Below are 56,913 nucleotides of genomic sequence, written 5' to 3'. Positions count from 1 at the left end.
GTGGGTGAAGCTGCTGACGATCCCGAAGCCTTGGCTCTATGCCGGCATTCTCGTGTTTGCGACGCTTGGCACGATTGGCGCCAATCCGTCGGTGTTCGAGCTTGGCATGCTGCTCGTCTTCGGTCTCGTCGCCTACATCATGCGCGTGTTCGACTATCCGATCGCGCCCGTGATCGTCGGCCTGATCCTTGGCCCGCTCGCCGAGCAGCAGTTGCGCCGTGCCTTGTCGATCAGCCAGGGCGACGTGACGGTGCTGTTCACCTCGCCGATCGCCGCAGGCCTGCTGCTCGTGGCAGCGGCTGCCCTGATCGTACCGCTGGTGCTGCGCATGCGCGGTCGTGGCAATGTGCTGAACCAGATGGCTGCCAGCGAAGACTGAGGACCTCAGCCTTCCCCCAACGAAACAAGCCCGGTCTTCCGAAAGGAGGCCGGGCTTTCTGTTTTGAAGGGAGTGTTGTGTCAGTGCCCGAACACGGACCAGCCGGTTTCATCCGCCAGCATTTCGAGCGCCAGCGAACCGACCAGCGAATTGCCGTTCTGATTGAGACCTGGAGACCAGACGGCCATCGATGCGCGTCCCGGCGCCACGGCCATGATGCCGCCGCCGACACCACTCTTGCCAGGAAGTCCGACCCGATAAGCGAACTCGCCGGAGCCGTCATAGTGGCCGCAGGTCAGCATGAGGGCGTTGATGCGCCGTGCCCGCTGGCTTGAGACCACGGTGTGCCCGGTCATCGGGTTGCGGCCATTGGCGGCGAGGAATAGACCGGCCCGCGCCAGCTGGGTGCAGGTCATGGAGATGGCGCAGTGGTGGAAATAGACGCCGAGCACATGCTCGACCGGATGCGAGAGCTTGTTGAAAGAGCGCATGAAATTGGCAAGCGCAAAATTTCGGTAGCCGGTCGCTTCCTCGGATTTCGCAACCGACGGGTCGATCGCGATCGTTTCGTCATCCGCGAGATAGCGGACGAAGCGCAGGATCTCCCCGATCGCCTCGCGCGGCGTATGGCCAGCAAGAACGAGATCGCTGACGGCAATCGCGCCGGCATTGATGAAGGGGTTGCGGGGCTTTCCGGCCTCCTGTTCGAGCTGGACAATGGAGTTGAAGGGAGAGCCCGACGGCTCCCGACCGACCCGGTTCCAGGTGGTTTCGCCATGCTTGCCGAGTGCGAGCGTCAGCGTGAAAACCTTCGACACGCTCTGGATCGAGAAAGGTTCGGCACAATCTCCGGCGCTATGGACCTTGCCGTCGACCGTGACGACCGCCATGCCAAACTTGCGTGGATCGACATGGGCAAGCTGGGGAATGTAGTCGGCCACTTTTCCCTCGCCCAGCCGGCTCTGCAGCTTGGCGTGGATCCGATCGACGATGGCCTGCAGATCGTCCGTCATTGCTCACACTCCGAGATATCGATCCTGCAACCCTGGTGTCAGATCGGCTGGGGCGCCGATCCAGACGCTTCTGCCGTTTTCGAGGATGACGCACCGGTCGGCAACCGGCAAGAGCTCGGACAGCGTCTTGTCGACCAGGAGAATGGACAGGCCCTTCGTCTTCAACTGGCGCAACGCCTTCCAGATATCCTGGCGGATGACAGGTGCAAGCCCCTCCGTCGCCTCGTCGAGGATCAGCAGCCGCGGATTGGTCATCAGCGCGCGTCCGATCGCCAGCATCTGCTGCTCGCCGCCGGAGAGCGATCTGGCCATCTGCGCATGCCGTTCCTCCAGACGGGGAAACAGGGCATTGATCTCTGAGACGGTCCATTCACCGGGTCTTGCGGCGGCGACCAGGTTTTCGTGAACGGTGAGGTTCGGGAAACAGCGGCGTCCCTCGGGCACAAGTCCGACGCCCAGCCGCGCCACCTTGTAGGGTGCCAGCTTCCCGGTGTCCTTACCATCGAAGACGATGCGGCCGGTTTTCGGGCTCAAGAGATTGCAGATCGACTTGATGGTCGTGGACTTGCCCATGCCGTTGCGGCCCATCAGCGCCACGACCTCGCCTTCCGCCACCGCAAATTCGACGCCGAACAGCGCCTGGCTGCTGCCGTAGTACGTCGCGATATCCTTGACATCGAGCAGCATCAGGCGTGATCCCCCAGGTAGGCGGTACGGACCGCCGGATCGCGCCTTATATCCTCAACCGTGCCGGTTGCGATGATGCGGCCGTAGACCAGAACCGAAATCCGGTCGGCCAGCGCGAAGACGGCATCCATATCATGTTCCACAAGCAGGATCGGTGCTTCCTGGCGCAGCGTATCGAGAAAGCCTGTAAGCCGTTTCGAACCTTCCGGCCCCATTCCCGCCATCGGCTCGTCGAGAAGCAGAGCCTTCGATTGCAGGGCCAGCGCCATGGCGATCTCCAGCTGGCGGCGCTCGCCGTGGGAAAGCTCGGCCGCCGGCAGGCGTGCCCGGTCGGACAGACCGACGCGCTCGAGGATCGCCATCGCAGGATCGATCAGCGATCTGTCGCGCATGACAGGTCGGAAGAAACCGAAACTCGACCCCTGCCTCGCCTGAACCGCCAGCATGACATTACGCAGCGCTGAAAACTCCTGCGCCAGCGACGACACCTGAAACGTGCGACCGAGCCCCCGTCGGGCGCGAGCGGCAGCACTCAGTGCGCCGATGTCTTCACCCGCGAGGCGGATCGTGCCGCTATCCTGCTTGAGCGTGCCGCAGATCTGGTGAATCAGGGTCGATTTTCCGGCACCGTTTGGACCGATCAGTGCGTGGATTTCGCCCGGCTTCAGGTCGAGCGTGATGCCGTCGGTGGCACGAAGCGCTCCGAAGCTCTTGACGAGATTGTCTATCTGGAGAACCGGCTCAACCATGTCTCGTCTTTCCGGCAAGCAGGCCCAGCAATCCGCCGCGGGCAAAGAGCACCACGCCGAGAAGGATGAGGCCAAGGAAGAACTGCCAGCGTTCGGTGAGGCCGCCCAGCGCGAACTCGAACGCCACATAAAGCGCTGCCCCTGCCAGCGGCCCGAAAAGCCGGCCGGTGCCGCCGAGAATGATCAGGACGATGAGTTCGCCCGACATGGGCCAGGCGAGCATGGACGGGCTGACGAAGCGGTTGAGATCTGCGTAGAGAGCGCCGGCAAGGGCCGTGATCATGGCCGAGATGACGAAACCTGCGAGCCGGATACGATAGGGGTCTATGCCGAGGGCGGCAACGCGAATCTCGTTCTGGCGGGTGGCAACCAGCGCCGCACCGAACCGCGACGCACGGATCAGCGCGAAAAGGCCGATGCCGGCCAGCAGAACGGCATATGCGACGAAGAAGAAATTGAGCGGGCGCATCGTGTTGGTGCCCGGAAACTGGTTGCGCACCGCGATCGAAAGCCCATCCTCGCCACCGTAAGCCGGCCAGGATATCGCGAAGTAATAGACCATCTGCGCGAAGGCGAGCGTGATCATGATGAAATAGACGCCTGACGTTCGCAGGCTGAGCGCGCCGATGGCGAGCGCCACCAGACCGGCTGCGATGACCGCGACCAGCCAGATGATCGGCATCTGCGCCGTGCCCGGGAGATCGAACAGCAGCGGTTCGCCTGATAGCGCGTGGCTTGCAAGAATGCCGGCGGCATAGCCTCCGATGCCGAAAAAGGCTGCGTGGCCGAACGACACCATACCGCCGAGGCCGAGCGCGAGATTGAGGCCGAGGGCTGCCAGCGCCAGAATGGCGATCCGGGTCGCGAGGGTCACGTAGAACGGCTGGCCGAGGGCATTCGCGGCCACGGGCACGGCGAGCAGCAGGAGGGCCAGCGTGAGATTGACTGCGTTTTCGCGGGTCAGCACCATCGTTGAACGGCCTTCATGCATGTGCTGGCGGAAACAGGCCGCGAGGTTTTACCGACAGGATCACGGCCATGACCACATAGATCAGCATCGATGCCGCAGCGCCGCCGATCATGCCCGCCTGGGACGGGTCCATGAACAGGGTCAAAAGTTGCGGCAGAAGAAGCCGGCCGAGCGTATCGGTGATACCGACGAGCAGCGCGCCAATGAGCGCACCCTTGATCGAGCCGATACCGCCGATGACGATCACCACGAAGGCGAGGATGAGCACCGGTTCGCCCATGCCGACCTGGACCGATTGCAGCGGGCCGACGATTGCGCCGGCAAGTCCCGCCAGAGCGGAGCCCAGTGCAAAGACCAGCGTATAGAGCGTGCGGATATCGACGCCGAGCGCGCCGATCATTTCGCGGTCGCTTTCGCCGGCCCGGATTCGCATGCCGAGCCGGGTCTTGCCGATCAGCAGATAAAGGCCGAGCGCCACCAAGGCACCGACAGCGATGATCGCCAGGCGGTAGACGGGATAGGTTGCATCCCCCGGCAGAGCGACCGCGCCCTGCAGCAACGGCGGAATATCGAGATAAAGCGGGAAGGAGCCAAACAGCCAGCGGGTGCCTTCGGAAAAGATCAGGATCAGTGCAAACGTCGCCAACACCTGATCGAGATGATCGCGGTCATAGAGCCTGCGGATGACCAGGAGTTCGACGATGGCACCGGCTGCCGCCGCACAGGCAAGGCTGGCGACGAGACCGAGCCAGAACGACCCGGTCAATGCTGCAACGGCCGCGCAGGCGAAGGCGCCGACCATGTAGAGCGAGCCATGGGCGAGATTGATCAGGCCCATGACGCCGAAGATCAGCGTCAGCCCGGCAGACATGAGAAACAACATGACGCCGAGCTGGATACCGTTCAGCAGCTGCTCGAGAGCAAGCGAGATGGTCACATGCTTCCCTTAGATCTTGCAGTCTTTGGCGTAGACGTCGCCATGATCGGCAAAGATCTTCTCGACCGTCTTGTTGGTCAAAACGCCGTCCTTCTTCACCACTTCCGTCAGGTAGATATCCTGGATCGGATGCTGGTTGGTGTTGAACTTGAACTTGCCACGCGGCGACTTGATGTCGGCTTTGAGAAGTTCCGCGCGGAAAGCCTCGGTATCCTTGACGTCTGCCTTCGCGGCGGCCGACGCGATTAGCTGACCGGCATCATAGGCCTGGAGCGCATAGATGGACGGCAGGCGATTGTATTCGGCCTTGAAGTCGGCGACGAATTTCCGGCTGACATCGGTATCGAAATCCGGAGCCCACTGTCCGGACGCCTTGGCGCCAAGTGCTGCATCGCCGATGGCCGGCAACACATCCTGGCTGAAGGAGAAGCCCGGCCCCATGACCGGGATCTTCACACCCGACTGGGCAAACTGCTTCATGAAGGAAATGCCCATGCCGCCCGGCAGGAAGACGAAGATGCCGTCGGCACCCGACGCCCGCATCTGGGCGATTTCGGCAGCGTAATCGGTCTGGCCAACCTTGGTATAGACTTCGCCCGCAAGCTCGCCCTTGTAATAGCGCTTGAAGCCCGTCAGCGAATCCTTGCCGGCCGGATAGTTCGGCGCCAGGATGAACATCTTCTTGTAGGACTTGTTGGCATATTCGCCGACAGCTTCGTGAAGATTGTCGTTCTGATAGGCAGCGTTGAAATAGAGCTTGTTGCAGCCGGCACCGGCGAGCGCTGCGGGTGCTGCATTGGTCGAGACGTAGAACTTGTCCTGCGCGACCGCGCCCGGCACGACGGCCATCAAAAGGTTCGACCAGACGATGCCGGTGAGCAGGTCGACATTGTCGCTCTGGATCATCTTGTCGGCGATCTGGACGGCAAGTTCCGGCTTCTGCGCATCATCTTCGGTGACGACGGTGATATCCTTGTTGCCGGACTGCTTGATCGCCAGCATGAAGCCGTCGCGCGTATCGACGCCGAGGCCTGCACCGCCGCCGGATAGCGTGGTGATCATGCCGATCTTGAGCGGCTCGGCGATGGCCAGACCGGATGCGCCGAGGCTGAGTGCCATCGTGGCGGCGACCAGGATTTTATTCATCGTCATTCTCCCCTTTTTTGTCCCCTGCTCCGCCAATCCATCGATGGCGGTGAAACCGTTACCTTCCACATTCGCCGGCAAACTTCCACCGCGTGCAAGCGCAAAAAGCATCACAAAGCAAACTATGCCGACGAGGAGAAGTCTTGGAACAGCAGAGCAGGCTTTCCAGCGACATCGGGGGCGGGTTATGACGCTTGTCGGATCGAACAGGAGACAATCACATGCGCCACGGGATCATCGACTGGGACGACGCCTATGCCAATGGCCCGAACATTCCAAAGGGCGATCGTTGGCCTGCTGCCTGGGTGGAACCGGCAAGACTGTACCGCGAAACGCTCGCGGCAGAAGGACGTGCGAAGCTCGGCATCGCCTATGGCGACAAGCTGCGCAACCGGTTCGATCTCTTGCTTCCCGCCGGAAAGCCGGAAGGCCTTGTCGTCTATGTCCATGGCGGGTTCTGGATCGCGCTCGATAATAGCTATTGGTCGCATTTCGCCCATGGCTCGCTGGAAAGCGGATATGCGGTAGCACTCCCCTCCTACACGCTTGCGCCGGAAAATCGGATCGCTGAAATCACCCTCGAGATCGGCCAAGCGATCACGGCCGCAGCAGATCTGGTGGACGGGCCGATACGGCTTGCCGGGCATTCGGTGGGCGGGCATCTGGTGACGCGGATGATCACCACCACGTCGCCACTCGCAGAGACCGTCCGAGACCGCATCGTCAACACGGTGTCGATCTCGGGCGTGCATGACCTTCGCCCGATCATGAAGACGAAGATGAACGAAAAGCAGCGGATCGATCCTGACGAGGCGCAGCGCGAAAGCCCGGCCTTGCTGGAACCCCTCCCGAACACGCGCCTCACCTGCTGGGTGGGCGGCAACGAGCGCTCGGAATTCCTTCGCCAGAACGCGCTGCTCGCCATTATCTGGAAGGGTCTGGGGGCCGAGACCGAAGCCGTCGAGGAGCCGGACAAAAACCATTTCACGGTTCTGGACGGGCTATCCGATCCTAACCATCCGCTGACGAGGGCGCTTCTGTCCTAGCGTTTCGTCGCTAGAGAGACGCGGCGCCGCGGGCGGCCTGATCGTAGTGGCCGGACAGGGCGCGAAGGCGGGCTGCGACATCCGACAGGGAGTCGGCAGATACTTCGGTCGCCAGGACGGATTTGACGAGCAGGCTTTCACGCATGGCCTTGTAGCGGGCACAGGCTGCAGCACCCGCCTCGGTCACCATGACCAGCTTTTCCTTGCCGCGTCTGCCGGACTTGATCAGCTTCAGCCGTTCTAGCTTTTTCAGCGCGTAGGTCACGACGTGGGTGTCTTCGATATTGAGGACGAGCGCGATATCGGCAAGCGTTTTCGGCTTGTTGCGGCTGTTGACGTTGTGCAGGACGAGGATGTCCACGGTTGAAAGATCGGGCACTCCGGATGCCGCCATGCAGCGCACCATCCAGCGGCTGAACGCATGATTGAGCATGGTGAGGCCGAACTCGATTTCGGACAGAGCCGGCAGCGCGCCGCTTGCAAGGTGCTCCGAAGAAACGATCGGGCCAACAGTGTCTATCGGTTCGGACATGAGCTTCTCCGGAATGAGAGGGCGCCGCGGCACGATTGCCACGGCGCTTCCGAAATCACATCTTCTTGTAGGCGTCCAGAATGGCGGCGCCATCTGCGCCGGCTTTCTTGGACCAATCCTCGGTCAGCTTGGCGCCGATTGCGGAAAGGCCGGTCTTCAGTTCGGCGCTTGGTTCCAGAACCTGCATGCCGTTCTTCTTCAGCGTTTCCATGTAGGACGCCGTCTTTTCGGCGGCCATCGACCAGCCGCGGGTTTCTGCAGCCGCAGCCGCATCCGTCACGGCTTTCTGCGTGGCGGCGTCGAGGGCTGCGAACGCAGCCTTGTTGACGAAGATGACATTCTTCGGGATCCAGGCCTGGGTGTCATAATAGTGGGTCAGCGATTCCCAGATCTTGCTGTCGACGCCCGTGGCGCTGGAGGTCATCAAGCCATCGACGACACTGGTTGCCAGAGCCTGCGGCAGTTCGGCGGCCTGGACGGTGACCGGCTGGGCGCCGACCATTTCAGCAATCCGCGACGTGCCGACATTATACGCGCGCCATTTCAGACCTTTCAGGTCGGCAACGCTGTTGACGTCCTTCTTGGTAAAGACGCCCTGCGGCGGCCATGGCGTGGTGTAGAGAAGTTTCAGACCCTGCTTGTCGAGCGCCTGTTCGATAGCGGGCTTCGACGCTGTGTAAAGCTTCTTGGACTGTTCGAAGCTGGTGGCCAGGAACGGCACGACGTCGATCCCGAAGACCGGGTTTTCGTTTTCGTGCAGCGACAGCAGCACTTCGCCCGCCTGCGCCTGGCCGGTCTGGACCGCGCGCTTGATATCGGGGGCCTTGAAGAGGGAGGCATTCGGATGGACGGTGATCTTCAGCTCACCTTTGGTGGCCGCATCGATGTCCTTGGCGAACTGGTTGAGGTTCTCGACATGGTAGTTGGTCGGTGGATAGGCGGACGGCAGGACCCAGTTGGCTGCGAAAGACGATGCTGTGGACGCGAGGAGCGCAGCTGCGGCAATGCCGAGGCGGGCGAGTTTTCCAGTGACCTTCATTTTCAGTTCCCTCTTTGTGATTAACCCGGGAATGCCATTTTCGGCAGAACCATCACGATTTCCGGGAAAACCGTAATGATGGCGACGGTCGCCACAAGCAGGAAAAAGAATGGCAGCGAGGCTTTTGCCACCGTCAGGCTATCGCGCCCGCTCATCGTCTGCAGGACGAAGAGATTGAAGCCGACCGGCGGAGAGACCTCCGCCATCTCGACGATCAGCACCAGGAAGATGCCGAACCAGACGAGGTCGAAGCCGGCCTGCTCAATCATCGGCAGAACGACAACCGTGGTGAGGACGATCATCGAAAGACCATCGAGTGCCGCACCAAGCAGAATATACATGATCGTCAGCACGGCGATCAAAGCGTAGGGGCTGAGGTTGAAGCTATCGACCCAGGCAGCCAGCGCGTTCGGAATGCCGGTATATCCCATGGCGATCGACATGAAGCCGGCGCCCGTCAGGATGAGCATGATCATGCAGGTGAGACGTGTCGCGCCCATGACGCTGTCCCAGAAGGACTTCCAGCTGAGCGTTTTCGACCAGGCCGCAATGGCGAGCGAGCCGGCCACACCCCAGGCCGCACATTCCGTCGCCGTGGCCCAGCCGAGCAACAGCGTTGCGAAGACGAGGATGATCAGGAGGCTGACTGGGATGAGGTTGGCCGATTCCTTGAGTTTCTCTTTAAAGCTCATTTTCGGCGGCGCAGGCGGCTGCTTGTCGGGGTTGAGCAGCGACCAGACGACGATATAGCCGCAATAGAGGACCATCACGATCAGGCTCGGCAGGAAGCCGGCGAGGAAGATCTGGATGATCGAGACGTTGGCGGCGACCGCATAGACGACCATGGTGATCGACGGCGGAATGAGAATGCCGAGCGTGCCGGCACCGGCCAGCGAGCCGAGGCTGACCATTTCGTCATAGCCGCGCTTCTTCAGCTCCGGCAGGGCGATTTTGGCAATCATTGCCGTGGTTGCAGCCGAGGAACCGGAGATCGAGCCGAACAGGCCGCATCCGAGAACGTTGACATGCATGAGCCTGCCCGGCAGCCAGCCAAGCCAGGGCGCCAGCCCCCGGAACATCTCTTCGGACAGCTTCGTCCTGAACAGGATTTCGCCCATCCAGACAAACAGCGGCAGCGCCGCCAGCGACCAGGACGCGCCGTTGCTCCAGGAGTTGGTGGCCAGCACCGCGCCAAACGGGATGCCCGGCACGAAAAGCATGGCAATCAGGCCGCAGATCAGCAGCGAGAAGCCGATCCAGACTCCGGCGGCCAGAAGCGCCAGCAGCGCGACGAGGACGACGCCGGCGATTTCAACGAGTTCAATCGTTCCCATGCGTCAGGCCCCGCTCTGCATTGCGCGTTCGATTACTTCTTCGGCCGTTTCGGCAGGCGGCTTTTCGTAGCGCGGCGACCCACCGAAAAGCACGTGCAGAAGCTCGTCCGTCATGGCGACAGCCAGGATGATCAGGCCGCCGGAAAAACCGATCTGGGGGATCCACAGCGGCATGGCGATGACGCCTTGGGCAAGATCGTTGAACCGCCACGACGTGACGTTCATGTCGAAAGCGTACCAGGCGAAATAGAGGGCAGCGGCGGACCCAACCAGCAGGGCAAAAATCTCGACCATCTGGCGGGTACGGCCGGTGAACCTTTCCACCAGCAAGCCGACGCGGATCATTTCGCCGGAGCGGAATGTATGGGCGAGACCGAGGAAGGCAGACGCCGCCATTGCCCAGGATGCGAAATCGTCGCCGGCCGGAACGTCTATCCCAAGCGGGCGACCTGCGGAAAGCGCGAGCATGATGAGGAAGATCGCGATCAGGAAAAGGCCGGCCAGCCAGCCGGACACGAGGTACAATCCGTCCAACCCTTTGCGGAGCCATTCGGGGAAGATGCTGTGGCGTGGATCAACGGTGGACACAGTTTGCCCTCCGCACAAGAATGCGTAGATCGCTCATATGGCTTCCCCTCGGTTGCCTTTGCGGCGCGGCTCTTCTGGCCACTTTGCCTGTTATAAAGGCATGATGCCGTACTGGGCATTTTCCTGTCAATCGATCATTGACGTTTTATCGACGAAATGTTCTCGTGGACTCAAATCGATCGTTACGGGGGCATTGCATGGCGCAGGACAAGTGGGATTTCTGGATCGACCGCGGCGGCACATTTACCGACATCGTTGGGCGCAAGCCGGATGGGACACTTGTGGCCCACAAGGTCCTTTCGGAAAATCCCGAAGCCTATCGCGATGCTGCCGTGCAGGGCATTCGCGAGTTGCTGCAGGTCGAAGCTGGGCAACCTATTCCGGCCGAACTGGTCGGCGCCGTAAAGATGGGAACGACCGTCGCTACCAACGCGCTGCTGGAGCGCAAGGGCGAGCGGACGCTGCTCGTCACCACACGCGGCTTCAAAGATGCGCTGGCGATCGGTTATCAGGCCCGAACCGACATCTTTGCCAAGAAGATCGTGAAGCCCGAACTGCTCTACACGGCGGTCGTGGAAGTCGATGAGCGCGTTCGCGCCGACGGAGAAGTTGAGGCGGAACCGGACGAAGCAACGGTGCGCGCGGACCTGCAGGTGCAGTTCGATGCGGGCTACCGCGCCATCGCCATCGTCTTCATGCACGCCTATCGTTACCCGGCTCACGAACAGCTTGTTGCAGCGATCGCCCGCGAGATCGGCTTTGCCCAGGTCTCGGTCAGCCATGAGGTTTCGCCGCTGATCAAGCTGGTCGGCCGCGGCGACACGACCGTCGTAGACGCCTATCTTTCGCCAATCCTGCGCCGCTACGTCGATCAGGTGGCGAGCGAACTCGGAACAGACGCCAAGAGTGCAGGAAAAGACGGCCCGCAGCTGATGTTCATGCAGTCTTCCGGCGGGCTTACCGCTGCAAGACTTTTCCAGGGCAAGGACGCAATCCTCTCCGGCCCGGCCGGCGGCGTCGTTGGCGCGGTCGAAACCTCGCGACTTGCCGGGTTCGACAGAATGGTCGGCTTCGACATGGGCGGCACATCCACCGATGTTTCGCACTATGACGGAGAGCTTGAACGCTCGTTCGAGACCGAAGTCGCAGGCGTGCGGATGCGCGCGCCGATGATGTCGATCCACACGGTCGCGGCCGGCGGCGGCTCTATCCTGCATTTCGAAAACGGTCGGTTCCGCGTCGGCCCGGATTCCGCTGGCGCCAATCCCGGCCCGAAAGCCTATCGCCGCGGCGGGCCGCTGACCGTCACCGATGCGAACGTGATGCTGGGCAAGCTTTCACCGGAACTCTTCCCTAGAATTTTCGGTCCGAACCGCGATCAGCCGCTGGATGCCGGCTCGGTTCGCACAGCTTTCGAGGAGATGGCGACGGTGGTCGGCGATGGCCGCACGCCGGAACAGGTGGCGGATGGTTTCCTTGCCATCGCGGTCGAGAACATGGCCAATGCCGTCAAGAAGATCAGCGTTCAGCGCGGCTACGACGTCACGCATTACGCGCTGACCTGTTTCGGTGGCGCCGGCGGTCAGCATGCCTGCCTGACCGCGGACGCGCTCGGTATCTCGACGCTCCTGATCCATCCATTTTCCGGCATCCTCTCCGCCTACGGGATGGGTCTCGCCGATATCCGCGCTACCCGCCAACGGACGGTTTCGCGGCCGCTTTCCGAAGCACTGGCTTCGCTTGACCCGGTTCGCGACGAACTTTCCGCCAGCGTGCTCGAGGAAATGGGTTCGCAGGGCGTGGCTCAAGCGCAGACTGAGGTGCTACACCGCGCCCACCTTCGCTATCAGGGCACGGATACGACCCTCTCGGTCGCGGTGACAGATGCCGCCGAGATGACGGCAGCGTTCGAGACTGTCCACCGGAAGCAGTTCGGCTTTATCTTCGAGAACCGTGAGATCATCTTCGAGGCCTACGAGGTCGAGGCGATCGGCGGTGGTGCCGATGCATCGGAACCTGAGTTTGCGCTGGACGACGCGGCCCCAACGGCTGCGGAGCACACGCGGTTCTATTCCACCGGCGCATGGCGCGAGGCACCTGTCTATCGCCGCGCCGACATCAATCCCGGTGCGCGCGCGAGCGGTCCCTGCCTGATCGTCGAGCCGCACCAGACGATCGTGATCGAGGACGGGTGGGCATTCGAAGTGACCCGGCTCAACCACGTCGTCCTCAAACGTATCGTCACGCTCTCGCGTGCCAAGGCTGTCGGCACCCAGGCCGATCCCGTTCTGCTCGAGGTCTTCAACAACCTGTTCATGTCGATTGCCGAGCAGATGGGCGTGACGCTGCAGAACACGGCGTCGTCCGTCAACATCAAGGAACGGCTGGATTTCTCCTGCGCCGTGTTCGACGAGAACGGCGCGCTGGTCGCCAATGCGCCGCATATGCCAGTCCATCTCGGATCGATGGATCGCTCCGTCGAAAGCATCATTGCGCAGAACCAGGGCAAGATCCGTCCCGGCGACGTCTTCGCGTTGAACGCGCCCTACAATGGCGGAACGCATCTGCCCGATATTACCGTGGTGACACCGGTGTTCGATGACGCGGGTGAGAAAATCCTGTTCTACGTCGCGTCGCGCGGTCACCATGCCGATGTCGGCGGCACAGCGCCGGGATCGATGACGCCGCTGGCGACGACCGTCGACGAGGAAGGCGTGCTGTTCGACAACGTGCTTCTGGTCGACCGCGGCCGGTTCGACGAGGCGGGCATCACCAACCTCCTGTCCGACCATCCCTACCCGGCCCGCAACGTTGCACAGAACGTCGCGGACCTCAGGGCGCAGATCGCGGCCAACGAAAAGGGCGTTTACGAAATGCGTCGGATGATCGCGCAGTTCGGGCTCGATGTCGTGCAGGCCTATATGGGCCACGTCCAGGACAATGCGGAAGAAAGCGTCCGCCGCGTTCTGGAAAAGCTCGGTGATGCGGAGTTTTCCTACGCGACCGACCAGGGCAGCACGATCAAGGTCAAGATCACCATCGACAGGCAAAAGCGCGAGGCGACGGTCGATTTTACCGGCACCAGCGAGCAGAAAAAGAACAATTTCAACGCGCCCGAGCCTGTGACGCGCGCGGCGGTTCTTTACGTGTTCCGCGTGATGGTGGAGAGCTCAATCCCGATGAATGCTGGGTGCCTGAAGCCTATCCGCATCATCGTGCCTGATGGTTCGATGCTCAAGCCGCAATATCCGGCAGCGGTCGTTGCCGGAAATGTCGAGACGTCGCAGCACGTGACGAATGCTCTGTTCGGCGCGCTGGGTGCGATCGCAGCAAGCCAAGGCACGATGAACAACCTGACCTTCGGCAACGCCACCTACCAGTATTACGAGACGCTGTGCTCCGGTTCGCCGGCCGGTCGCTTCAACGACGGCAGCGGCTTTGCCGGCACCGACGCTGTCCATGTGCACATGACCAACTCGCGTCTCACCGATCCGGAAATCCTGGAGACGCGCTATCCGGTGCTGCTGGAAGATTTCCACATCCGCGACAATTCCGGCGGACAGGGGCAGTTTGCGGCAGGCGACGGCACGAAGCGGACGATCCGGTTTCTCGAAACGATGGATTGCGCCATCCTCTCCTCGCATCGAACGCTTCACCCGCACGGCCTTGACGGCGGCGGAGAGGGAGAGCTTGGCATCACCACCGTGCGCAGGCTCGACGGCTCGATCGAGACACTTCCGGGCTGTGCCCAGACGGTGATCGAGGCGGGCGAAGCGGTGACCGTGACGACACCAACGGCTGGGGGCTATGGCAAAACGGCGTGATCTGCCGTAACCGGAGATCATGACCAAACAGGTTGCGATCATCGGCGGCGGGCCGGCGGGACTGATGGCGGCGGAGCATCTTTCCGCTGCCGGATTTTCTGTGACCGTTTACGAGGCGATGCCGACCTTTGGGCGGAAATTTCTGCTGGCGGGAAAATCCGGGCTCAATATCACCCATGCGGAGGAGTTTGCCCGGTTTGCCGGACGCTTCGGCACGTCTTCGTCGCGGATGCAACTGGCGCTTGACGCGTTCACACCGTCGGATGTTCGCGCCTGGGCACAGGAACTCGGGACGGAAACATTTGTGGGGACGTCGGGCCGGGTTTTTCCGGTCGCCATGAAAGCATCGCCACTGCTGCGGGCATGGCTTGCCCGGCTGGACAGCCAGGGCGTGGTGCTGAAGACGCGACATCGCTGGACGGGGTGCGAAGGCGGCGGTTACAGGTTTGAAACTGTTGATGGCGACTTTCTCATCCGCCCGGATGCAGTCATTCTGGCGCTTGGTGGCGCAAGCTGGCCAAGGCTCGGTTCGGATGCGGCCTGGGTGCCGTGGCTGAAGGCCGAGGGGATTGCGATATCGGAGTTCCAGGCGGCCAATTGCGGGTTCGACGTTAAGTGGAGCGACGTGTTCGTCGAGCGTTTTGCCGGCGCGCCGCTCAAATCCGTCTCGACGCGATCGGATGCGGGCACGTATCAGGGCGAGTTCGTGATTTCGAAACACGGGATCGAAGGCAGCCTTGTCTATGCGCATTCGGCAGTCCTGCGTGAGTTGATCAACAGGGATGGCCAGGCGGTGCTTGATGTCGACCTCGTGCCGGGCCGCAGCGTCGAGCGTCTCGTGCGCGATCTCTCCCGGCAGGATGTCAAAGCAAGCTTTTCCAACCGGTTGCGCAAGGGTGCAGGCCTCGACGGCGTCAAGGCGGCCTTGCTGCGCGAGCTGATACCGGATGTGAACCGGATGCCGCCGGAGGATCTGGCGCGGGCGATCAAGTCCCTGCCGATCCCGCTGCTTCGCCCCCGCCCGATTGCGGAAGCGATCTCGACGGCCGGTGGCATTGCCTGGGACGAGCTCGATAGCGGCTATATGCTCAAGCGGCGTCCCGGTCTGTTCGCAGCCGGCGAGATGCTCGACTGGGAGGCGCCGACCGGCGGCTATCTTCTGACCGCCTGCTTTGCCACGGGCCTTGCTGCGGCGCGCGGCGTTGAAGACTATCTCAAGACAGAGTGACCGTTGCCGCGTTCACCATCGGCCCGCGACAGGATAGACTGGCCGGGACTCAAACAGACGACGGTCCATGTTTTTTATTTCCAAGCTGATCTGGCTGCTCGCACAGCCGCTTTCCATCGCCTTCCTGCTTTCGGCCCTTGCCGCTCTCTTCGGACTTTTCGGCCTGCGGAAGCTTTCCGGCATCTCGGCACTTCTGTGCGCGCTCACCCTGTTCGTGACGCTCTATACGACGGCGGGCGCTTTGGCGCTGCAGTCCCTCGAAGCTCGCTACCCGAAGCCGGCAACCGATCCTGCCGACCTCTCCTGCATGATCATTCTCGGCGGCGCCTTCGAGAGCGAAGTGACGGCGGCGCGGGGTGGCATCGAGTTCAACCAGGCGGCTGACCGGTTTATCGAAGCGGGTCGGCTGGCGCTGGAATTTCCGCAATCGCGCATCCTGATTTCCGGCGGCGACGGGTCGTTCAGCGGCGTCTATGAAGGCGAAGCGCAAGCGTCCGAACGCTTCTTCACAGCCTTCGGCATAGCGCCGGACCGGGTAGTGAAGGAAAACACGTCGCGCACCACCTACGAGAATACGCAGAATACGGCCGACATCCTGAAACAGCAGGGTTTCAGCGATTGCGCGCTGATCACCTCGGCCTTCCACATGCCCCGTTCCGTCGCCCTGTTTCAGAAGGCGGGCATTCAGGTTCGCCCGTGGCCGACCGACTTTCGCACCAGCGGCATCGTAGCCGCCGGGCTCGATTTTACCCAGCCGGCGCTCAATGCGCAGCTGACGGCGACGGCCGCGCGGGAATGGATGGCCGTTCTCGGCTACACGCTGGCCGGCCGGATCGACAGCATCAAGGCGCCCTGATCCCTGAAGGGGCCGCGATTACTGTTTCGAGATCGTCACGAAACGGCCGCCGCGGACGCGGACCCGCATGACGCAGGGCGCGGCATCGGTGCGCTCGCAGAACCGCGGATGCATCTGCAGCATGAACACCATGTTGCCGAAATACTGGACGAAATCGTAGCCGTAGATCTGGGCGGTGGCGATCATGATATAGCCGCCCTCCTTCGCTTGGACGTAGAAGTTCTGCGGGCAGCCATCTGCATTGCATTTGGGGCCGCGAACGCCGTCGCACGTCAGGTCGCTGTGATCGGTGACGACGTCCGTAATGCCATCATTGTTGATGTCGAAACGTTTGACGAAGCCCGGACCGAACTCGACTTTTCCGCAGGTTTTCTGGAAATGGCTCTTTTCCGTGACTTCCGGATCGCTGAACAGTTTCTGCTGGGCTGACGCGAAGGTCGGCAGCAGGACGAGAGCGACCAGAAGTATCAAGACCTTATTCACCGCACCTACCCATATTCTCAAATCATCTTTTCATGACATCATCGGACCTGACCGGAGATGCCGTTGCCGTCGTTAGCGTGATCATCTAGAGCAATGCACTTGCGCGACGCTGGAGAATGGAATGTCCCTGCTGATGATCCTCGATTATGCCGGCATCGCGGTGTTTGCCGCAACCGGTGCGCTTGCGGCATCAAGAAAGGAGCTCGATCTCATCGGGTTTTTGTTCTTTGCAGCCGTGACCGGGCTCGGCGGCGGCACGGTGCGTGACATCATTCTTGGCCGTACCCCGGTCTTCTGGGTTCTCGACCCGACCTATATCCTGATCTGCGTCGTAACCGGCGTTCTCGTCTACCTGACGGCACACCGGGTCGAATGGCGCTATCGCTTGCTGATCTGGCTCGATGCGGTGGGCCTTGCCGCTTACACCGTGCTGGGTGCGGCCAAGGGCCTGGCCGCGACCGGATCACCCACGATCGCGATCATCACCGGCGCGCTGACGGCGGCATTCGGCGGGATCCTGCGCGATCTTCTCGCAAACGAGCCTTCCGTGCTGCTACGCTCGGAAATCTATATCACGGCCGCGATCGCCGGCGCGGGTGCGTTCACGGCGGCACAAGCGCTCGGTTTTCCGCAATATGTCAGTTCAGGCTTTGGGGTATGTGTCGCCTTCGCCTTGCGGGGCGGCGCGATCCATTACGGCTGGACGCTGCCACGCTACAAGTCACGTCCGGGGCGACCGGCAGACGAGGCGATCAAGGGCAAGGCCAAGGATTAGCCGCGCTTTTCGCGCAGCCGGATGATCACGTCGACATGGGCGATCTCCATGCCCTCGGGCGCATCCGGGAGATTGCCGATTTCCAGATTGCTGATCGGGATATCCAAAACCTCGTTGCGCCCTTCGACAAAGAAGTGATGGTGATCGGAAATATTGGTGTCGAAATAGGTGCGTGCGCTCTCCACCGCGAGAACGCGGATGAGGCCTGCCTCGGTAAACTGGTGGAGGGTATTATAGACGGTTGCGAGCGAGACCGGCACGCCGGCTTCCGTAGCTTCCGCGTGCAGTTCCTCGACCGTCAGGTGCCGATCACCCTTTGCAAACAACAGATCCGCCAACGCGACACGCTGCCTCGTCGGTCGAAGGCCGCAATGGCGCAATCTAATCTCGATGTTCGGCATGGCATCCGCCATATGTGCTTCGGCTCCAACCGTTTTGTCACACGGGATCTAATCTGATTTCCGATATAACTTTTAAGATGAATTCTTTCAATAGTGTCCCTTAGCACGTCCTTCCGCGGTCGGCAAAAACGCTAATTTTCGGTGTTTTACCACTGGTTTGCGCTCTCCGCTTCCTATATGCGGACCTGAATGCGATGCTTCCGCAGCTGCAGTCTTCCCCAGACAGCACCTGTGTTGTCATGGCAAGACTTCAATTTCGGCCCATATTGCTCTAAAGCTTGGGAAACAAAAGCTTCAAACGGGGGGAAACGGAAATTCATGTCCACCAGACAGTCCAGCTTCAGCTACGAAGAAATCCTCTCTTGCGCCCACGGTGATCTGTTTGGTCCCGGCAATGCGCAGCTGCCGTTGCCGCCCATGCTGATGGTCCACCGGATCACGGAGATCTCGGAAACCGGCGGTGCCTTCGACAAGGGTTACATCCGCGCTGAATACGACGTGCGTCCGGACGACTGGTATTTCCCCTGCCATTTCGAAGGCAACCCGATCATGCCGGGCTGCCTTGGCCTTGACGGCATGTGGCAGCTGACCGGCTTCTTCCTGGGCTGGCTGGGTGAACCCGGCCGCGGCATGGCGCTTTCGACCGGCGAAGTGAAGTTCAAGGGCATGATCCGCCCGGACACCAAGCTTCTGGAATATGGCATCGACTTCAAGCGCGTCATGAGGGGTCGCCTCGTGCTGGGCACCGCCGACGGCTGGCTGAAGGCCGATGGCGAGACCATCTATCAGGCGACGGACCTCCGCGTGGGTCTGTCCAAGGAAAAGACCGCCTGAACTGCTTGAAAAGCGCAGCTGTCGAAAACAACAAAGGTTTGATGAAATGAGACGGGTAGTTGTCACTGGGCTCGGTATCGTGTCCTCGATCGGTAACGACGCAGCCGAAGTCACCGAGTCCCTGCGGCAGGCAAAGTCCGGTATTTCTTTCTCGCCGGATTTCGCAGAGCACGGCTTCAAGTGCCAGGTCTGGGGCAAGCCCAACATCGATACGACGGAACTCGTCGATCGCCGCGCCATGCGCTTCCTCTCCCAGGGTGGAGCGTGGAACCATGTGGCGATGAAGCAGGCGCTGGCCGATTCCGGACTTGAGGAAAAGGATTACAGCGAGAACGAGCGCACCGGCATCATCATGGGTTCGGGCGGTCCTTCCACCCGCACCCTGATCGAAGCGGCCGAAACGACAATCAAGAACAACAGCCCGAAGCGGATCGGTCCGTTTGCCGTGCCGAAGGCGATGTCGTCGACAGCGTCTGCGACGCTTGCGACCTGGTTCAAGATCCACGGCGTCAACTACTCGATCTCGTCGGCCTGCTCGACGTCTGCGCATTGCATCGGCAATGCCGCGGAGATGATCCAGTGGGGCAAGCAGGACGTGATGTTCGCCGGCGGCCACGAGGACCTCGACTGGACTATGTCGAACCTGTTCGACGCGATGGGCGCCATGTCCTCCAAGTACAACGACCAGCCGGCGACGGCTTCGCGCGCTTATGACGCCGACCGCGACGGTTTCGTCATCGCCGGTGGCGCGGGCGTTCTCGTGCTTGAAGAACTGGAGCATGCCAAGGCGCGCGGCGCCAAGATCTACGCAGAACTCACCGGCTACGGCGCCACATCCGATGGCTACGACATGGTCGCACCATCTGGCGAAGGCGCCATCCGCTGCATGCGTCAGGCGCTTGCCAACGTGCAAGGTGAGGTCGACTACATCAACACCCACGGCACCTCGACACCGGTTGGCGATTCCAAGGAAATTGGCGCCATCCGCGAAGTGTTCAAGGACAAGATCCCGCACATCCAGTCGACCAAGTCTCTGACCGGCCACTCGCTCGGCGGTGCCGGCGTGCAGGAATCCATCTACGGCCTGCTGATGATGCAGGAACGCTTTATCGGTGAAAGCGCGCACATCCAGACGCTCGATCCGGAATTCGACGGCGTGCCGATCGTTCGCAAGCGTATCGACAATGCCAAGATCGACACTGTGCTCTCCAACTCCTTCGGCTTCGGCGGCACCAACGCTACGCTCGTCTTCCAGCGTCATAACGGATAATTTGATGTCCGGGATCATGCAGGGCAAGCGCGGCCTGATCATGGGCGTTGCCAACAACCACTCGATCGCCTGGGGAATTGCCAAGGCGGTCGCGGCACAGGGTGCGGAAGTTGCCTTCACCTATCAGGGTGAGGCGCTGGGCAAGCGGGTCAGACCGCTTGCCGCCGAACTCGGCTCAGATTTCGTGGTTCCCTGCGACGTCGAAGATATCGCGTCGGTCGACGCAACGTTTGACGCGCTGCGCGAACGCTGGGGCACGATCGACTTTCTCGTTCATGCCATCGGCTTCTCCGACAAGAACGAGCTGAAGGGCCTCTACGCCGACACGACGCGCGAGAATTTCTCGCGTACGATGGTGATCTCCTGCTTTTCCTTCACGGAAATCGCCAAGCGCGCCGCAGCCCTGATGCCTGATGGCGGCTCTATGCTGACGCTAACCTATAACGGCTCGCAGCGCGTCATCCCGAACTACAACGTGATGGGCGTTGCCAAGGCAGCGCTTGAGGCCTCGGTGCGGTATCTGGCCGCCGATTTCGGCCCGAGCGACATCCGCGTCAACACAATCTCTGCAGGCCCCGTGCGCACGCTTGCCGGCGCCGGGATTTCCGATGCACGGGCAATCTATGCCTGGAACCAGCAGAACGCGCCGCTGCGCCGTACTGCCACGATCGAGGATATCGGCGGCTCCGCGCTCTATCTGCTGTCGGATCTCTCCCGCGGTGTGACCGGCGAAGTGCATTACGTCGATGCCGGCTACAGCATCACTTCACTGCCCAGCCTCGACAAACTGCGCAAGTCCGACGCTCAGTAGGGTTTAGCGCCTGCTATCCTAAAATGGGCGGGCATTCTCAAAATGCGTTCAATTCCCGGATCGCGTCCGCATTGCCGGCGTTCGCTGCCTGCTTGAGCAGTTCTTTCGAGCGCCGTGGATCGCTCGCTCTGATCAACTGCGAAAGCTTCAGCTGTGCCCAGTGATCGTGGGTGAAAGGCAGGCTCTTTTCGAAATAGCGCTGCGCAAGGGCAAGGTCCTTTGCGACACCCTCCCCGTCCATCAGCATGAAGGCCAGCATGTGGTATGCCCACAGGTTGCCTTTGCTGGCGGAGCGTTCGTACCAATCGACGGCCCGTGACGGATCAACCTGCAGGCTCAAGCCCTTCTGATAGAACCAGCCGACCTTCAGCTCCGCATGCATGTCGCCAGCGTCGGCGGACTGGCGATACCAGCGAAGCGCTTCCGGAAGATCGAGTGGGACACCGGAGCCTATCTCATAAGCTTCACCGAGCTTGTATGCTGCCGCAGCGTTGCCGTTCTTGGCCGCGAGCCGGAAGTAATGCGCGGCAATGCGAAGGTCATCCGGCCCTTTGACCTTGTATTTGCGATAGGTTTCCGCGGTGTTGAACCATTCCCAGGTCAAGCGAACACTGGCGCGCGGCTCTTCGGCGCTCGCCGTTTCAGTGGCGATCAAGAGCAGAAGTGCTGAAACAACGCCTTTCATACAAAAACCCCGACAGCTCGAACGCAACTTCAGTGTGCATTCGAGCTGTCGGGACGGGCAATCCTAGATTTTGAGGGGTGACGTTACTTCTTCGCCCAGAGGATCTTGAAGCGGGCGTTGCGGCAGGTTTCGCCGTATTCCCGGAACGCTTCCTCGAGCACCGGCTCGTATTGCATCCCGCGGTTGGCGACCAGCATTAGCCTGCCGCCGCTTCTGAGCGCCCCTGCAGCCGTGCGGATCATCGTCTTGCCCAGTTCCGGATCGGCGGCCTGCGTCTCGTGGAAGGGCGGGTTCATGATGACGAGGTCGTATTTTTCCTTTGGCGGCTCGGTTCCCAGATCCTGCCAGAAAAAGCGGGCTTCGAGATCCGGGCAGTTATGCGCAACGTTCTGCTTTGCAAATTCCAGCGCCCGGTGATCGGCCTCGAACAGGTCGATCCGGTTCACGCGGGGCGAACGCTCGGCCAGCATGACGGACAGATAGCCCCAGCCCGCACCGAAATCGGCGGCATTGCCATCGAAATCCGTCGGGAAGCGGCTTACCAGAAGTTCGGAGCCAGGATCGATACGGTCGTGCGAGAACATGCCGGGAGCGGCCTGGAAGCGACCATCCACCGTCACAGCCGTCTTTTTCAGTGCCTGGATCGCGCCGGACGCATCTTCCGGCCGGCCGAACCAGATCGCAACGCCGTGATACTTCGGCGCGTAGTCCAGCGTGATGCCGAGCTTCAGGAGCATCGTGCGAATGGGTGCGATACCGTCTTCCTTGCCGCCGGCAACGACGATCACTCCGCCGACCTTCACCCGCGCAAGCGCTTCGGCGATGCGGTTTTCGTTTTCGCCACGATGCTTTCCACACAGGACAAGCGCACCGTCGTAATCCTCGCCCTCGGGCTCGGGAAACGCGTTGTCGCGCAGGCTGCGGAACAGTGGACGGAACGGCTGGATGGCCGTGATCTCGGCATCAAACCCGTCAGGCAGGGCATTGCCCGCTTCCGCACCCAGAAACAGTATGCGCTCACCCTCGCCGGGCGTTTGGATCGCGTCGGTGGCGAAGGGATGAAAAAGGGTCTTCAGGGCTTCTCGGGTCATGATCGGATCTCGGGCGGTCGTGTCGTCGGTGAAAACAAAAAAGGCGCGGAAGTTATTCCTTCCGCGCCTCGATCTCTCGATAGGTCGAGGGCTTATTCGGCAGCTTCGCCGTCAGCCTTCTTGACTTCCTGGCCGGTGGCCTGGTCGACGGCCTTCATCGACAGGCGAACCTTGCCGCGCTCGTCGAAGCCCATCAGCTTGACCCAGACCTTCTGACCTTCCTTGACCACGTCCTGGGTCTTGGCAACACGGTCGGAAGCGAGCTGGCTGATATGGACCAGACCGTCGCGGGCGCCGAAGAAGTTGACGAAGGCGCCGAAGTCGGCGGTCTTCACAACGGTACCTTCGTAGATGGTGCCGACTTCCGGTTCTGCAACGATCGAATGGATCCACTTACGGGCCGCTTCGATTTCCTTGCCGGAGGCGGAGGCAATCTTGACCGTGCCGTCGTCTTCGATGTTGATCTTGGCGCCGGTCTTTTCGACGATTTCGCGGATGACCTTGCCGCCCGAACCGATGACTTCACGGATCTTGTCGACCGGGATGTTCATCACTTCGATGCGTGGTGCGAATTCGCCGAGTTCCGAGCGACCTTCGGTGATGGCGTTGGCCATTTCGGCGAGGATGTGCTTGCGGCCACCCTGTGCCTGGCCGAGCGCGACCTTCATGATCTCTTCGGTGATGCCGGCGATCTTGATGTCCATCTGCAGCGAGGTGATGCCGTCGACAGTACCTGCAACCTTGAAGTCCATGTCGCCGAGATGATCTTCGTCACCGAGGATGTCGGAGAGAACGGCAAAGCGTTCGCCTTCGAGGATCAGGCCCATGGCGATACCGGCAACAGGCTTTGCGAGCGGGACGCCAGCGTCCATCAGAGCGAGCGAGGTGCCGCAGACGGTTGCCATCGAGGACGAGCCGTTCGACTCGGTGATCTCGGAGACGACGCGCAGCGTGTACGGGAACTGTTCAGCCGTTGGCAGCATCGGACGGATAGCGCGCCATGCGAGCTTGCCGTGGCCGATTTCGCGACGTCCTGGGGAACCCATGCGGCCGGTTTCACCAACCGAGTAGGGAGGGAAGTTGTAATGCAGAAGGAAGCGTTCCTTGTACATGCCGGTCAGGCTATCGACATACTGTTCGTCTTCGCCGGTGCCGAGCGTCGCAACAACGATCGCCTGGGTTTCGCCGCGTGTGAACAGGGCCGAACCGTGGGTGCGCGGCAGGATGCCGACTTCCGACACGATCTTGCGAACGGTCTCGAGATCACGACCGTCGATGCGGCTCTTGGTGTCGAGGATGTTCCAGCGAACGATCTTCGCCTGCAGGTGCTTGAAGGTCGCGCCGATGACTTCGGCCGGGTACTTCGGCTCTACGCCTTCCGGGAAGAAGTGTGCCTTGACCTTCGCCTTGACGGCGTCGACGGCAGCGTAGCGTTCAGCCTTTTGAGTGTTCTTGTAGGCGGTGCGCAGTTCGGCTTCGAAGTGCTGCAGCATTTCGGCTTCGAGCGCGGAATGATCTTCCGGCTGGAAATCGCGGGGCTCCTTGGCGGCAACTTCAGCGAGCTTGATGATCGCGTCGATGACCGGCTGGAAGCCCTTGTGGCCGAACATGACGGCGCCGAGCATGATGTCTTCGTTGAGTTCCTTGGCTTCCGACTCGACCATCAGGACGGCGTCCTGGGTGCCGGCAACGACGAGGTCGAGAACCGACTCGTCCATCTCGTCGAGATGCGGGTTCAGAACGTATTCGCCGTTGATGTAGCCGACGCGTGCGCCGCCAACCGGACCCATGAAAGGAACGCCAGAGATCGTCAGGGCAGCGGAGGCTGCAACCATCGACAATACGTCCGGATCGTTTTCAAGGTCGTGCTGGATGACGGTAACGACGACCTGGGTCTCGTTCTTGTAGCCTTCCGGGAAGAGCGGGCGGATCGGACGGTCGATCAGGCGGGAAACCAGCGTTTCCTTTTCCGACGGGCGACCTTCGCGCTTGAAATAGCCGCCCGGGATCTTGCCGGCGGCATAGGTCTTTTCCTGGTAGTTTACGGTCAGCGGGAAGAAGTCCTGGCCGGGCTTGGCCGACTTGGCCGAAACAACGGTGGCGAGAACGACGGTTTCGCCGTAGGTGGCGAGAACCGCGCCGTCAGCCTGGCGGGCGATCTTGCCCGTTTCAAGCTTCAGCGGGCGGCCTGCCCATTCGATTTCGACGGAGTGGGTATTGAACATATGGTGTCCTTTAATGCGGGAGCACGCGCAGTGCCGTAGCCGGCGCAGTGCATAGTCGACCGCAATCGATGTGACAGATCACGGGCAAGACAACGGGAGGCTTCGGGTCGGCGACTTCGGTGGTCGACGTCTGATCAGGGTCTTTGAGTGATCCCTGGTCGAAAGCATCCGGCAATCCTGCCCCATGACAGGTCAACGGTTTGGTTTTTGCAGATCCGGCCCATCCGGGTCTGCGGGCATTCTTGCGGCGCGAGATAAAGCGCATCGCAAACATTGCATCGGACGCTTGGCCCGAATGAGAAACCGGCAGGCGCCCGATTGAGCGCCCGCCGGAAATTTTTAGCGGCGAATGCCCAGAGCAGCAATCAACTTGCTGTAACGGGATTCGTCTTTCTTCTTGACGTAGTCGAGAAGCGAACGACGTGTGGAAACCATGGTCAGAAGGCCACGACGGGAGTGGTTGTCCTTCTTGTGGCCCTTGAAGTGTTCGGTCAGATTGTTGATCCGCTCGGTGAGGATCGCAACCTGGACTTCCGGCGAACCGGTGTCGCCTTCAACGGTTGCGTATTCCTTGATGAGTTCGGCCTTGCGCTCTGCAGTGATCGACATCGTGTTATCCTTTCGAATATGAGGATTATGGGTCGCCTAAGGCCGGGATGTCGTCCAGTCTTGGCCGTGAAACGCAAAACAGGCGGAAAAGCCTGCTTTTGCTGGCGGTGCCTATAGACCATTCAAGGAGAGAATGGAAGAGGCTCAGCCAAACACCCGCTTGGGACGGAACTCTCCCTGGCCGATCTCGCCGATGGCGAGCAGCTTGCCGCGCACGGTCGCATAGGCTTCCGCTTCGTCAGCCGGTGCATCGCGGCCGCGCAGGATAATCGGATTGCCCATCTTGATGCGGTGGGCCTGATCGTCTGTGACAGGCAGATGCGGCAGGCTGGAAAGCGCTTCAGACGTGTTGATCATGAAGGCATCAAGGGCTGCCAGCCGTTCGTCGCGATCCTCGATCTGTTCCAGCGCCACAAGTTCGGAGAGCGGCACCATGCGGTCTTCGGCAAAGGGCGCAACGAAGGTGCGGCGCAGTTCCGAGATATGACCGTAGCAGCCGAGATCGCGGCCGAAGTCGCGGGCGAGCGCCCGAACATAGGTGCCTTTGCCGCATTCCACTTCGAAATGCGCCTTGTCTGCCGTTACGCCGAGCAGCGTCAGGCGGAAGATCTGGACCTCGCGCGACGGGATCTCGACAATTTCGCCGTCGCGGGCGAGGTCATAGGCCCGTTCGCCGGCAATCTTGATGGCGGAAAACTGTGGCGGGATCTGATTGATCGTGCCGGTGTAGTTGGGCAGAAGTGCGCGGATCTGTTCTTCGCTCGGACGGCTGTCGGACGATGCGGTAACGGCGCCTTCGAGGTCGTCGGTCGACCGTTCCTCGCCCCAGGTAACGGCGAATTCGTAGATCTTCCGCCCATCCATGACATAGGGCACGGTCTTCGTCGCATCGCCGAGCGCGATCGGCAGCATGCCTGACGCAAGCGGATCCAGCGTGCCGGCATGGCCGCACTTCTGGGCATTGAACAGCCACTTGATCTTGGACACGGCTTCGGTCGAGCCGAAATCGATCGGCTTGTCGAGAATAAGCCAGCCGGAAACCGGCCGGCCCTTTGGTTTGCGGGGTTTTGACATCAATACTTCTTGATTGTTATTTCTGGTCTTTGGTTTCGTCGCTGTTGAGATCACGCTGGACCTCCGGCGAGCGAAGCAGCTCGTCGATCTTCTTGTAGTTGTCGAAGCTCGTATCGTCGCGGAAGCGCACTTCCGGCATGTATTTCATCTGACGGAGCTGGCCGGCTATGCGGCCGCGAATATATTTGGCATGCCGGTTGAGCGCTGCGATCACGACGTCATGGTCAGCGACGCCAAGGGGCGTCACATAGGCAGTTGCGACCTTCAGATCGGTCGACATGCGCACTTCCGAAACGGAAATCACGGTTTTCTCGAGCAGGTCGTCGCGAACTTCGCCACGTTGCAGGACCTGGGTGATGGCGGCGCGTACCTGTTCGCCAACACGAAGCATGCGCTGCGACGGCGCCGAGGATGTGGGCTTGGTCATGTTGTTTCTTTCGTATAACGCCGCCGGGGCTCGTCCCGATGGGGCGCTTCGTCAAATGAAGGCGGTCACATGACAAAGGCCCGGCGAAAGGTCAAGGTCCAGCGGGTATTTAATCGGTCTGACTTGGAGGCCGTCGATGCCGATGACGCCTGAAAACAGCGTGTCGTCACTCATGCAACCGAGACGAGGGACGCTTCGCCAAGGGGTGTGGTTCCCATGATCTTCGCGTGCAGTTCACGTTCCAAACCCATTGTGTAAAGGGCGGAAATGCGAGCCCCGAGTTCGATGAGGGCAGGCTCGATGGCGGCCAGTGGCCGGGCGCTTGCGAAGGCTTCGCCCTCTTCCACGCAGGCCCGCAAAACCTCACCAAGCTCAACCTTGAAATCAAGCCGAGCAAGCGAGGCATCGATTTCGCCGACGGCGGATCGGCTGTGTTCGCCAAGCAGCGACATTTCGGTCCCCATGCGATCGCCGACAACGCGGATATTGGCGAGTGCCTGTTCGAGCCGAAGATCGAGCGAGCCGCCCGTATCTTCGCAGGCGCTGAGCTTTTGCGCAGATTCTTCCAGCATTCTGAGATGAACGAGGATCTTGTCGGCGGCACCATCCAGTTCGCCCGCGTAATTGCGCAGTTCGGCGGCAACCACGTTGATCGCCTTGCCCTGATCGCCGATCCTGCCGCAGCGCAGATTGGTATTGAGGGCCATGTAGTGAATATCGGTGCGGACCAGTTGCACGACGCCGATGCTGGTGACGAGCTCGCTTACGGTCTGGCCGGTCGACCGGCTGAGTTCCGTTGCCTCGCCGGCAACGGCTTCGATCTGGCGAACCGCTTCGCGCGCAACGCCGACGCCGGTGTCGAGCTGGCGCATGGCGGCGGCGCCGCCCTGGCCTTCTGCCATCGTTTCCCGGATTGCATCGATCTTCTGGAGATCTGAACGGAAACTCGCCACGCTTGCGACGATCTTTGCCGTGTCACGCTCGAAATGATCGATGGACTGCCTGAGCTGATGGGAGACAAGCCTCCGGATGACAGCGGACAGGTTGTCGCGCTGAGGATTGGTCAGCGGCGTAGCGTCCGGTGAGGCCAGAAAATCGTCGAGGAGCGTGAGCGTTGACTGACAATGCTCGATCCTCTGGCGGGTTGTGTCGCCGATCTGCATGGCAGACAGCGTCGAGGCGAGCTTGGTCTGGATGCCGCGCGCGATTGCCCGGACGCTTGCAGCCTGTTCGATCATCGATCTGCGATTGAGAGCGATCGCCTCGCCACCGTTCGACAGTCCCGCTGCGACTTGCGGGATGGCATCCTCGTAGGAGCTCACAATCCTCTTCCCTCTTGTGATCAGGGAACCCAGTCCCTGGCCGAGATACTGGACCTTGTCCGAGAAATCATTGACCTGACGGGTGCCGTCCTGAATCCTTTGCAGGATTTCCTCGGCAAATCCTGCAAAGTCGGCAATTCCGGCGCCGGTGATCTTTGCAGTAACTGCAAAGGTGCGCAGATAGCGCAGGGTTTCCTGCATGTCCTCGGCATGGCCCTTCAGGTGCCCCTGGGCGTCGGAAATGAGGGTGAACTGGCCCTGTCGGCCTTTCTCGTTTTCGCTCAGCTGCGAAAGCCGCGCGACCGTCTGGGTGAGCTCGAACAGGGATGGGTTCGCCGTTTCTGCGTCGAGCGAGCTCTCGGCCTGATCGAGCGAGGCGACCAAGCGGTTGAGAACGTCGAGAATCGAAAGAAGCGCTCGTCCGCCTTCGGTGAAGCGTTCCTCAAGGCGCGAACGGGCAGCGTCCAGCCGCGCGCCAAACGCCGAGGCGTCTGCGGAAACACCCTCTTCTATCGATACGACCGCTCTGACTGCCATGTCCACCACCTTTTCCAGCTTCGCCGCAACGTTGAGTTCGTCGCTGGAAAAACCGTTCGCCCTGTTTGTTGTGGGACACGTCTCCGCCTGAAGCAGGCACGGGTGTCCTCGAATAGCTGGACAGTGCCGGTGCAACGGTTAACTGAACAAGAACCGACCGCGGAGTTGCGTGTACGTGGTTAACCATTGCGCTCGTTCGGAACACCACGGGGCAGCATAGAGAGATCCTGACCAGCCTCAAAAAACGCGATACGATGGCGCTATAAAACGGGAAATCTCTTCTCGTTTTTCCTATATCGCAGGCATCGTTCGTATTTTAAGAGCAATTTTTCAGGAAGGACCGCCCTGATGACCGAGAAAACTCCTGCCGACAATTTTCCTGCCGGCTACGAGCCGCCGAAGATCTGGACCTGGGAAAAGGGCAATGGCGGCCAGTTCGCCAGTATCAACCGCCCGATCGCCGGCCCGACGCAGGACAAGGAACTGCCGGTTGGAAAGCATCCGCTGCAGCTCTATTCGCTGGGCACGCCAAACGGCGTCAAGGTGACGATCATGCTGGAAGAGCTTCTGGCAGCCGGTCACACACAGGCCGAATACGACGCCTGGATGATCAATATCGGCAAGGGCGATCAGTTCGGATCCGGCTTTGTCGACATCAATCCGAACTCAAAGATCCCCGCACTTTGCGACCACGCGCCAAAGGATGGCGGCAAGCCGCTGCGCGTGTTCGAATCGGCCTCGATCCTCGTCTATCTGGCGGAGAAGTTCGGCGCCTTCCTGCCGACCGATCTGCGCATCCGCACGGAAACGATGAACTGGCTGTTCTGGCAGATGGGCTCGGCACCGTTTCTCGGCGGTGGGTTCGGGCATTTCTACGCCTATGCGCCGATCAAGATCAAATACGCGATCGATCGCTATGCGATGGAGACGAAACGCCAGCTCGATGTGCTCGACCGGCATCTTGCCGACAACCATTATATGGCGGGCGACGAGTACACGATTGCGGACATGGCGATCTTCCCCTGGTACGGCACGCTGGCGCTTGGCCAGGTTTACGGCGATGCAGGTGATTTTCTCGAGGTAAAGAGCTATGAGAACCTGCAGCGCTGGACGGCGGAGGTTTTCGCACGGCCTGGCGTCAAGCGGGGCCGCATGGTCAACCGGACATCGGGCGAGCCATCCGAGCAGCTGCATGAGCGCCACGACGCTTCGGATTTCGATACGAAGACACAAGACAAGATCGGCTAAATGCCGGTCATCCGCATAGGACTTGAGGATACGACCATGGCAAACCTGCCTGAAATGACAAAACACCGAGGCTTTCCGGGCGGGATGCCAAGCACGGGGGTGCAGTTCACCATCCGCCGGGCCAATCCGAAAGGCGTGACGCCGATCAAGGCGCTGCCGCGCAGGGCACGTCCCGGCACGAAAGAGCACAAGATCGACGGGGCCTTTCTGCATGCGCTATGGCATCACTTCGGCACCGAACCCTTCGAGCGCGGCAATCTCGATGCCGCGCGTCTGAGCCTATTGTTCGGGCGCGAAGTGCTGCCGGCCGACAAGACGTTCGATCCGCTTTCCTATGAGGCGATGCTCGTCATCAACGAAAAGCTGGCGCGGCAGAACTTTCCGGAATCGTTCGAGAATATCTTCGAGATCTGACGGCGATTGTCGACGTTGTAGAGGAGGCCGCTGGTGACTGACGCCGGCGGCCTTTCGCATTCAGCTGAGGCTCTTGCCGTATCGCTCGAAGCTTTCCTTCAGCACCGTCGTGCTGGCGCCTGGCTGCTGTGGCCTTCGATAAATGCCGCCATCGACATTGGACGGTTCCTCGAAGTGGTCCTTGATCCAGGGAATGTATTCAAGGATCGTTGAGGCCGGATGCCAGTAGCTGAGATGGACGTGAACCTGGCTCATCTCGCCCGCATGCGGCACGACGGGAAGACGGTGGGCCAGTGCCAGGTCCGCAACCTGGATATATTCGGTGACGCCACCGAGACGCGTGACGTCAGGCTGGACGTAGGACACGGCACCGGCTGATATGAACGCCCGGAACGCATCAACGGTATAGAGCTGCTCGCCAAGCGCGATCGGGATCGTGCTGCTTTTCGCAAGCGCCGCGTGGCCGGCGATATCGTCGTACCAGAGCGGTTCCTCGAACCAGTAGATGTCGAGATCGCGGGCCCGCTCGCAAAACCGCTGGCAGGTCGGGAGATCCCACTTGCCATTGCCATCGATGGCGATCCGGACGTCTGCACCCAGCCGCTTGCGCACCGCTTCCAGCCGGCGCACATCGATATTGGGATCGTCATGGCCGACCTTGAGCTTGATCCGGGTGAAGCCTTCCTCCTCCACGGCGCGCGCCGACCCGGCCAGCAGGTCCTCCAGCGAAAACGACAGCCAGCCGATATCGGTATTATACGCCTCGAGACGATCGGTTCTTGCCCCGCCGAGCAGGCTCCAGAGCGGCACACCGGCCTTCTTCGCCTTGAGGTCCCAGAGCGCCACGTCGACGGCAGCGAGTGCCAGATGAGTGATCCCGGCGCGGCCGACCCATTGCAGGGACGGATAGCGTGCCAGCTTGGTCCATAGACGCTGATGTTCGTTGGCATCCTCGCCGATCAGCAGCGGCGCGTAGCAATCCCTTATACAGGACGTGATCAGCCGGTCGGAGGCGATATGGGCATGGGTGCCGGTAAAGCCGTATCCCTTCAACCCGTCGGTGGTTTCGATCACGGTGCCGACGACACCCCAATGGGTGATGCTGTGGGTGCTGTCGGAAATCGAGTCCGAGGTCAGCGGCAGATGCAGGATGAATGGCTGTACGGATTTGATCTTCATTCTTGGGCTCCTCCTCCCGGTGGTAGACATCAGTCTGTTTTGACGTGCCCCTGCCGCTCCAGATAAGGCAGGTCAGGCAGGGCGATGTTTCGCGATGCGGCAGCCCCAATGCGGGCGATTGCGCGGTCGCGTGAGATCCGCAAATGCCTCTCCAGCGCATCGCATGCGGCGCCGATATCGCCGGAAGCGAGCGGCGAAAGCACGTCCAGATGCTCCAGCAGGAATGGCTCGCCGTCATAGCCGGTGGTCTTCGGCTGATAGAGAAAATGGTGGGCGACCAGGATCGCCTGCGGCAGGCTGATTGCCTGCATCAGCGCGCGGTTGTCGCAATATCCGAGAAGCTCCGAATGCAGCTGATGTTCGACGCGGTCGAGCATGTCGCCGGTAACGGTCTCGGCGGCGGCGATTGCCTGCTCGACGAACTCGATGCATCCGGTCACGTAGCCATCGGGCAAATGCGGAAATGCCTGCGCGAGTGCCAGCGGTTCCAGCACCCAGCGCAGCTCGTAGAGCTGGCCGATATGGACAGGCGTCAGGCCCGGCGCCAGCCAGCGGCCGGCATCGTCCTTCAGCACCACGCCGCGTTGCTGCAGCCTGGCCATCACGTCCCGCGCAACGGTTCGGCTGACGCCGTGGGCTGCGGCAAGCGCTGCTTCGTTGATGCGCCAGCTGGCGAGCGAGGTGCGGGAAACGATCTCGATCTCGATCTGGCGGTAGATCAGTTCCCAGCTCGACAGGAAATGGATCTTCTCGTCGGAGCCCGCAGGATGGCTCGACGGGGCGGCGGGCGCGGTGCCGCTTTCCGAGGACAGGATCTGGTATCCCCTGCCAGGGACGCGCTGCATCAGGCCTCGCAGTTCAAGCTCGCCCAAGGCATGGCGCGCTGGCGCCCGGCTGATGCCGAAGCGGTCGGCAAGGCTGGTTTCGGTCAGATACGCGCCGGCAGACAGCGCACCGGAGGCGATCTCGGATGCCAGTATCTCGCATACGCGTTGATGAAGCCTCGGGGACGGGCCAGCCATTCGGCTCTCCAGGACATGAAACGCAATCGATCGAAATCGCAGTGCATGGATTGCATCTTCCAAATCGGATGTCTAGTGTAGACAAAAGACATTGTGGAGGATGTCCTGACATGCCGACTGGGAATGACAGAGCGTGCGTTTCGCTTGTGGAGCTCGATCGCTTCTGCCGCGAGGTCCTTCTGGCTTGCGGCGCCGACGCTGCGACGGCAGACGCTGCAACGCGGGCGATGATGCATGGAACCCGCCATGGCGTGGACAGTCACGGCGTGCGTCTTCTCGACCATTACGTGACTGCGCTTGAAGGTGGTCGGCTCAACAAGGTGCCGAAGCTTAAGCCCGTCGGAGGTTTCGGGGCGGTGGAGACGCTGGACGCGGATCATGCGCATGGCGCACTCGCGACCTATACGGCGATGGACCGAGCGATCGCGCTCGCGCGTCAGTTCGGCATCGGAGCTGTGGCGATCCGCAACAGTTCACATTTCGGCCCGGCCGGCGCCTATGCGCTGGAGGCGGCCCGCCAGGGCGTGATCGGCTTCACCTTTTGCAATTCCGACAGTTTCGTGCGCCTGCATGAGGGCGCCTCGCGCTTCCACGGCACCAACCCGATTGCCGTCGGCGTGCCGGTGGAAGGGCAAGATCCGTGGTTGCTGGACATGGCAACCAGCGCCATTCCCTATAACCGCGTGCTGCTCTACCGCAGCATGGGCACGACCCTGCCGCAGTCGGTCGCGTCAGATGTTTCGGGCATCGACACGCTCGATGCGGACAAGGCCGACATGCTGGCACCGCTCGGCGGCGAATTCGGCTTCAAGGGCGCGGGTCTTGCCGGGCTTGCGGAAATCCTCAGCGCTGTCGTGACCGGCATGAGCCTGAGTTTCGACCTCGCCCCGATGGGCGGTCCCGATTTTTCGACGCCGCGTGGTCTCGGAGCCTTTGTCTTTGCGATCCTGCCGGAGGCGTTCGGCGATCGGGAGACGTTCGATGCGGGCATGACACGCTATCTGGATGTGCTGCGCAGTTCGCCGGCCCGCGCGGACTGCCGAGTCATGGCGCCGGGCGACCGGGAATGGGTGGTTGCGGCGGATCGAGAAGCATCTGGCGTCACGCTCGATCCGGCGACACACGCCGCTTTCGAAGTTCTTGCGGGTCGCTACGGGGCGCAACTGCCGGTTTTGGAGATGCCGGCACAGTCACAGGTTGATGGCACTTGACTTCCCAAAATTGGTAAGACAATCTGACCGCATTGCGCGTTGGGAGAACGCGTGGAGGACACCATGTTCGTCGCCCTTGAGCCGCGCCGCCTTTACAGGCAGGCCGCGGAACAGCTTCGTACGCTGATCGAAGCCGGAGAAGTCCGGCCCGGTGAGCGGCTGCCGGCCGAGCGTGAGCTTGCCGAGCGCCTTGGCGTGTCCCGCCCCACCATTCGCGAAGCCCTGATCGTGCTCGAAGTCGAGGGTCTGATCCAGATCCGCATGGGATCCGGCGTCTATGTCAGCGCCAGATCAAACCGGCAGCCGGAAATCCTTGCCGCCGATGACAGCGATGGTCCTTTTGAAATCCTGCAGGCGCGCTGCCTGATCGAGAGCGCTATTGCCGAGGAGGCAGCCCGCAAGGCGGACAGCGAGAGCATCGCAAAGCTCAATTCGATCCTTGCGGAGATGGAGGGTTCGCTCGACAATTCACACCAGGCGCTGGCGCTGGACCGGGCGTTTCATACGGCGATTGCGGACATGATTGGCAATTCGGCGCTCAACCGCTTTACCGGCCTGATCTACGACAAGCGGCTGTCGCCGTATTTCACCAAGCTGGCCAGCTATTTCGAAGGCCCGCACACCTGGAAGGCAGCACTCGAAGAACACAAGATCATTCGCGACGCGCTTGCTGCGGGTAACCCCGCCGATGCGCGCGAGGCCATGCGGCAGCATTTGACGCTGTCGCAGAAGAGATTCTCGGAAAGCTTCGGAGAGGAGCCGACGAGGAACGACTGATCCGACCGCGAGGAGGCGGCGGATCGAGACGATAGTTTGAGATTTCAATTCGGGAGGAGAAAGTTATGTTGAAGTTTACCACTATTTTAGGTGCCGCCGCCGTCGTCATGGCGTCGGCAATCGGCGCACAGGCGCAGACAGCGCTCAAGTGGGCGCATGTCTATGAGACCTCGGAGCCTTTCCATACGGAATCCGTATGGGCTGCAGGCGAAATCGCCAAGCGGACCGAAGGTCGCTACAAGATCGACGTCTTCCCCGCGTCGCAGCTCGGCAAGGAAGCCGACATCAACCAGGGTCTGAAGCTCGGAACGGTCGACATGATCATTTCCGGCTCCAGCTTCGCGGCCCGCGATTACAAGCCGATCGGCGTGACCTACTTCCCGTACATCTTTCGCGATCCGGCGCACCTGATCGCCTATGTGAAGAGCGACGTCTTCAAGCGTCTCTCCAAGGGCTATGAAGACAAGACCGGCAACGTCATCACCGCGGTCAGCTATTACGGCACGCGCCATACGACATCCAACAAGCCGATCGAAAAATGCGCCGACCTGAAGGGCGTCAAGATGCGCGTTCCGGACGTTCCGGCCTACCTTGCCATGCCACGGGCCTGCGGCGCCAACACCACGCCAATCGCCTTTGCAGAAGTCTATCTCGCCCTGCAGAACGGCACGGTCGATGCCCAGGAAAACCCGCTGACCACGATCGAGGCGAAGAAGTTCTTTGAAGTCCAGAAGAACATCGTTCTGTCCGGTCACATCGTCGACCATCTCAACACGGTCATTTCCAAGAGCCGCTGGGCAAGCCTGTCGGACGCAGACAAGAAGATCTTCACGGAAGTGACGCAGGAAGCTGCCACCCGCACCACCAAGATCATCGAGGAACGCGAAAAGGCGCTCGTCGAGGACTTCAAGAAGCGCGGCCTCAACGTCGTGACCGTTGACAAGGCGGACTTCGAAAAGACCGTGCTGGAAAAGGTCACTTTCGAAGAGTTCGGCTACGCGAAATCCGATTGGGAAGCCATCCGCGCCATCAAGTAACGCGGATCACGCCAACGTTCGCGCGGCTCGCGAGAGCCGCGCCTTCCCTTCGTGAAACTGGATCGGATCCATGTCGACATCCCCGGAAATCCACACTCAGGTGACCCCTGAGGAGCTTGCCCATACATTCGACGAAGCGCCCGTCGATGTGGACCTTAAAATCTATGCCTTCGAGGACTGGGTCACGCTTGCCCTGTTCTGGGTGATGACGGGCTGCGTCTTCCTGCAGTTCTTTACCCGTTACGTCCTCAACGACAGCTATGCCTGGACGGAGGAAATCGCCGTCAATTGCCTGATCGGCGTGGTTTTCCTCGGTGCCGTCATGTGCGTGCGCATGTCGCGCCACATTCAGGTGGACGTTCTCTATCACTACCTTCCGCCGCATGTGACGCGCATCATGGCGACGTTGGTCGACATTATCCGGGTCGGTTTCTTTGCCTACGGATCATGGCTGATGTGGCGGTACATGGAAATCGTCGAGGGCGAGGAGATGGTCACCGTAAACCTGCCCCGCAACATCGTCTTCTACAGCGTGCTGGTTGCCTTCGTGCTGATGCTGCTGCGCTCCATCCAGGTTTTCGTCGCCAACATGCGCCGCGGTTATTCGGTGCTCGAGCGCCCCGAAGAATTCCAGAACGCCGAGGATTGATTTCATGCTGCTGCTTATCGGTTCGTTTCTTCTCCTGATGGTGCTGGGTCTTCCGGTCGCCATCTCCATGGCAACCTCGTCGGTCCTCTACATCGTCTTTTACAATGTTGCGCCTGACATCATCGTCGCGCAGCGGCTGATTGCCGGTGTCGAGAGCTTCCCGCTTCTGGCTGTTCCCTTCTTCATTCTTGCCGGCAACCTGATGAACAGCGCCGGCGTGACCGGCCGCATCTACTCTTTCGCAGTCGCGCTGGTCGGCTGGATGAAAGGTGGTTTGGCGCAGGTCAACATCATCGGTTCGGTCATCTTTTCCGGCATGTCCGGAACAGCGCTTGCCGACGCTGCCGGCATCGGCACGATCGAGATCAAGGCGATGAAGGACCACGGCTATCCGATCGAGGCCGCCGTCGGCGTCACCGCAGCGTCGGCAACGCTTGGTCCGATCTTTCCGCCATCGCTGCCCTTCGTCATCTACGGGATGATGGCCAACGTTTCGATCGGCGCGCTGTTCATGGCCGGCATCGTGCCGGGCGTGGTCATGACGGTGCTGATGATGCTGACCGTTGCCATCTTCGCCTATGTGAAACGCTGGGGTTCGGATACGCCGTTCAGCTGGAGGAATATCCTCAGCGCATCGACGGAGGTCCTTGTTGTGGCCATGGTGCCGCTTGGTATCTATCTGCTGACGCTGACCGGGCTATCGCTCAACCTGTCGATCCTGATCGCGCTCGTCGTGCTTCTCGCCTGCGACTGGTATTTCGACTTCTCCGCCGTCATGGCGTTGATGACCCCGGTCATCCTGATCGGCGGCATGACGATGGGTTGGTTCACGCCGACGGAGGCAGCCGTTGCCGCCGTGCTGTGGTCGCTGTTCCTCGGCCTCGTGCGCTATCGCACCATGACCTTCAAATCGCTTGCCAAGGCAACCTTCGACACGATCGAAACGACGGCCTCCGTGCTGTTCATCGTGGCCGCGGCCTCCGTCTTTGCATGGCTTTTGACGGTCAGCCAGACGGCGCAGCTTCTGTCTACGGCGATCACCAGCCTGACCGACAGCAAGTGGGTGTTCCTGATCCTCGTCAACCTGTTGATGCTGTTCGTCGGCTGCTTCCTCGATACGATCGCCGCCATCACCATCCTGGTGCCGATCCTGCTGCCGATCGTGCTTCAGTTCGACATCGATCCGGTGCATTTCGGTCTGATCATGACGCTGAACCTGATGATCGGGCTGCTGCATCCGCCGCTTGGCATGGTGCTGTTCGTGTTGTCCCGCGTCGCGAAGCTGTCGGTCGAGCGGACCACGATGGCCATCCTGCCCTGGCTGGTGCCGCTGCTGCTCGCACTGGTGCTGATCACCTTCGTGCCGGCAATCACGCTGTGGCTGCCGACTGAAATGGGCCTGATCCGCTGATACCGACAAACATTCCGCGTCGGGCAACCCGCGCGGAATGACCGATCGAAACGCATGAAACGAGGCTATCCCCATGCTTACCCGCGTCGTCCGCCTGCATGGCAAACGCGATCTCAAGGTCGAGAGCGAGGGTTATAAAGCTCCTCGCCCCGGTGAAGTGCTCCTGCGCATGGCGATGGGCGGCATCTGTGGCTCTGACCTGCATTATTACCAGGACGGCGGCTTCGGCCCGATCCGCGTGCGCGAACCGATCATTTCCGGACACGAAGCATCCGGCTTCGTCGAAGCAATCGGAGATGGCGTTTCCGGCCTCAGCGTCGGCACCCTCGTTGCCGTCAATCCTTCGCAACCCTGTGGCCATTGCCATTATTGCGGCATCGGCCAGCCAATCCACTGCCTCGAAATGCGGTTCATGGGCAGCGCCATGCGCCTGCCGCACGAACAGGGCATGTTCCGCGATCATCTGGTGGTGCCGGCAATCCAGTGCCATCCGGTCTCGGCAGATGTTTCGCCCGCGGAAGCAGCCTGCGCCGAGCCGCTTGCGGTCTGCCTCCATGCAGTCGCTCAGGCGGGCGACCTCAAGAACAAGCGCGTGCTGGTAACCGGTGCCGGTCCGATCGGCCTTCTGACGGTCGCTGCGGCCCGGTATGCAGGCGCTGGTGAGATCATCGTGACCGATCTTGCCGACGCAGCGCTTGCCCGGGCTCCCGCCATGGGCGCGACCGAAACGGTCAACGTGGCCGACAACGCGGAAGGGCTCTCCCCCTATCTCGAAGGCAAGGGAACCATCGATGTGGCCTTTGACTGCTCTGCCGCCGGCCCTGCGCTTCGCACCGCCTTTGCAGCCGTAAAGCCGCGAGGAACCCTTGTGCAGGTGGGCGTGACGGGAGATGTCACGATCCCGCTCAACATGCTGGTCGGCAAGGAAATCAACTGGCGCGGTTCGCAGCGCTTCGATCGCGAGTTTGCAGAAGCGGTCGATCTGATTTCCCGGCGCGCCATCGATGTGCGGCCGATCCTTTCGCATACCTATCCACTCGAGGACGCGCTGAGCGCCTTCGAACAGGCTTCGGACCGTTCCGTCGCCTGCAAGGTGCAGATCGCACTTTTCGACCATGAAACGGGAAGAACAGAATGAAGCATACCTGGCGATGGTTCGGACCGGTCGACAAGGTTTCGGTAAGGGATGCGGCGCAGGCCGGCGCGGAGGGCATTGTCAGCGCCCTGCACCACATCCCGACAGGGGCCGTATGGCCGGCCGACGAGATCGAGAAGCGACACGCGGAAATCAAGGCCGGCGGCCTTTACTGGGATGTGGTTGAAAGCGTGCCGGTCTCGGAAGACGTGAAAACCCAGACCGGCGATTGGCGTGCCCATGTCGCCAACTGGCAGGAGAGCCTGTGCCGCCTGTCGCACAGCGGCATTCGCACAGTCTGCTATAATTTCATGCCGGTCCTCGACTGGACCCGTACCGACCTCCGCTGGGAGACCCGGCACGGCGCGAAGGCGATGCGCTTCGACATTACCGATTTCGTCGCCTTCGACATTCACATCCTCAAGCGACCGAATGCAGCTTCCGATTATCCCGAAGCCCTGCAGGACAGAGCGGCGAGGCGCTTCTCCGAGCTCGCGGACGACAGGATCGCAGCACTCGGCCGCAACATCGGTGCCGGGCTGCCGGGCTCGGCGGACGGATACTCGCTCGACCAGCTTCTGGAGAAGCTGAGGACCTACCACGGCATCAACCGCGAGAAGCTTCAGTCGAACCTCGTCGATTTCCTTTCGCAAGTCGTGCCTGTCGCCGAGCAGGTGGGGATCAACATCTGCGCACATCCGGACGATCCGCCATGGCCGCTGCTTGGCCTGCCGCGGATTCTTTCGACCGAAGACGATTACGCCCATATGCTCAAAGCAGTCGACAGCCGCGCCAATGGCGTGACGCTGTGCTCCGGCTCGCTCGGCGCGCGTGCGGATAACGATCTCCCCCGGATTGCCGAGCGTTTTGCCGACCGCATCCATTTCGTCCATCTGCGCAATGTGACGCGCGATGAGGACTCCTTGCCCTGCTCCTTCTTCGAAGACGAGCATCTCGAAGGCGGTACCGACATGGTGGCGGTCATCGCCGCCCTGTTGAAGGAGGAGAAGCGGCGTCATCGCGAAGGACGTGAGGATCACAGGATTGCCATGCGGCCGGACCATGGTCAGGAGATCCTCGACGATCTCACCCGTGGCGCCCAGCCGGGCTATCCGGCGATCGGCCGGCTCAAGGGTCTGGCGGAACTACGCGGCATCGAGCGCGCGCTCAGCCATCCGGAATTTGGAGCAACGAAATGACACTGCAGAGACTTTCATCCGCGACGGCGTTGCCTGAAACCGTAACCGGTCCGACATTCGACCGGGCGAAACTTCGCCCCGGGATCGTGCATTTCGGGCTCGGTGCTTTCCACCGCGCCCATCAAGCGGTCTATACGCAAAAGGCGCTCGAGGCGGAGTTTGGCCCCTGGGGCATCGTTGCGGTCAATCTTCGCTCGCCGGAGCCGGTCAAAGCGATTGCCGAACAGGACGGGCTCTACTCGATCACCGTGCGCGACACCGAGGGCGATCGTTCCGAGGTGATCGGTTCGACCGTCGACTGGATCTGCGCTGCGGACCAGCGCGATCAGGTTCTGGCCTATCTCGCCAGCCCCGACATCCGGATCGTCACACTCACCGTCTCCGAAAAGGCCTACGGGCTGCATCCGACGACAGGCGGCCTCGATCCCGATCACCCCTCCGTTGCCGCGGATCTTCAAAACCCGCAGGCGCCGGTCGGCCCGATCGGTTTCATCGTCGAAGGGCTGGCGCTTCGCCGAAACCTTGATGTCGCGCCTTTCACCGTGCTCTGCTGCGACAATCTTCCGTCCAATGGCAAGATCCTGCGGCGGCTGGTGCTCGACATGGCAAACCGGCGCGACCCCGCTCTTGCCGAATGGATTGCCGAGAACGGCGGCTTTCCCTCGAGCATGGTGGACAGGATCGTGCCTGCCGCCACGGAAGAAACCCGGCAGCGCGCATCCCGTCTGCTCGGCGTCGAAGACAAGTTGGCGCTCGATACGGAGCCGTTTCTGCAATGGGTGATCGAAGACGAGTTCGTCTCCGGCCGACCGCAATGGGAAGCCGCCGGCGCCCTCTTTGCCGTCGATGTCGAGCCCTATGAAAAAATGAAGCTGCGGCTTCTCAACGGTTCGCATACGCTGCTTGCGCATCTGGGCCTGCTGGACGGGCTGGAATGCACCCGTGACGTGATGACGGTCGAACGCCATGTTGACGATGTCGAGCGGCATCTCAACACCGTGGTCAAGACGCTCGACCCGGTGCCGGGAATCGACCTTTCGGCCTATATCCAGCAGCTTCTGCAACGCTTTGCCAATCCGACAATCGCGCATCGCTGCGCGCAGATCGCGATGGATACGAGCCAGAAGATCCCGCAGCGGATTTTTGGTCCCGCAACGGAGGTTCTCGCTGAGGGCGAGGATGGGGCGGCCTATGCGCATGTCGTCGGCGTGTGGCTGGCGGCCGTTTGCCGGCTACAGGACTGCAACGATCCGCGCCGCGACGAGCTTCTCTCCGCCGCTGCACGGAGTTCGGACGAGCACCCCTCGGCCCCGTTTTTCGAGATCCCGGGCCTGTTCCCGCAGGCTCTGATCGATTCCCAGGCATGGCGCGCGCTGGTGGACGCGGAAATGAAACAGTGGCGCTAGGGCGTTCCTCTGTCTGCTAGAACGACAAAAAGCCCGCACTCGGCGGGCTTTTTGCACTTCTGAACGACGGTAACGGAATACGCCGCCATGGCTAGAAGCCGAGCGCCATGCCGTCCTTGCGGCTGTCCGACCCGCCCTCGAGCAGGCCGTCGCGGATGCGAATGGCCTGACTGCCTCCGATCGGGCTGGTGACGATCCTCAGCACATGGCCTCTCGCTTCAAGATCTGCCCGCACCGCCGGGCTGACGGTGGGCTCGAGTTCCAGCACGCCGCCGAAGCCGAAACTGCGCGGCACGTCCATGGCCGCCTGCAAATCGAGACCTCTGTCGATCACGCCCGACAGGAAGGCCGCATGACCCGCTGCCTGGTAATGGCCGCCCATCACGCCAAACGGCATCACCGTCTTGCCATCCTGCGTCACCATGCCGGGAATGATGGTGTGCATTGGGCGCTTGGACGGGCCAATCGCATTCGGATGCCCCTCGATCAGCCGGAAGGATGCGCCACGGCTGTGGAACAGCACGCCGGTCTTAGGGTCGAGACGCGTCGAGCCGAAGGGATGGAAGATCGAATTGATAAAGGAAATCGCGTTGCCCTGCGTATCGACGACGCAGAGATAGATCGTGTCCTTGTGTTCTGGCTCGTCCCACAGAACCGGCGGCAATGCCTTCTTCATGTCGATACGGCTGCGGAGCGTCGCGACGACTTCATCGGACAACAGCTGTTCGGCAACGCCCGCGCAATGCTCGGGGTCTGCGATCAGGGCGTCGCGGTGATGATAGGCGATCTTGGTCGCCTCCGCGTGGACATGGATCCGATCCGCCTCGTCCATGGCGGGGAGATCGAAGCCTTCGACGATCTTCAGGATCAGCAGCGCCGCCAGCCCCTGTCCATTCGGCGGGCACTCGTGGACGTCGAAACCCTTGTAGCTGGCGCTGACCGGATCGACCCAGTTCGCGCCATCCTTGCCGGCCGCGAAATCCTCGAGCGTGTGCAGACCACCGAGCGAGCGCAGATGGGCAACCATCTTTTGCGCCGTTTCCCCTTCGTAGAAGGCGGCAGCCCCGCCGGCAGCAATCTCCTCGAGGCGGTCTGCCAGAAGCGGCTGGCGGATGACAGCGCCTGCAACGGGCGCCTTGCCTTCAGGCAAAAACACCGCAGCGGCGTGGCTGTCGCCGGCGATGACTTTTTCATTGCCCTTCCAGTCCATCGCGACACGAGGCGTGACGGGAAAGCCAGAACGCGCATAGCCGATCGCGCGCATGAACAATTGCTCGAGCGGTAGAGTTCCATGATCGGTGTGGAGACGGCACCAGGCGGAAATGGCACCCGGGACGGTGACCGAATGCGGGCTTGTCTGGGGAATCTCGCCGTTTAAGCCGAGCTCTGTAAGGGCTGCAACGGAGGCGGCGGCAGGCGCTCGGCCCGAACCGTTGAGCGCCTTGACCGCACCGCCCGCAGGTGCGTAGAGCGCAAAGCAATCGCCACCGATACCGGTCATCAGGGGATCGACGACGCATTGGACGGAGACAGCCGCAATCGCTGCGTCGACAGCATTGCCGCCATCCTGCAGGACTTCCAGACCGGCTGCGGTGGCGAGCGGATGCGACGTGGCAATCATCGCGCCGGTCGACAGGGTCGACGGGCGCCTTGCGGAAAAGAAATCGAAATCAGACATGTCATTCCTTTGTTTCACTGACAGCCTGTCATGGCCTCAGCGCCTACGGGTCCAAACGTCATCATATTCGGAGGGGATGTCGGTCAGCGGCAAACCTTTCGGCAGGCCGCCGCCCTTGGACGGTAACCTCCATCAGGCAATCGGCTTGCACGATAGTGCAGCGAACGGCAAACCTGCAACCTCAAGGAAGGAAAGGCGGTCTCGCAATTTCGTTTGAGCACTAAAACCTGCGCCCCTGCAGCTTTGTCTTAAGCCCTGGCAGAGGCTAGCAACACGAGCGTCGCTCGAAGAGTTGTCAGGATTGTCCGAGGAGAAGGCCAGCAAAACCGATCCCATCTGTCGCCATCCGTCAACTCAAAACACCCGCAGCTTATCGCTACGGGTGTTTTGAGATGATTTCGTTGCGGGGCCCGAGTGCAGCGTGACTTGTAAAATCGACCACCTTGAACGGAATCGGACCGGCTACCCCGGAGTTCACTAACTTTGAGGCATTGTTGTTCTTTAGTTGGGCAACGACTGAGCTCCGGAACGGACGGAATGGACCGTGAGAAGACTATCAGCTATAGGGACTTCTCTCGCAGAAAGCAGCCACCAGCGAAGCCTAACTTCCGAGGACCACGGCCGAGGTTGAAGTCGGAACAGCGCTCCACGAGAACATCGCTGGACCGTCAGCTCCAGAAGCGGATGCCCGCGCTGGCGCTATCCACGTTCATTTCGGGATCGCACGCTGTCTGCTGGACATCCTGACGTCCTCGCTGACTTGATTGCAGATGCAGATCACAGGGATCGAGACACCGTCAGAAACGCATGGAAAAGCCCAATACCGGGCCATGCTGGGTAACGTCCCAGCGAAATTTGTTTCCGGTGAAATCGTCCGTTTCGTAGTCTTGCGAAAGCACACGATACCCAACGCGCAAAATCGTTGGATGATTGAACATGTAGGTCCGGTATCCGAGATAGGCCTGGGCATTTATTGCGAGCTTCGAACCAATATCGAACCCGCCAATGTCGGCTTCGCCGGCTAGGTTCCACCGGTCGGAAAGGTCTGTGCTCAGACGCATGCCCACGAACGGGTCAAGCCAGTCCGCAGACTTGTTTGCCGAGGTGAAGCCTGCATCAGCATGCGCTTCGAGTTTTGTCCAACGGATGCCGACCGTAGGCTCGACGGTGAAATGCCGCGGTTCACCAAACACCGTGTCGCCCCCAAGTGCGAGGTCGTAGACGCGGTAGTAAGCGCCGGCTGCCAGAATAGTCGTCTTGATCTTCAAGCCGACCTCGAAGTCGGCGAGATCCTCGTCCTGGCTCGTCTGAACGTACTGTCCATCAAAGTAGAAGCCGAAAAGTCCGTTCGTCACTTCGACATTGCCCATGGCCGCAAGATCGAGGTGTTTGAAAATATCCGAAAACGGAATATCGACATTGCTGTCCAAACCTGCCAGCGACGCATCGCCATCCAGGGACGCAGCCCAGACATAGGGACTGACGATGATGCTCCATTCACGGTCAGCAAGTAGATCAGTCGCCTGATCTTCGGCGGATGCGGGAAGCGACAATGCGAGCGTAAGTCCAGCCGCGATAATGATGTTGTAAAACATAGGTTTCTCCCATCGGAACCTGTGCGTACTTCCACGATATCACTATAGTTTTTGCTTGCAAGCAGTGGTTATTCACGCGTAACCTATTTCGACTTTTCGTGGAAAATTGAATGCGGGCGTATGCTTGTGTCGTGATGCTCGCGGAGGGGGGAAGCATGAGATTTCGGTTTGGCACGAAGTACGATCATCTCACCAGCGACCTGCCGTGCAAATGTTGCGATCCCGTATTGCAGACGCTCACGCACCGAATGAATGCCGATCTCCGGCGCCGCGGATTTTTCGTCGGCGCCGCTGCGATGCTGGCGGGGTTCGGGCTGGGGGGGCTGCCGAGCGCCGTGCAGGCTCAAGCAACGCCGACAAAAGCCGTGTTGTTCGAAAATGTGCGCATATTCGACGGTATGTCGGAAATGTTGTCCAATCCATCCAATGTGCTGGTGGTCGGAAACCGGATAACGTCGATTTCACCGTCACCGATCCAGATTCCAGCCGACCTTTCCGTCACGCGAATAGCGGGCGGCGGGCGAACGCTGATGCCGGGCATGATCGACGCGCATACCCACATCATGTTTGCGACGGTTCCCCAATTGGCCGTCCTGACGTCTGATATCGGCTTCATCAATGTCGCGGCAGTGAAGGCGGCCAACGACACCTTGATGAGGGGGTTCACCACAATTCGCGATATGGGCGGCCCCAGCTTCGGGTTGAAGCGCGGCATCGATGCCGGGCTCGTTCCCGGGCCCAGGATCTGGCCATCGGGTGCGTTCATTTCGCAAACGGGTGGCCACGGCGACTTCAGGCTTCCGATCGACCTCCCCGCGCGGCCGGACGATTTCACCTACAGTGAGCGTGTGGGCGGCTCGGCCATTGCCGACGATCCCGGCACGGTCCGAAAGCGCGCCCGCGAACAACTGGCACTCGGCGCGTCGCAGATCAAGATCATGGCGGGTGGAGGCGTGTCATCCGCGTTCGACCCGCTCGATGTGACGCAGTTCACGCTTGAGGAAATGGAAGCGGGCGTCGGCGCTTCGGAGAACTGGGGGACCTACGCGACGGTTCATGCCTATACGCCAAAAGCAGTCGCCCAGGCGGTCGCCGCTGGCGTTCGGTGCATAGAGCATGGCAACCTGCTCGACGACGAGACGGTGGCCCTGCTCGCGGAAAAAGGTATCTGGTGGTGCCTACAGCCCTTTCTGGACGATCAGGACGCAACGCCCTTTGCCGAGGGGTCGCCAAACAGACGCAAGCAACTGCAGATGTTTTCCGGCACCGACGCCGCCTACGCGCTTGCCAAGAAGCACAAGGTCAAGACGGCCTGGGGTACCGACACGCTGTTCGATGATAAGGCAGCCGCGCGGCAGGGTGCACAACTCACAAAACTCACCCGCTGGTACAAGCCTGCCGAAATCCTGAAGATGGCGACGGGGGACAATGGCCAGCTACTCGCGCTCTCCGGCCTTCGGAGCCCTTACGAAGGGAAGCTGGGCGTGGTTCAGGAAGGCGCACTCGCCGACTTAATGCTGGTCGACGGCGACCCGATTGCGGACATCGCCTTAATCGAGGACCCGGCGAAAAACTTCCTTGTGATCATGAAGGATGGGCAGTTGAACAAGAACATTGCTGCGTAGATCAGTTCGTCCTCTGGCCGTCCCCTCCCACGGAGATTATTGGATCACGCCGAAATCGGTCACTTGGCAAACCGCGCCTTGAGTTGCTCGACCACCGAGTGATCCATATTGGGCGGATCGGTCAATGCGATCCAACTGTCGATGTAGTCCTCCGGTGCATAGACGTGGCCAAACCCCATTGGCGATGTTGTGCCGATCGCCATGTCAAATGTCAGTTGCAGCATGGTCACCACGGGAAACCACCTGAGCCGCGGCGAGACATCCGGGCCTCTTTCCCCCTTCATCCAATCCGGCTCCTTGAACAACGAAGCAGTTTCAAAAAAGACGATCGGGTCACTGGCATATTGCAAGTAGACAAACCGTATCGGTCCCCAGGACGCATCAAACTGGACAGGAGGGGATGCTTGGTTCGCAAAGCGCACCAAGGAACCATCGCGAAACCTGGGAAGCCACGCAGGCGAAAGGTCTTGCCGCTGATCTGTGATTGTGCGCCATCTTTGACTGCGGAATGGGGGACCGGTCCAAAGTGCTCCCTGGAACGGATCGGCCACAACATCATAGATGTCCGTCGATAGCTGCGAATTGAGCGCACCGAGGCTCAAGCCATACAGATAAAGCTTCGGCCGCCGTTCACGCGGAAGCGTTTTCCAGTGGCTGTAGACTTCGGTGAACAATGCCCTCGCCGCAGCCTGACCATTGTCCGGCTCCACCATCAAAGACAACCAGCTCGCAAGATAGGAATATTGGAGCGCGACGCTGGCCACATCGCCGCGGTGAAGAAACTCGAGCGTGTCCATGGCGGCTGGATCAACCCATCCGGTTCCTGTCGGGACGATAATGACGAGGATCGACCGATCGAAACCTCCCTGTCGCTGAAGCTCTCTCAGGGCGAGCGCGGCTCTTGCTTCCACCGTATGGCCGTTGTTGAGCCCGACATAGGCGCGGATCGGCTTTTCGGCTGTCTGCTGCCAGAACGCGCCGACGTCGGGCGCAGTGGGGCCAGAGCTGACAAAACGGCGCCCCTGCAGTCCAAGGCCCTCCCACGACACCAGTGAAGATGCGCTCCCGGTTTTCGCCTGGTCGGTCGGTTCAGGAGTGTCGTCGTCAATCAGCGCGTCCACTTTCTGGAACGAGGCATCCGTTGCGTCCAGCGCCCATCGCAGCAGCAGCCCCTGCCCGGCAGTCCAGAACAACAGGGCGGCCAGTGTTACGCCAAGGGCGTTCGCCACCCGTCGAGGAACGTACCTGTTGATCCACCCCGAAAGACCGCGAGCCGCAAGCTGAAAGACACGTCCTGTAAAGAGCAGCACGGCGAAGGCGAGGATGGCAACGGCAGCCAGTTTCAAAGGTTCAGCGCTATCGAGCGCATCCATGCCCCAAAGCAAGCGAATGGAATTTTGCCATTCGACCGCGTGCCAGAGAAAAACACCCAGGATGGCAATGGCAGCGATGAGGAATGCGACCTTCAGAGGTCGTTCCCTGCTCGAGGCGCGAGGAAGTTCCAGGTAGCGCCAAAGCCAAGCCACTGCCACGCCCGCCATATAGCCCACGGCGGCGCAGACGCCCGAAAGCGCTCCTTGCACCAGGTAAGACCGAGGCAAGAGACTTGGAGTGAGAGAGGCAGCAAAGAAAACAAGCGCGATGAACGTGCCTGTGTGGGACAAAGAACCAAGAAAACGTCGAACCATTTGGTACATCAAACCGCTCCTAACCGGAGTTTCGCTACCCATAGCATCACTTCGCGGGAAATCGTCGCCGGCATCATTGCCCTATGCTCAAAGCTGATTTTGCGGTGCGTGCTCGAAGGCGTCGACACCCAATAGGAGATGGCTGTTCTTGCTGCCCTCAAGCCGCATCTGATCAAGGGATACCTGTTCGGACTGCCCATGAGCGATAGGGATGCCAGCCAACTCATCGAAAGTCAGCAGCAATCAAATGCAAATCAAACAGCATTACAAATCCAGTCAGCTCGAGGGATCAAGATTTGAACCCTTCACTGGATCCGACAGCGTAGTCTCCCCGTTTCAGAAGCTGAGACAAGTGTTTCACAAAGCTATTGGCGGCTTGTCATCGAATGCGCAGCGAACGACTGGTTACGGGATTTAGGTCCAAGGTCGCGAATGACCGATTGGCCGGGCGCGGTGCGGAAATTATTCCCGCATGCGGCCCGAAGCGTCTACCGGCGATCGTAGCGGCGTGCCGCTACGATCGGTTTTTGAGGCATTGATACAGGTGATCCGACTGCTGACTGCGGCATCTTCTATTCGGCTACGTCGATGACGATTTTCCCAAATGCTCCTCGATCCAAATGGTCGAAGGCCGCTGGAAGATCGGCCAGAGAATAGCAGGAGTTCACAACAGGGACGATACGCGTCTGATCGATCGCTCTAACGAACCTTTCCAGCGCCGTCCTGCTCCCAGTTCCAATACCATGAACTGTTATGTCCTTGAGCATCAGCGGCATAGCTGCGGAACTGATGTCCCAACCGTCGAGCGCGCCGATCTGACAGACATGACCACCCACCGTCGTGACCTGGATGGATTTGCCGAAATGCTTGCCGCCAATAACCTCCAGGGCGACGTTCACGCCTCGGTCCGACGTCAACTGGTAAACCGTTTCCATCCAGTCGGTGCTTGCGTCGATGAAATGGTCCGCGCCCTGGGCCTTCGCGTAGTCTTCGTTTTCAGGTCGACCACAAACGATCACCCTTGCACCGTGAGCTTTTGCGATCTGCAGTCCGAACAGAGCAACACCGCCGGTGCTCGGGATGAGCACCGTATCGCCAGCTCGAACGCCTGCCCGCTCGACGAGCGCAAACCAGGCCGTAAGACCAGCGACTGGGAGTGTGCAAGCCTGCCGGGCGGTGAGTGTCTCAGGTGCCACGACAAACCAGTCTTCCGGCATCGCGACGTATTCAGCCAGCACACCCGGATAAAAGCCACCTAATGTTTGATAGGCGGGCGTTCGGGCAGTGCCGTCGCGCAGACCGTCGATCCAGTCCGGCGTTGCCGTCGAGATGACGTTCGAGCCCAACCTCAATCGGGAAGCGCCCTGTCCGAGACCGACGACTTCTCCGGCGAGGTCCGAGCCCGGCGTGAAAGGGAAGGTGAGAGGAAGTCCTCGTCCTGTCTCGACAACCATCTTGTCGCGGTAATTCAGCGCGACCGCGTTCACTTTTATCAAGACCTCTTTCGGACCAGGTTTTGGCACTTCGACATCGTTCAGTTTCAGGTGCTGCCTGCCAACCGCGTCAATTTCCCAGCGCTTCATCGTCGCATCTCCGCTCGTTTCGGAAGACGACTGCGACCCGATAGTTCATCGGTCCGTTCACCCTGTCTTCTGTCACAGTTATGCAGCATGGCGATTGTGGTTGAATATGGTATCAATTCGGCATGACGTATTGCCTTTGAGGATCATAATGGACGGTGTGGAATTTTCCCAACTCAAGGCCTTTGTCGCAGTCTGCGATGAGCGGGCGTTCGGCCGTGCTGCAAAACGGCTGGCGATATCGCCTTCTGCTTTGAGCCGCATCGTCCGCGCGTTAGAGAGCCGTCTCGGGATACGCCTCCTTAATCGAACCACCCGCAGTGTCGGGCTGACGGAAGCGGGAAGCGTGCTCTACGATCGCATCAAGCCGATGATGATGGGGATGGATGACGCCGTCTCGGCCGTCGGAGCCTACCAGAGTGAGCCGAAGGGCGTGGTTCGTGTCAATCTGCCGAGCATTGCCGCGCAGATTGCGGTTCTGCCAAGACTGCGCCAGTTCCGTCTTGCCTATCCTGAGGTCCGCCTTGATCTGGTGATAGACAACGATATCACGGATGTCGTTGCGGAAGGTTTTGACGCGGGCGTTCGGATTGGCGGGCAAATCAGCCGGGATATGATCGCTGTCCGGATCACGCCCGATCTGCGTATGGCGGTTGTGGGCGCACCCTCTTATTTTGCTAATCGGCCGCCGCCTCAGTCGCCAGCCGACCTCAAGGACCACCTCTGCCTCACTTACAAGTGGAAAAGCACGGGAGCCCTGTACCCATGGCGGTTCGAAGGTGCAGATGGCGTCCTCGATGTTGATGTCGAGAACGTCGTTACCGTCAACGATACGGAGCTACTCCTTTCAGCAGCTCGCGAGGGACTTGGACTGGCTTACCTCATCGAGGACCTGGTGAAACCCTATTTGAAAACCAACGAACTCAAGCGAGTGCTCGAACCGGCTTGCAAGCTTTTCCCCGGCTTCTATCTCTACTACTCCGAACGCTCTCACATGGCCGCATCTGTTCGGGCATTCATCGATTTCATGAAAGCCAGGAGCTCTTAGACGATCGGCCGATGCGAGAGATTGCTTCCCAGCCTTTCAGAAGGAGGCAACCGGTAATTCGCTGTTTTGACCCGACCGTATCGCGCGACATTGAGGAAGATGGTGTTGACCGACGGAGGGAAAGGCAGGATGGCGGAAAATGAGTTTGCGATAGACCAATGTCATACGCACGCCTTCTGCGATCAATCTCTCGCTTTGAGCACGAAAGGACACGCTCGACGGTTTAGGCGCTATGAAGGTGATCCGGTTGCTGGTAGCACGTTGCATCACATAGGAATGATCATGACCCTGGACGAATCTAACCAAATCATCGTCAACGCTTTTAAGAATAACAAGTTTGGCGTATCACCGACTTCAACACGCGGTGCTGTGCAAAACTTTTCGAAGAAGCATGGCCTCGAAGGTGCCGAATTCACAGAGGCCCTCGCTTCAGCGATAGCAAGCGGCCTTATCGCACCCATGGCGGACTCAGCGCTCACAATTAGAAATGCCGGCCGAGCCATGCTGCCTGCGCGCTAATCCTGTCTTCTTATCTTCTGGTGCGGGCAAGGCTGCCACTTGGGATAGGTGGGAGTGGTCTGATGAATACCCGTTTTCTGGAAGTCGGATGTGAACGACCATTTCGCGATGATCACGCCGTTGGGCAGTAAGCGGGTGATCGACTTCAAGCAGGCGCAACCACGATCGGAGGTCGTTGAGGACGCGGCAGTGTGGCTCGACCTTCCTAAGGATCTGATGGATGCTCTTCCTCAGCGAGGCTTGTCTTCTCAATTTCCACCGTCTGATCCCACTTTGTGGTGCCCAAAATCCTCTTGAAAAACCGGCAGCACCGACGAAAGGAACTAAAATCGAGCAACAGCCGTTCTTCAAGTGAATAGAAGATCGGTTCTCAGATGCGCAACGTCGCCAAGCTCGCCTCCATCGTCTCCTTCAGCAGTCTCATGTTTGCCGCTTTTGTGGCCCCGGCCAATGCGTTTCAGCTCCCTGAGCCCCAAACGAACGCAGAAGCTTTCGGTGGGAACTCGGTGTCGGCATACGCCGAGAATGGACAAGGTTCGGCGACCGCGAATTCCTCCAAGCTGTCGCCGAGCGAAGTCCGACATATTTCATGGTGCGCCGCCCGGTATCGGCTGAGCTACGATGCAGTCAATGACGTCCACATCGGCGAAGGCGGCGTCCAGTCGAAGTGTATATCTCCCAGATAACCTATTAGCGGCACCTTGACTGCTGACTTCCCGACTGATGGGTTTTATCCAAACCGTGTTCTTTGCTGCCAACAAGGCATGACGGACGCGTTATCCCACGTCGCGACATCTACAGTCGACGCATGATGGCAGCACGAATTAGTCGCGGCCGTCCTCGCGGAACTGGCCGCCCATCTGATGTCTGGCATCATTGCGAACAGTACCGTCGAGATCGATCTGGGCATTCTCCGGATTAGCGTAGCCGCCTATCTCGATCTGAAGCAGTCCGTGCAGAACCCGGAGTTTCGGGAGGACCTCTTCTTCCGTCTGGCGGTGCTCTTAATCGAGTCGGTGCCTCTGCGGGACCTGAGGCAAGACATTCCCCTCATCGCCCAGCGTTTTATGGGACGGCAGAGCGTCGCCCACCGGCGCGAGTTGACGCTGTCGAACGCCAACCTTCAGACCCTGCAGCGATATGCCTGGCCGGGCAATGTCCGCGATCTGCAGAACGTGAACGAACGGCCGCCATTTTGGCGCGACAGTGCCGCATGGATTTAGACCTCCCGGACGCTCCTGCACCCAGCAGGGCGCAGCCCTTTACCATCCGATGCGGCTGGAGCGGTCCTCACGGAAGCCAGATGCGCCGGCAAGACTTGGACAATAGCAGCAATGCCCTGCAGCGTTGCAGCGGCAAAGTCTCCGGGAAAGGAGGGGCCCCCGAACTCCTGGACATGAAGCCGATAACGCTTGCCTCGAAGGTGAAGGCACTCGGCATTGTCTGACGGCTCGGGGCATAGGATCGCAAGTGCGGGTTACGGCTGGAGACTTCGCTCCAGCCCCGCAGTAAGGTAACCCCCAACGCAAAACACCCGCAGCTTATGGCTACGGGTGTTTTTCGATAATGATGATTTGGTTGCGGGGGCAGGATTTGAACCTGCGGCCTTCAGGTTATGAGCCTGACGAGCTACCGGGCTGCTCCACCCCGCGCCAAGCGAATTTGGCATTGCCAAATTTCGCGTCCGCGTCACAGCTAAGCTGTGATGCGTAGTTCCGGAGCAAATCCGAAGGATTTGTCTCCTGTGAGGGACGCACCGGCTACAGACCGAACGTCCCATTATTTCGTTAAACCCCAGCAACGACAAAAGGCCGCTTTGGGAGCGGCCCTTGGTTTGGCCAGGGGCCGGTTGGTTTGTGTGTGAGAAGATTGTTTGATCCATCCTTATGGATGGCATTGCCTTTAATAGACCTGGCAGCGACCTACTCTCCCGCGTCTTAAGACGGAGTACCATTGGCGCAGGGGTGTTTCACGGCCGTGTTCGGAAAGGGAACGGGTGCAGCCACCCCGCAATGACCACCAGGTCGATTAAGGGCAATGTATGCGTGGCAATGGGCGACCATTGCAACGCTTTATCGAGAAGCTGGCGGAGGCGAACCCCCTTTTGTCTTGATTGAACACGTCTTTGTTTGCCGGCTGGTTTGTCGGAGCGTAGCTCCGCAAGGCCAGAGGCCGTCGTGACCAGTGTCACGGCCCGTCCGGAGCGTTTTTTTTGCGCGTCAGGACAAAACAGATGTCATCATCAAGGTGCGCAGCACCTTGATGAGCATAGTCAATGAGAACGATGAAGCCAATCGGGCTATTAGTAAGGCTAAGCTTCATGCATTACTGCACGTCCACACGCCTCCTATCAACGTGGTCGTCTTCCACGGCCCTGATAGGGAATACTCGTTTTCAGGTGGGTTTCCCGCTTAGATGCCTTCAGCGGTTATCCCTTCCATATATAGCTACCCTGCTATGCCGTTGGCACGACAACAGGTCCACCAGAGATATGTCCATCCCGGTCCTCTCGTACTAGGGACAGATCCTGTCAATATTCCTACACCCACGGCAGATAGGGACCGAACTGTCTCACGACGTTCTGAACCCAGCTCACGTACCGCTTTAATTGGCGAACAGCCAAACCCTTGGGACCTGCTCCAGCCCCAGGATGCGATGAGCCGACATCGAGGTGCCAAACAACCCCGTCGATATGGACTCTTGGGGGTCATCAGCCTGTTATCCCCGGCGTACCTTTTATCCGTTGAGCGATGGCCCTTCCACGCGGGACCACCGGATCACTATGACCGACTTTCGTCTCTGCTCGACTTGTCAGTCTCGCAGTCAGGCGGGCTTATGCCATTGCACTCGACGACCGATTTCCGACCGGTCTGAGCCCACCATCGCGCGCCTCCGTTACTCTTTCGGAGGCGACCGCCCCAGTCAAACTACCCACCATACACTGTCCCGGATCCGGATAACGGACCGCGGTTAGACATCCATGACGATAAGGGTGGTATTTCAAGGATGGCTCCACGAGAACTGGCGTCCCCGCTTCAAAGCCTACCACCTATCCTACACATGCCGACACGAATGCCAGTGTAAAGCTATAGTAAAGGTGCACGGGGTCTTTCCGTCTAACCGCAGGAACCCCGCATCTTCACGGGGAATTCAATTTCACTGAGTCTATGTTGGAGACAGCGGGGAAGTCGTTACGCCATTCGTGCAGGTCGGAACTTACCCGACAAGGAATTTCGCTACCTTAGGACCGTTATAGTTACGGCCGCCGTTTACTGGGGCTTCAGTTCAAAGCTTGCACCTCTCCCTTTAACCTTCCAGCACCGGGCAGGCGTCAGGCCCTATACGTCGTCTTTCGACTTCGCAGAGCCCTGTGTTTTTGATAAACAGTCGCTACCCCCTGGTCTGTGCCACCCCTTTCCACTTGCGTAAAAAGGGGTCACGCTTCTTCCGAAGTTACGCGTGCAATTTGCCGAGTTCCTTCAACATAGTTCTCTCAAGCGCCTTGGTATGCTCTACCTGACCACCTGTGTCGGTTTCGGGTACGGTCTATACGGTGGAGCTATTTCCTGGAACCGCCCCGCTGCACATCCAATCCAATAAGGAGGTACAACTTACGCGATCCGTCACTACCACCAGGCCCACGAATATTAACGTGGTTCCCATCGACTACGCATTTCTGCCTCGCCTTAGGGGCCGGCTAACCCTGCTCAGATTAACTTTAAGCAGGAACCCTTGGTCTTTCGGCGAGGGGGTCTCTCACCCCCTTTATCGTTACTCATGTCAACATTCGCACTTCCGATATCTCCAGAGGCCCTCACGGGTCCTCCTTCACAGACTTACGGAACGCTCCGCTACCACATACACTTGCGTGCATATCCTCAGCTTCGGTGCATGGCTTTAGCCCCGTTACATTTTCGGCGCAAAGACCCTTATTTAGACCAGTGAGCTGTTACGCTTTCTTTAAATGATGGCTGCTTCTAAGCCAACATCCTGGTTGTTTTGGGATCCTCACATCCTTTCCCACTTAGCCATGACTTGGGGACCTTAGCTGGAGGTCAGGGTTGTTGCCCTCTTCACGACGGACGTTAGCACCCGCCGTGTGTCTGCCGACTAGTACTCCTCGGTATTCGGAGTTTGGTTAGGATCAGTAAGACGGTGAGTCCCCATAGCCCATCCAGTGCTCTACCCCCGAGGGTATTCGGTCGACGCTCTACCTAAATAGATTTCGCGGAGAACCAGCTATCTCCGAGTTTGATTGGCCTTTCACCCCTAGCCACAAGTCATCCCAATCTATTGCAACAGATGCGGGTTCGGCCCTCCAGTTGGTGTTACCCAACCTTCAGCCTGCTCATGGCTAGATCACTCGGTTTCGGGTCTAATGCATCTAACTAAATCGCCCTATTCAGACTCGCTTTCGCTGCGCCTACACCTACCGGCTTAAGCTTGCTAGATACACTAAGTCGTTGACCCATTATACAAAAGGTACGCCGTCAGGCCCCTTACTAAAAAGAGCGCCCTCCGACTGCTTGTAGGCATCCGGTTTCAGGTTCTATTTCACTCCCCTTGTCGGGGTGCTTTTCACCTTTCCCTCACGGTACTTGTTCGCTATCGGTCATGCACGAGTACTTAGGCTTGGAGAGTGGTCTCCCCATGTTCAGACAGGATTTCACGTGTCCCGCCCTACTCAAGGACAATGTCTGTTCTACGCTTACGGGGCTATCACCCACTCTAGCCAGGCTTTCCAACCTGTTCAGCTTTATTCAACATTGCCACTGGCCTGGTCCGCGTTCGCTCGCCACTACTTACGGAGTCTCGGTTGATGTCCTTTCCTTCAGGTACTTAGATGTTTCAGTTCCCTGAGTTCGCTTCTTGTCCCTATGTATTCAAGACAAGATACCTTATTAACAATACCTAGAAATCTAAACCGTCCCGAAAGACGACTTAAACTTTCTAGGTATTTAAGGTGGGTTGCCCCATTCGGAGATCCATGGATCAAAGCTTATTCGCAGCTCCCCACGGCTTTTCGCAGCGTATCACGTCCTTCTTCGCCTGTGCATGCCAAGGCATCCACCAAATGCCCTTAAAACACTTCATCGTTCTCATTGCCAATGCTCATCAATATAGCTCACTCCAAAGGAGCAAGCGGAAGGGCTACCTTTTACAACCCAACCTTCTCATGATGCCATCAACGTGTTCGATCAGGCCACTTTATTGGAACCACGCCGAGCGGTTCGCTTGTGTCCTGATCTTTAAGACCAGCTTCTCGAGATTAAATCCGGGTCCGCGCGGTTAGCAAACGGACATCAATAAGTCGTCAGAGATGGTTTAGGGCCAAGCCCCAAAACACCAACAACGACCGACCAGAGTGACATGCTTCCTACCTACTCCAGCTCTTCCTCCAGATCCGACCGGCTAGGTCATCCTTGGTATCATCAGAACCGGGCTCGGACATCCTTGGATTAAAAACCCAAAAATACCTGGAAGCATCCAGATCAATCTTCTCTTCACAATTTTGCAGAACAGGCACAAACGCAGATGCGTCGTGCAAACCTTTATTTCTTCAGAAGACAATGGAGCCTCAACAGCCAACGAAGCGAAGCTTCGCAAGGCCAGAGGCCGG

Annotated in this window: 50 protein-coding genes, 1 tRNA gene and 2 rRNA genes (1 of these 53 running past the window's edge); 25 read left to right on the top strand and 28 right to left on the bottom strand. The window is 60.0% G+C overall.

The window, feature by feature from the left end:
* Nucleotides 1-379: the end of a tripartite tricarboxylate transporter permease gene (locus tag ACQY1K_RS00280; RefSeq protein ID WP_062454231.1), read on the top strand. It extends 1,139 nt beyond the left edge of the window; the window shows 379 of its 1,518 coding nt (coding positions 1,140-1,518); its start codon lies beyond the left edge, outside the window; the stop codon is at nt 377-379.
* Between the two features lie 80 nt (nt 380-459).
* On the opposite strand, the gene ACQY1K_RS00275 is transcribed toward ACQY1K_RS00280, so the two are convergent.
* From ACQY1K_RS00275 to ACQY1K_RS00250, 6 genes are read right to left on the bottom strand one after another with little or no spacing between them, the layout of a single operon-like run.
* Entirely contained in the window at nt 460-1,392 is a 933-nt protein-coding gene (locus ACQY1K_RS00275; RefSeq protein WP_062578522.1) for a glutaminase, read from the bottom strand.
* A gap of 3 nt (nt 1,393-1,395) precedes the next feature.
* A complete protein-coding gene (locus tag ACQY1K_RS00270; RefSeq protein WP_430257997.1) occupies nt 1,396-2,079 on the bottom strand; it encodes an ABC transporter ATP-binding protein in 684 nt (227 codons plus the stop codon).
* Complete coding sequence (locus tag ACQY1K_RS00265; protein WP_430257996.1) at nt 2,079-2,828, bottom strand: ABC transporter ATP-binding protein; 750 nt, start codon at nt 2,826-2,828, stop codon at nt 2,079-2,081. Before ACQY1K_RS00265 ends, ACQY1K_RS00270 begins: the two co-directional genes overlap by 1 nt.
* Entirely contained in the window at nt 2,821-3,798 is a 978-nt protein-coding gene (locus ACQY1K_RS00260) for a branched-chain amino acid ABC transporter permease (RefSeq protein ID WP_430257994.1), read from the bottom strand. Before ACQY1K_RS00260 ends, ACQY1K_RS00265 begins: the two co-directional genes overlap by 8 nt.
* A gap of 13 nt (nt 3,799-3,811) precedes the next feature.
* The gene (locus tag ACQY1K_RS00255) at nt 3,812-4,735 is read right to left on the bottom strand and encodes a branched-chain amino acid ABC transporter permease (protein ID WP_062454236.1); all 924 of its coding nucleotides are present in this window, start codon (nt 4,733-4,735) and stop codon (nt 3,812-3,814) included.
* Nucleotides 4,736-4,744: 9 nt separating this feature from the next.
* Nucleotides 4,745-5,881, bottom strand: a complete 1,137-nt coding sequence (locus ACQY1K_RS00250) for an ABC transporter substrate-binding protein (RefSeq protein ID WP_430257993.1) — start codon at nt 5,879-5,881, stop codon at nt 4,745-4,747.
* Between the two features lie 221 nt (nt 5,882-6,102).
* On the opposite strand from ACQY1K_RS00250, the gene ACQY1K_RS00245 reads away from it, so the two are divergent.
* Entirely contained in the window at nt 6,103-6,927 is an 825-nt protein-coding gene (locus ACQY1K_RS00245; RefSeq protein WP_430257992.1) for an alpha/beta hydrolase, read from the top strand.
* Between the two features lie 10 nt (nt 6,928-6,937).
* Here ACQY1K_RS00245 and ACQY1K_RS00240 read toward each other — a convergent pair whose 3' ends face one another.
* Genes ACQY1K_RS00240 through ACQY1K_RS00225 form a run of 4 tightly spaced genes read right to left on the bottom strand, consistent with a single transcriptional unit; the run spans nt 6,938 to nt 10,420 of the window.
* Nucleotides 6,938-7,459: a winged helix DNA-binding protein gene (locus tag ACQY1K_RS00240; protein WP_062454239.1), complete on the bottom strand. Its 522-nt coding sequence runs from the start codon at nt 7,457-7,459 to the stop codon at nt 6,938-6,940.
* A gap of 55 nt (nt 7,460-7,514) precedes the next feature.
* Nucleotides 7,515-8,498, bottom strand: a complete 984-nt coding sequence (locus tag ACQY1K_RS00235) for a TRAP transporter substrate-binding protein (RefSeq protein WP_092664043.1) — start codon at nt 8,496-8,498, stop codon at nt 7,515-7,517.
* Nucleotides 8,499-8,518: 20 nt separating this feature from the next.
* Nucleotides 8,519-9,832 carry a TRAP transporter large permease gene (locus ACQY1K_RS00230; RefSeq protein ID WP_092664045.1) on the bottom strand — a complete coding sequence of 438 codons (1,314 nt, stop codon included), beginning with the start codon at nt 9,830-9,832 and terminating at the stop codon, nt 8,519-8,521.
* A 3-nt stretch (nt 9,833-9,835) separates the two neighbouring features.
* Nucleotides 9,836-10,420 (bottom strand): TRAP transporter small permease, encoded by a 585-nt coding sequence (locus ACQY1K_RS00225; protein ID WP_062578505.1) that lies wholly within the window; start codon nt 10,418-10,420, stop codon nt 9,836-9,838.
* A gap of 197 nt (nt 10,421-10,617) precedes the next feature.
* On the opposite strand from ACQY1K_RS00225, the gene ACQY1K_RS00220 reads away from it, so the two are divergent.
* The 3 genes from ACQY1K_RS00220 to ACQY1K_RS00210 all read left to right on the top strand — a co-directional run bounded on the left by ACQY1K_RS00220 (nt 10,618) and on the right by ACQY1K_RS00210 (nt 16,328).
* Nucleotides 10,618-14,244: a hydantoinase B/oxoprolinase family protein gene (locus tag ACQY1K_RS00220; RefSeq protein WP_430257991.1), complete on the top strand. Its 3,627-nt coding sequence runs from the start codon at nt 10,618-10,620 to the stop codon at nt 14,242-14,244.
* Between the two features lie 19 nt (nt 14,245-14,263).
* The gene (locus tag ACQY1K_RS00215; protein WP_430257990.1) at nt 14,264-15,472 is read left to right on the top strand and encodes a TIGR03862 family flavoprotein; all 1,209 of its coding nucleotides are present in this window, start codon (nt 14,264-14,266) and stop codon (nt 15,470-15,472) included.
* A gap of 67 nt (nt 15,473-15,539) precedes the next feature.
* The gene (locus tag ACQY1K_RS00210) at nt 15,540-16,328 is read left to right on the top strand and encodes a YdcF family protein (protein WP_430257989.1); all 789 of its coding nucleotides are present in this window, start codon (nt 15,540-15,542) and stop codon (nt 16,326-16,328) included.
* 18 nt (nt 16,329-16,346) lie between these two features.
* Here the strand turns inward: ACQY1K_RS00210 and ACQY1K_RS00205 are convergent, their stop codons facing one another.
* The gene (locus ACQY1K_RS00205; protein ID WP_092664052.1) at nt 16,347-16,811 is read right to left on the bottom strand and encodes a hypothetical protein; all 465 of its coding nucleotides are present in this window, start codon (nt 16,809-16,811) and stop codon (nt 16,347-16,349) included.
* A gap of 121 nt (nt 16,812-16,932) precedes the next feature.
* On the opposite strand from ACQY1K_RS00205, the gene ACQY1K_RS00200 reads away from it, so the two are divergent.
* A complete protein-coding gene (locus ACQY1K_RS00200) occupies nt 16,933-17,586 on the top strand; it encodes a trimeric intracellular cation channel family protein (RefSeq protein ID WP_062578498.1) in 654 nt (217 codons plus the stop codon).
* On the opposite strand, the gene irrA is transcribed toward ACQY1K_RS00200, so the two are convergent.
* Nucleotides 17,583-17,999: an iron response transcriptional regulator IrrA gene (gene irrA, locus ACQY1K_RS00195; RefSeq protein ID WP_062454247.1), complete on the bottom strand. Its 417-nt coding sequence runs from the start codon at nt 17,997-17,999 to the stop codon at nt 17,583-17,585. The two genes, ACQY1K_RS00200 and irrA, sit on opposite strands and share 4 nt — an antisense overlap.
* Nucleotides 18,000-18,305: 306 nt before the next feature.
* Here irrA and fabA point away from each other — a divergent pair, with 306 nt between their 5' ends.
* The 3 genes from fabA to fabI are packed head-to-tail and all read left to right on the top strand — an operon-like array spanning nt 18,306 to nt 20,902.
* The gene (fabA, locus tag ACQY1K_RS00190; RefSeq protein WP_062454248.1) at nt 18,306-18,821 is read left to right on the top strand and encodes a 3-hydroxyacyl-[acyl-carrier-protein] dehydratase FabA; all 516 of its coding nucleotides are present in this window, start codon (nt 18,306-18,308) and stop codon (nt 18,819-18,821) included.
* Nucleotides 18,822-18,867: 46 nt separating this feature from the next.
* Nucleotides 18,868-20,091, top strand: a complete 1,224-nt coding sequence (gene fabB, locus ACQY1K_RS00185; RefSeq protein ID WP_430257988.1) for a beta-ketoacyl-ACP synthase I — start codon at nt 18,868-18,870, stop codon at nt 20,089-20,091.
* A gap of 4 nt (nt 20,092-20,095) precedes the next feature.
* Nucleotides 20,096-20,902: an enoyl-ACP reductase FabI gene (gene fabI / locus ACQY1K_RS00180; protein WP_430257987.1), complete on the top strand. Its 807-nt coding sequence runs from the start codon at nt 20,096-20,098 to the stop codon at nt 20,900-20,902.
* 37 nt (nt 20,903-20,939) lie between these two features.
* On the opposite strand, the gene ACQY1K_RS00175 is transcribed toward fabI, so the two are convergent.
* From ACQY1K_RS00175 to ACQY1K_RS00145, 7 genes are all read right to left on the bottom strand, one after another.
* Nucleotides 20,940-21,587 carry a tetratricopeptide repeat protein gene (locus ACQY1K_RS00175; RefSeq protein WP_430257986.1) on the bottom strand — a complete coding sequence of 216 codons (648 nt, stop codon included), beginning with the start codon at nt 21,585-21,587 and terminating at the stop codon, nt 20,940-20,942.
* Nucleotides 21,588-21,670: 83 nt separating this feature from the next.
* Nucleotides 21,671-22,678 (bottom strand): class I SAM-dependent methyltransferase, encoded by a 1,008-nt coding sequence (locus tag ACQY1K_RS00170; protein WP_092664058.1) that lies wholly within the window; start codon nt 22,676-22,678, stop codon nt 21,671-21,673.
* 92 nt (nt 22,679-22,770) lie between these two features.
* Nucleotides 22,771-24,903: a polyribonucleotide nucleotidyltransferase gene (gene pnp, locus ACQY1K_RS00165; protein ID WP_430257985.1), complete on the bottom strand. Its 2,133-nt coding sequence runs from the start codon at nt 24,901-24,903 to the stop codon at nt 22,771-22,773.
* Nucleotides 24,904-25,242: 339 nt separating this feature from the next.
* Nucleotides 25,243-25,512: a 30S ribosomal protein S15 gene (gene rpsO, locus ACQY1K_RS00160; protein WP_062454254.1), complete on the bottom strand. Its 270-nt coding sequence runs from the start codon at nt 25,510-25,512 to the stop codon at nt 25,243-25,245.
* A 144-nt stretch (nt 25,513-25,656) separates the two neighbouring features.
* Complete coding sequence (gene truB, locus ACQY1K_RS00155; RefSeq protein WP_092664062.1) at nt 25,657-26,586, bottom strand: tRNA pseudouridine(55) synthase TruB; 930 nt, start codon at nt 26,584-26,586, stop codon at nt 25,657-25,659.
* A 16-nt stretch (nt 26,587-26,602) separates the two neighbouring features.
* Nucleotides 26,603-27,013, bottom strand: a complete 411-nt coding sequence (gene rbfA / locus ACQY1K_RS00150) for a 30S ribosome-binding factor RbfA (protein ID WP_192078003.1) — start codon at nt 27,011-27,013, stop codon at nt 26,603-26,605.
* Nucleotides 27,014-27,183: 170 nt separating this feature from the next.
* Nucleotides 27,184-28,872, bottom strand: a complete 1,689-nt coding sequence (locus tag ACQY1K_RS00145; RefSeq protein ID WP_430257984.1) for a chemotaxis protein — start codon at nt 28,870-28,872, stop codon at nt 27,184-27,186.
* A 348-nt stretch (nt 28,873-29,220) separates the two neighbouring features.
* Here ACQY1K_RS00145 and yghU point away from each other — a divergent pair, with 348 nt between their 5' ends.
* Nucleotides 29,221-30,120, top strand: coding sequence for a glutathione-dependent disulfide-bond oxidoreductase (gene yghU / locus ACQY1K_RS00140; RefSeq protein WP_430257983.1), 900 nt, complete (start codon nt 29,221-29,223; stop codon nt 30,118-30,120).
* 36 nt (nt 30,121-30,156) lie between these two features.
* Complete coding sequence (locus tag ACQY1K_RS00135; RefSeq protein ID WP_062454259.1) at nt 30,157-30,534, top strand: hypothetical protein; 378 nt, start codon at nt 30,157-30,159, stop codon at nt 30,532-30,534.
* 60 nt (nt 30,535-30,594) lie between these two features.
* Here ACQY1K_RS00135 and ACQY1K_RS00130 read toward each other — a convergent pair whose 3' ends face one another.
* Entirely contained in the window at nt 30,595-31,713 is a 1,119-nt protein-coding gene (locus tag ACQY1K_RS00130; RefSeq protein WP_430257982.1) for a mandelate racemase/muconate lactonizing enzyme family protein, read from the bottom strand.
* Nucleotides 31,714-31,742: 29 nt separating this feature from the next.
* Entirely contained in the window at nt 31,743-32,735 is a 993-nt protein-coding gene (locus ACQY1K_RS00125; protein WP_184654314.1) for a GntR family transcriptional regulator, read from the bottom strand.
* A gap of 110 nt (nt 32,736-32,845) precedes the next feature.
* Between ACQY1K_RS00125 and ACQY1K_RS00120 the strand changes: the two genes are divergently transcribed.
* The 8 genes from ACQY1K_RS00120 to ACQY1K_RS00085 all read left to right on the top strand — a co-directional run bounded on the left by ACQY1K_RS00120 (nt 32,846) and on the right by ACQY1K_RS00085 (nt 41,560).
* Nucleotides 32,846-33,946 (top strand): Ldh family oxidoreductase, encoded by a 1,101-nt coding sequence (locus tag ACQY1K_RS00120; protein WP_430257981.1) that lies wholly within the window; start codon nt 32,846-32,848, stop codon nt 33,944-33,946.
* Nucleotides 33,947-34,009: 63 nt separating this feature from the next.
* The gene (locus ACQY1K_RS00115) at nt 34,010-34,723 is read left to right on the top strand and encodes a FadR/GntR family transcriptional regulator (RefSeq protein ID WP_430257980.1); all 714 of its coding nucleotides are present in this window, start codon (nt 34,010-34,012) and stop codon (nt 34,721-34,723) included.
* A gap of 65 nt (nt 34,724-34,788) precedes the next feature.
* Nucleotides 34,789-35,760 carry a sialic acid TRAP transporter substrate-binding protein SiaP gene (locus ACQY1K_RS00110; protein ID WP_092664078.1) on the top strand — a complete coding sequence of 324 codons (972 nt, stop codon included), beginning with the start codon at nt 34,789-34,791 and terminating at the stop codon, nt 35,758-35,760.
* 70 nt (nt 35,761-35,830) lie between these two features.
* Nucleotides 35,831-36,409, top strand: coding sequence for a TRAP transporter small permease (locus tag ACQY1K_RS00105; protein ID WP_062454265.1), 579 nt, complete (start codon nt 35,831-35,833; stop codon nt 36,407-36,409).
* Between the two features lie 4 nt (nt 36,410-36,413).
* Nucleotides 36,414-37,820 (top strand): TRAP transporter large permease, encoded by a 1,407-nt coding sequence (locus tag ACQY1K_RS00100; protein ID WP_062454266.1) that lies wholly within the window; start codon nt 36,414-36,416, stop codon nt 37,818-37,820.
* Between the two features lie 73 nt (nt 37,821-37,893).
* A complete protein-coding gene (locus ACQY1K_RS00095; protein ID WP_113109243.1) occupies nt 37,894-38,958 on the top strand; it encodes an L-idonate 5-dehydrogenase in 1,065 nt (354 codons plus the stop codon).
* Nucleotides 38,955-40,154 carry a mannonate dehydratase gene (uxuA, locus tag ACQY1K_RS00090; protein ID WP_430257979.1) on the top strand — a complete coding sequence of 400 codons (1,200 nt, stop codon included), beginning with the start codon at nt 38,955-38,957 and terminating at the stop codon, nt 40,152-40,154. The genes ACQY1K_RS00095 and uxuA overlap by 4 nt, the downstream gene beginning before the upstream one ends.
* On the top strand, nt 40,151-41,560 hold the full coding sequence (locus ACQY1K_RS00085) for a mannitol dehydrogenase family protein (RefSeq protein ID WP_430257978.1): 1,410 nt from the start codon (nt 40,151-40,153) through the stop codon (nt 41,558-41,560). The genes uxuA and ACQY1K_RS00085 overlap by 4 nt, the downstream gene beginning before the upstream one ends.
* Before the next feature lie 91 nt (nt 41,561-41,651).
* On the opposite strand, the gene ACQY1K_RS00080 is transcribed toward ACQY1K_RS00085, so the two are convergent.
* Together ACQY1K_RS00080 and ACQY1K_RS00075 are read right to left on the bottom strand one after the other, a co-directional pair.
* A complete protein-coding gene (locus tag ACQY1K_RS00080) occupies nt 41,652-43,238 on the bottom strand; it encodes a gamma-glutamyltransferase family protein (protein ID WP_430257977.1) in 1,587 nt (528 codons plus the stop codon).
* 797 nt (nt 43,239-44,035) lie between these two features.
* Nucleotides 44,036-44,833: a hypothetical protein gene (locus tag ACQY1K_RS00075; protein ID WP_430257976.1), complete on the bottom strand. Its 798-nt coding sequence runs from the start codon at nt 44,831-44,833 to the stop codon at nt 44,036-44,038.
* 110 nt (nt 44,834-44,943) lie between these two features.
* On the opposite strand from ACQY1K_RS00075, the gene ACQY1K_RS00070 reads away from it, so the two are divergent.
* Nucleotides 44,944-46,458, top strand: a complete 1,515-nt coding sequence (locus ACQY1K_RS00070) for an amidohydrolase family protein (protein ID WP_430257974.1) — start codon at nt 44,944-44,946, stop codon at nt 46,456-46,458.
* 59 nt (nt 46,459-46,517) lie between these two features.
* On the opposite strand, the gene ACQY1K_RS00065 is transcribed toward ACQY1K_RS00070, so the two are convergent.
* Complete coding sequence (locus tag ACQY1K_RS00065; RefSeq protein WP_430257973.1) at nt 46,518-48,155, bottom strand: alpha/beta hydrolase; 1,638 nt, start codon at nt 48,153-48,155, stop codon at nt 46,518-46,520.
* A 129-nt stretch (nt 48,156-48,284) separates the two neighbouring features.
* On the opposite strand from ACQY1K_RS00065, the gene ACQY1K_RS00060 reads away from it, so the two are divergent.
* Nucleotides 48,285-48,446, top strand: a complete 162-nt coding sequence (locus tag ACQY1K_RS00060; protein WP_430257972.1) for a hypothetical protein — start codon at nt 48,285-48,287, stop codon at nt 48,444-48,446.
* Nucleotides 48,447-48,718: 272 nt separating this feature from the next.
* Here the strand turns inward: ACQY1K_RS00060 and ACQY1K_RS00055 are convergent, their stop codons facing one another.
* Nucleotides 48,719-49,729, bottom strand: a complete 1,011-nt coding sequence (locus ACQY1K_RS00055) for a zinc-dependent alcohol dehydrogenase family protein (RefSeq protein ID WP_430257971.1) — start codon at nt 49,727-49,729, stop codon at nt 48,719-48,721.
* Between the two features lie 148 nt (nt 49,730-49,877).
* Here ACQY1K_RS00055 and ACQY1K_RS00050 point away from each other — a divergent pair, with 148 nt between their 5' ends.
* The 4 genes from ACQY1K_RS00050 to ACQY1K_RS00035 all read left to right on the top strand — a co-directional run bounded on the left by ACQY1K_RS00050 (nt 49,878) and on the right by ACQY1K_RS00035 (nt 52,516).
* Nucleotides 49,878-50,774 carry a LysR family transcriptional regulator gene (locus tag ACQY1K_RS00050; RefSeq protein ID WP_430257970.1) on the top strand — a complete coding sequence of 299 codons (897 nt, stop codon included), beginning with the start codon at nt 49,878-49,880 and terminating at the stop codon, nt 50,772-50,774.
* Between the two features lie 282 nt (nt 50,775-51,056).
* Entirely contained in the window at nt 51,057-51,293 is a 237-nt protein-coding gene (locus tag ACQY1K_RS00045) for a hypothetical protein (protein ID WP_162728301.1), read from the top strand.
* 374 nt (nt 51,294-51,667) lie between these two features.
* Nucleotides 51,668-51,979, top strand: coding sequence for a BA14K family protein (locus tag ACQY1K_RS00040; protein ID WP_113110399.1), 312 nt, complete (start codon nt 51,668-51,670; stop codon nt 51,977-51,979).
* 177 nt (nt 51,980-52,156) lie between these two features.
* Nucleotides 52,157-52,516, top strand: a complete 360-nt coding sequence (locus tag ACQY1K_RS00035) for a sigma 54-interacting transcriptional regulator (protein ID WP_430257969.1) — start codon at nt 52,157-52,159, stop codon at nt 52,514-52,516.
* A gap of 352 nt (nt 52,517-52,868) precedes the next feature.
* On the opposite strand, the gene ACQY1K_RS00030 is transcribed toward ACQY1K_RS00035, so the two are convergent.
* From ACQY1K_RS00030 to ACQY1K_RS00020, 3 genes are all read right to left on the bottom strand, one after another.
* A tRNA-Met gene (locus ACQY1K_RS00030) sits at nt 52,869-52,945 on the bottom strand.
* 257 nt (nt 52,946-53,202) lie between these two features.
* A 5S ribosomal RNA gene (gene rrf, locus ACQY1K_RS00025) occupies nt 53,203-53,317 on the bottom strand.
* 257 nt (nt 53,318-53,574) lie between these two features.
* A 23S ribosomal RNA gene (locus ACQY1K_RS00020) occupies nt 53,575-56,388 on the bottom strand.
* Nucleotides 56,389-56,913: the final 525 nt, after the last annotated feature.

The organism is Neorhizobium sp. IRS_2294, from assembly GCF_050500145.1.
Lineage (GTDB): Bacteria > Pseudomonadota > Alphaproteobacteria > Rhizobiales > Rhizobiaceae > Neorhizobium > Neorhizobium soli.
Note: the sequence above shows the minus strand (reverse complement) of the source record. Positions and strands in the feature narration are given on the sequence as shown.

Bases quoted from the DNA above. Each gene is read 5' to 3' on its own strand.
- ACQY1K_RS00275 (WP_062578522.1), bottom strand. From the start codon at position 1,392: ATGACGGACGATCTGCAGGCCATCGTCGATCGGATCCACGCCAAGCTG.
- ACQY1K_RS00270 (WP_430257997.1), bottom strand. From the start codon at position 2,079: ATGCTGCTCGATGTCAAGGATATCGCGACGTACTACGGCAGCAGCCAG.
- ACQY1K_RS00265 (WP_430257996.1), bottom strand. From the start codon at position 2,828: ATGGTTGAGCCGGTTCTCCAGATAGACAATCTCGTCAAGAGCTTCGGA.
- ACQY1K_RS00260 (WP_430257994.1), bottom strand. From the start codon at position 3,798: ATGGTGCTGACCCGCGAAAACGCAGTCAATCTCACGCTGGCCCTCCTG.
- ACQY1K_RS00250 (WP_430257993.1), bottom strand. From the start codon at position 5,881: ATGAATAAAATCCTGGTCGCCGCCACGATGGCACTCAGCCTCGGCGCA.
- ACQY1K_RS00245 (WP_430257992.1), top strand. From the start codon at position 6,103: ATGCGCCACGGGATCATCGACTGGGACGACGCCTATGCCAATGGCCCG.
- ACQY1K_RS00240 (WP_062454239.1), bottom strand. From the start codon at position 7,459: ATGTCCGAACCGATAGACACTGTTGGCCCGATCGTTTCTTCGGAGCAC.
- ACQY1K_RS00235 (WP_092664043.1), bottom strand. From the start codon at position 8,498: ATGAAGGTCACTGGAAAACTCGCCCGCCTCGGCATTGCCGCAGCTGCG.
- ACQY1K_RS00230 (WP_092664045.1), bottom strand. From the start codon at position 9,832: ATGGGAACGATTGAACTCGTTGAAATCGCCGGCGTCGTCCTCGTCGCG.
- ACQY1K_RS00220 (WP_430257991.1), top strand. From the start codon at position 10,618: ATGGCGCAGGACAAGTGGGATTTCTGGATCGACCGCGGCGGCACATTT.
- ACQY1K_RS00215 (WP_430257990.1), top strand. From the start codon at position 14,264: ATGACCAAACAGGTTGCGATCATCGGCGGCGGGCCGGCGGGACTGATG.
- ACQY1K_RS00210 (WP_430257989.1), top strand. From the start codon at position 15,540: ATGTTTTTTATTTCCAAGCTGATCTGGCTGCTCGCACAGCCGCTTTCC.
- ACQY1K_RS00200 (WP_062578498.1), top strand. From the start codon at position 16,933: ATGTCCCTGCTGATGATCCTCGATTATGCCGGCATCGCGGTGTTTGCC.
- irrA (WP_062454247.1), bottom strand. From the start codon at position 17,999: ATGGCGGATGCCATGCCGAACATCGAGATTAGATTGCGCCATTGCGGC.
- fabA (WP_062454248.1), top strand. From the start codon at position 18,306: ATGTCCACCAGACAGTCCAGCTTCAGCTACGAAGAAATCCTCTCTTGC.
- fabB (WP_430257988.1), top strand. From the start codon at position 18,868: ATGAGACGGGTAGTTGTCACTGGGCTCGGTATCGTGTCCTCGATCGGT.
- fabI (WP_430257987.1), top strand. From the start codon at position 20,096: ATGTCCGGGATCATGCAGGGCAAGCGCGGCCTGATCATGGGCGTTGCC.
- ACQY1K_RS00175 (WP_430257986.1), bottom strand. From the start codon at position 21,587: ATGAAAGGCGTTGTTTCAGCACTTCTGCTCTTGATCGCCACTGAAACG.
- ACQY1K_RS00170 (WP_092664058.1), bottom strand. From the start codon at position 22,678: ATGACCCGAGAAGCCCTGAAGACCCTTTTTCATCCCTTCGCCACCGAC.
- pnp (WP_430257985.1), bottom strand. From the start codon at position 24,903: ATGTTCAATACCCACTCCGTCGAAATCGAATGGGCAGGCCGCCCGCTG.
- rpsO (WP_062454254.1), bottom strand. From the start codon at position 25,512: ATGTCGATCACTGCAGAGCGCAAGGCCGAACTCATCAAGGAATACGCA.
- truB (WP_092664062.1), bottom strand. From the start codon at position 26,586: ATGTCAAAACCCCGCAAACCAAAGGGCCGGCCGGTTTCCGGCTGGCTT.
- rbfA (WP_192078003.1), bottom strand. From the start codon at position 27,013: ATGACCAAGCCCACATCCTCGGCGCCGTCGCAGCGCATGCTTCGTGTT.
- ACQY1K_RS00145 (WP_430257984.1), bottom strand. From the start codon at position 28,872: ATGGCAGTCAGAGCGGTCGTATCGATAGAAGAGGGTGTTTCCGCAGAC.
- yghU (WP_430257983.1), top strand. From the start codon at position 29,221: ATGACCGAGAAAACTCCTGCCGACAATTTTCCTGCCGGCTACGAGCCG.
- ACQY1K_RS00135 (WP_062454259.1), top strand. From the start codon at position 30,157: ATGGCAAACCTGCCTGAAATGACAAAACACCGAGGCTTTCCGGGCGGG.
- ACQY1K_RS00130 (WP_430257982.1), bottom strand. From the start codon at position 31,713: ATGAAGATCAAATCCGTACAGCCATTCATCCTGCATCTGCCGCTGACC.
- ACQY1K_RS00125 (WP_184654314.1), bottom strand. From the start codon at position 32,735: ATGGCTGGCCCGTCCCCGAGGCTTCATCAACGCGTATGCGAGATACTG.
- ACQY1K_RS00120 (WP_430257981.1), top strand. From the start codon at position 32,846: ATGCCGACTGGGAATGACAGAGCGTGCGTTTCGCTTGTGGAGCTCGAT.
- ACQY1K_RS00115 (WP_430257980.1), top strand. From the start codon at position 34,010: ATGTTCGTCGCCCTTGAGCCGCGCCGCCTTTACAGGCAGGCCGCGGAA.
- ACQY1K_RS00110 (WP_092664078.1), top strand. From the start codon at position 34,789: ATGTTGAAGTTTACCACTATTTTAGGTGCCGCCGCCGTCGTCATGGCG.
- ACQY1K_RS00105 (WP_062454265.1), top strand. From the start codon at position 35,831: ATGTCGACATCCCCGGAAATCCACACTCAGGTGACCCCTGAGGAGCTT.
- ACQY1K_RS00100 (WP_062454266.1), top strand. From the start codon at position 36,414: ATGCTGCTGCTTATCGGTTCGTTTCTTCTCCTGATGGTGCTGGGTCTT.
- ACQY1K_RS00095 (WP_113109243.1), top strand. From the start codon at position 37,894: ATGCTTACCCGCGTCGTCCGCCTGCATGGCAAACGCGATCTCAAGGTC.
- uxuA (WP_430257979.1), top strand. From the start codon at position 38,955: ATGAAGCATACCTGGCGATGGTTCGGACCGGTCGACAAGGTTTCGGTA.
- ACQY1K_RS00085 (WP_430257978.1), top strand. From the start codon at position 40,151: ATGACACTGCAGAGACTTTCATCCGCGACGGCGTTGCCTGAAACCGTA.
- ACQY1K_RS00080 (WP_430257977.1), bottom strand. From the start codon at position 43,238: ATGTCTGATTTCGATTTCTTTTCCGCAAGGCGCCCGTCGACCCTGTCG.
- ACQY1K_RS00075 (WP_430257976.1), bottom strand. From the start codon at position 44,833: ATGTTTTACAACATCATTATCGCGGCTGGACTTACGCTCGCATTGTCG.
- ACQY1K_RS00070 (WP_430257974.1), top strand. From the start codon at position 44,944: ATGCGGGCGTATGCTTGTGTCGTGATGCTCGCGGAGGGGGGAAGCATG.
- ACQY1K_RS00065 (WP_430257973.1), bottom strand. From the start codon at position 48,155: ATGTACCAAATGGTTCGACGTTTTCTTGGTTCTTTGTCCCACACAGGC.
- ACQY1K_RS00060 (WP_430257972.1), top strand. From the start codon at position 48,285: ATGGCTGTTCTTGCTGCCCTCAAGCCGCATCTGATCAAGGGATACCTG.
- ACQY1K_RS00055 (WP_430257971.1), bottom strand. From the start codon at position 49,729: ATGAAGCGCTGGGAAATTGACGCGGTTGGCAGGCAGCACCTGAAACTG.
- ACQY1K_RS00050 (WP_430257970.1), top strand. From the start codon at position 49,878: ATGGACGGTGTGGAATTTTCCCAACTCAAGGCCTTTGTCGCAGTCTGC.
- ACQY1K_RS00045 (WP_162728301.1), top strand. From the start codon at position 51,057: ATGACCCTGGACGAATCTAACCAAATCATCGTCAACGCTTTTAAGAAT.
- ACQY1K_RS00040 (WP_113110399.1), top strand. From the start codon at position 51,668: ATGCGCAACGTCGCCAAGCTCGCCTCCATCGTCTCCTTCAGCAGTCTC.
- ACQY1K_RS00035 (WP_430257969.1), top strand. From the start codon at position 52,157: ATGTCTGGCATCATTGCGAACAGTACCGTCGAGATCGATCTGGGCATT.